Source organism: Faecalicatena contorta (assembly GCF_021531895.1).
Taxonomy (GTDB): Bacteria; Bacillota; Clostridia; order Lachnospirales; family Lachnospiraceae; genus JAFBIX01.
The window spans coordinates 1-56,838 of record NZ_JAFBIX010000018.1 but is presented as its reverse complement, the minus strand read 5'-3'; the positions used below and the strand labels follow the sequence as shown (position 1 = coordinate 56,838).

Genomic DNA, 56,838 nt, shown 5'->3' with positions numbered 1-56,838 from the left:
GCTTTTCTCTTATCTCTTTAATAACCATTCCAGTCACATAACTCATAATAGATTCCTCTTTTCATTTATTATGAGTTCATTGTAAATAATCGCCTTACACATTACAACCTACGATACGTAGAGTTCATTCTACAACCACTCCATCTCAAGCCCAACCTTCAGCTGATGTACCATATCCCCCAGTTCTTCTTTCAGAATCTCAAAAGAACGTTCTCCGGTGCAGTGTCCGGTATAGATCTCTTTCACACCGGTATTCTTAATATGCTGTGCAAGCCTTCGGACTTCTGCCTCTTTTTTGCCAAAGATATGAAATCCTCCGACCAGCGCGCAGATTGTTTTTCCCGGATATGTCGCTTTGATTTCATGAATGATATTCGCAGCTCCCCCATGAGAACAACTGTTAAAGATGACCAATCCCTGATCTGTATCAAACACCAGGCTTTGCTCGTGTGAGAAATCGTCTGCAGCCCATCCACTGCCTGTACGGATGTACATATGATTTTCCTTTCCAATCTCATCCAATCCAGCTGTTTTATGCGGAATCAATGAGACGCCCTGACAAAGGGAAGTATCTCCTTCTGCAAAAATAATTCTTTCCTTTTGCTTCTCAAGAATTCCCTTCGGCAGCCCTATGTATTTATGAAAAATCCATTTCTTCCCATAGCAATTCTCTTTGCTGCCTTTTCTTAGATAGAAACTCGCTTTTTCATTATGTTTAAAAAAAGCGTCCATCCCATCCGAATGATCATAATGAGCATGAGATAAAACCGCATAATCTACATCCTCAATTTCCTTTCCAAGTTCCTTTGCATTTTTCAGGAACAAGTCTGAAGCTCCTGTATCAAGAAGGATGTTTTTCCCCTCATATTCAATATAGATGCTTAAGCCCCATTCCCCGCAAAGTCCACCATTTGAAATATTATCTACTAATACTGTTGCTTTCATTTTCCTCTTTCCCTCATTACTTTTTTAAATTCTTCTGATATTCCCAGAAGCGATATCCAAAATAAGCAAATATTCCAAGATAAAGAACGAACAGCGCTATATACATTCCAACCACCACTCGATTGCCCAGACCTCTTTGTAAAAACAACTGCGGAAGAATGATCAGAAAAAATATAATAAGCAGCGGAATGATTCTTCCCCGGAAAACGCGCTTCATCATCTCTGTTCTGGAGGCATCGTCACAGAAGATCTCTTCTTCGCCATTCATCTCAGCGACCGGCTTACGAAAATAGCTATATCCAAAGAAATCCTGCAGGTATTCCCATCCACAATCCCGGAACATCTGAATATATTCCTCCTTGTGGGCAATCCCTTCCTGATTGTAATCCAGCTGATACACAACATCCTCCGGCTCACACTTCTCAAAATGATATCTTCCAAGTCCCGTCACTTTAATAAATTTCCACCCATTTTTGTGCTGTTCCTGCAGATATCTCTGCTCTCTCTCCCATTCAGGCACCGTAAAATACCGAAATTCCGTCTTCACATTCTTATCTTCCATTCTTCCGCACCTCCATCATATTACGATATAATCTCTCAATTCGCTTCATCTCCAGATCTAATACTTGCTGTCCCAGATCTGTAATAATATAGATCTTTCTTTTCTCTTCTTCTCTTACGAATCGAATCAAACCATCTTTCTCCATCTTAGAAAGACTTCCATACATGGTACCAGGACTTAATTTCAGTTCCCCAGCGGTCATCTCTTCTACTTTTTGGACAATACCATAACCATGAGACTCTTCTCGAAGACAAAGCAATATATAAAATCCCGTCTCTGTCATCGGTACATATACCTTCCTGATATGAGAATCCATAATACCCTCCATTCCAGTGCGATATATCGCACTTCGTTATATATTATATATAGCACTGCGATACATATTTGTCAAGAGAGAATTAGTAATTGATGAGACAAAAGGGAGAAGGTGGGTATCAGGCGCGAGGAGTCAGAATGGCTAATTGGATATCCAATTAGCCATTCTGACTCCTCGCGCCGTACGCTTCCTGACAACAAAACCTACTGAGCCAACAGTACCACTCTCGCCTCGTAAGGTCTTAATAATCCATCTTTGTGTTGTTTATAGTTTGAAATCAACTCTTTTCCATCTTCTGTGTTCTCGAATAAATCGCAGGCAACTTCCTTGTCTGTGAAGTTACAAGCAACGATCATTCTCTGATTTCCAAGGGTTCTTTCGTATGCATAGATCTCTTCACTTTCGTCCAAGAGACTTCCGAATTTACCATATACGATAATCTCATATTCTTTACGAAGAGCAATCAGCTTCTTATAGTAATGGAAGACGCTGTTTGGATCTTTCCTCTCATCTTCTGCATTGATCAGCATATAATTTGGATTCACCTTAAGCCATGGAGTTCCGGTGGTGAATCCGGCATTTGGACTCTTATCCCACTGCATTGGAGTTCTGGCATTATCACGTCCGATATTCTTAATGCATTCCATCATCTCTTCTTCTGTGACCAGACCGTTTTCTGTCAGTTCATAAAATGCATTGATGGTCTCGATATCTCTGTAATCTTCCAGATTATCATAATATGCATTGGTCATACCCAGTTCCTCTCCCTGGAATACATATGGAGTACCTTTCATCATATGCAGGCAGGTAGCAAGCATTTTTGCAGAAACTACACGGAACATCGGGCTGTCATTTCCAAATCTGGACACGGCCCTTGGCTGATCATGATTATCCAGATACAGACTGTTCCATGCCTTTCCTTCGAATTCAATCTGCCATTTATTCAACGTATCTTTTAATTCTCTTAACGGAACCTTTTTGTTAGTCCATTTTCCAACGATTGTTTCACCCAGCGATACATGTTCAAAATGAAAGACCATATTTAATTCGTTGGTATCTTCACCGGCATACTGCATTGCATGATCAATTTTGGTATTCAACGCCTCTCCCACCGTCATAATATCATACTTTTGAAGTACCTTCTGATTCATTTCTTTCAGATACTCATGAATTCTTGGTCCATCACATACGAACGGCTGATGATTGCCATATAAGCCGTCATCGACTGTTCCATCCGGGAATGACTGATCCTTTGATATCATGTTAATGACATCCATACGGAATCCATCAATGCCCTTCTCGCACCACCAGGTCATCATATCATAGACTTCTTCTCTGACCTTTTCATTTTCCCAGTTCAGATCTGGCTGCTTTTTGGAGAAGCAATGCAGATAATACATATCCGTTGCCTCATCGTACTGCCATGCGGAGCCACCGAAATTAGATCCCCAGTTATTTGGTTCTTTGCCATCTTTTCCTTCTTTCCAGATATAATAATCACGGTATGGATTGTCTTTTGATTTTCTGCTTTCTACAAACCATGCATGTTCATCAGATGTATGGTTTACCACCAGATCCATAACAATCTTAATACCACGTTTATGAGCTTCCTGAAGCATCCGGTCGAAATCATCCATGGTTCCGAATTCTTTCATGATCGCACGATAATCTGAGATATCATATCCATTGTCATCATTCGGGGACTGATATACCGGAGAAAGCCAGATAACGTCTATGCCAAGTTCTTTCAGATAATCCAGATGTTCTGTAATTCCGTTCAAATCTCCGATTCCATCTCCATTACTGTCCGCAAAACTTCTCGGATAAATCTGATAAATAACACTCTCTTTCCACCACTGTTTCATACTCTTTTCCTCCTACAGACTATATTTTTCTATCACATCTTTTTCTAGCTTCAAACTGCTTGCAGCAACAAAATCATCCAATTGCTCTGGCCGGGAGACAGCTGCCACCGGCAATGTCTGGAACGGCTGATTCGTAAGCCATGCAATGGAAAGAGCATATAATGATGCCCCTGTCTCTTTCCGTAATTTGCACAATGTCTGATACATCTCCAGATTATCCTGGTTCATATAAGCTTTTTTCATATCTTCCTCCATCTTCAACTTTCGGTCTAGTTTATCAAAAAAGCCATGGGCACTGGAAGAAAACGGAATAATCGGCATCTTGCTGCGCTTATGCCATTGATAATAATCTGAATCCATCAACACAAGTGACGGATCCTGATTCATATTTCCTCCCGGATTCACTCTAGCCATACTCCACTGATTTGACACAGCAGTAAATCCCTGGAATCCCTTTTCTTCTGCATATGATACAGCCTGCTCTATTCGATATTGCTTATAATTTGAAGCACCATAATATCGAATCTTCCCCTCTTTTACAAGCGTTTCCATAATATCGACGATCTCTGTAATATCTACAGATTCATCATCTCTGTGAAGCCAGTAAAAATCAATATGATCAACTCCCAATGTCTGAAGACTTTCCTCCAGATCTGCACGAATTGTCTCTTCTCTTACTCTGGAGATTTCCGGTGCTTTAAAATCGTAATGACCTCCCTTGGTAGCGATGACAATCTTATTATAAGCCTTTCGATCCCGCAGCCAACTCCCAAGATACTGTTCACTGCAATTACCAAGTTCTTCAATCCATTTACAATATACATTGGCAGAATCAATAAAATTGCCACCTGCCGCAACATAAGTATCAAGAACCTCATAAGCCTGCTCTTTCGTCAATTTCTCACCAAAATTAGCTGTTCCGAGGCAGACATTACTGAGCTCCAGATCTGTTCCTTTTAAAATTAATTTCTTCATCATCTTCCTACCCTCATCCATACCTGCATCTCTCCATCACTACGATTATTCCACAGGAAATACGGCACAGCAGTTATCGTGATCTCTTCTCTTTCTTCATGATATACATGATAAAGGGATTCTTCATCTGTCTGAGATTGTTCACGCCATCCCCTTCCTTCGAGAATCAAGCTCTTTCCTCCCAGAGTTCCTTCTGTTACCTTCCAATCACTCTTGGCATCTACTAAGATCTGGTTCAGATATTTCCCATTATCTGCTTCTTCCAGACAATATACTACTGGTCCACATACTAACGCGGCACGGCCGCCATTATAATGAATCTTACGATTAGCCTGCACCAGTTTCGGCTCCATTTTAAGTTCCAGGGTAATCTGATGATTACCTTTCCAGTTTCTTTTTATTTGTACATAACCATTTTTTTCTGCACAGATATCCTGGCAGACACCATCCACACAGATACTATACTTGTCTTCACTCCACGTTGGAATACGCAATGCGACTGTCATCGGCTCTTCAGTATCCGCATTGATTTCAAGTACCACTTTCCCACTCCACGGATAATCCGTTGTCTGTCTGATGCGCAACGTATTACCGGTCAATTGAATCTCCGACTCATTTCCTATATATAAATGGACATAAGCAGTATCTTCATCTGCAGTGTAAATATACTGCCACAGACTCGCTATTGTACGAGCAATATTCGGAGGGCAGCATGCACAGGAAAACCATTTCTGGCGAACCGGCTTCACATGATTACGCTCTGTATTGCCAAGACAAGTCTCTGGGACAACTTCCAATGGATTTACATAGAAAAATCTGTTTCCTTCATAATTCATACCACCAAGAATTGTATTATAAAGTGCCTGCTCCATCACATCTCCATATGTTCTGTCCACTTCATTTTTCAGCATCTTCTGTGCAAAAAACACTAGTCCAATGGACGCGCACGTCTCCGAATAATTCGTATCATTCGGAAGATCATATGCCACCGTGAATGCTTCTCCGGAATGAGTTGCGCCGATTCCTCCAGTAATATACAACTGTTTTTTTACAATGTTATTCCATATATTTTTACAGGCATCAAAAAGCTCTTTTTCCTTTGTTCTGGATGCAATATCAGCCATCGCGGTATACATATAGACACCTCGCACCGCATGTCCGACCGCTTCCTTCTGCTTACGCACCGGCAGATGGAACTGATTATAATAACTATAAGGGAACTGATTGTACCAGCGATTTGGCTCCTCTACCTTGGCCTGTGTCCATTGGCAGACATGATCACGCTTCTCAAATTCTTCCTCAAAAAACTGATTCGTACCTCTGGTGTCAATAAAATACTGTGCCAGTTCAAAATACTTCTCATTGCCAGTTACATCATATAACTTTAACAAAGCAATCTCTATCTCCTGATGTCCCGGATAACCGTGCAGCTTTCCTTCTTCTTTTCCAAACATCTCATAGAGATAATCCGCAAGTTTTACCGCCACATCAAACACCTTTTTCTTGCCGGTCGCAAGATAATAGGAAACAGCTCCTTCGATAAAATGTCCTGCACAGTATAACTCATGACACTCCAATATATTGGTCCATTTTTTCTCCGGTGCTTCAATCAGAAAGTAGGTGTCAAGATATCCGCTTTCATCCTGTGCTCTTGCAATAATATCAATCACACTGTCCGCCTGTGCTTCCAGTTTTTCATCCCTGGAAAGCATTAATATATTACCAACAGCTTCCAGCCATTTTGATACATCGCTGTCCTGAAATACTTCGCCATAAAAATGTCCCTCTATATCCCCGGCAGCAATACGGAAATTGTCGATTGCATGACTCGGTTCCGCATCCTCAATACGGTCATTTAATATCTCCCACTGATAGGGAATGACTTTATCTCTCACCAAATCTATATAATAACTCCAAAATGAGTCTTTGATATCACATTCATCTTTCTTGAGCAAACGATATTCGCCCATGTCTAAAACCCCCTTCTTGCTTGCATTTCACACTATCTTTTAGTATAATACCTCTCATACAAAGGAGGTATTTTTATGAGTATTTTTAATATGGACGGCCCGGTATTCCGTTTCTTAAATAAGATGGCAGATCTTTGCATATTAAATCTGATATTCTTACTCTGCTGTCTCCCGATTATCACAATCGGTGCTTCTGTAACTGCATTGTATTCTGTAACACTTAAAATGTCCCGTGATCAGGAAGGATATATTGCACGCAGCTTTTTCAAAGCTTTTAAAGCTAATTTTAAACAGGCAACTTCTATCTGGATACCGTCTCTTCTTCTGTTATTTATCATGCTTGCAGATATACGTATCTACAGTTCTTCAAATGCGGGAAAATACCAGCCACTTTTGATCGGAGCATATTTGATATTTACATTAATTGCTTTTATGCTTTCCTTCGCCTTTCCTGTTCTGGCAAAATTTAAGAACACAACTGGTAATATCATTAAGAATGCCTTTTTAATGGGAGTCGGAAGCTTTCAGTGGACACTTTGTATCTTGGTCATCCTGATCGTTCCAACCGTTCTGACACTGATGATTCCAGCAAGTCTCAGTTTTATCTATATGCTCTGGCTGTTATTTGGTTTTGCTCTGATTACATTATGCACATCCTACATTTTTGATTATAAGATCTTTCCGAAGTATATAAGAGAAGAGCCTTCCGAGTCTTCCGAAGAAGACTCGGATTCTCCTGATATGACAGAGAATTAAAGCTCAATTACTACTTCTTTACTTTCCGGTGTTAATACGATACCTTTTTCTGTGGTCTCTGCTTTTGCACCGGAAATATTTTTTGCTTCTTTTACATTGACAAGAAGATATGTCATACCTTCTGTGATCTCAGATACAGTAACTGTAATCTTATTTCCAGTTCTAGAAGCCTTCGCTGTTAAAACAATATTTCCCTTCAGATCCGTGATCTCACAGTCAGCTTCACATCCATCTTTCAATGCATAGAGTTGCAACTGTACATCCTTTGTATAATCATAGTCCGGACGGTCTTCCTCTGCACCCATGGCAAGGAGTGTATTCTCTCTTACGTATACCGGCAGTGAGAAGTAATCGTATGTATCATTCTGCCATGTGCCGCCTTCTCTTGTCTCTCCAGATAACAGATGTGTCCATGTTCCCTTTGGAAGGTAATAGTCAACATTGCCATCTTCACGGAAGATTGGTGCAACAAGAATACTGTCACCAAGCATATACTGCATATCCAGATATCTGACTGCCGGATCATTATCGAATTCCAGAACCATCGGTCTCATAGATGGTACACCAGTCTCATGTGAGTTTACTGCAATACGATAAATATATGGCATCAGCCTTGCTTTCAGTTTTGTAAATGCACGGCATACATCAACGGATTCTTCATCAAACAACCATGGTACTCTATAACTCTTTGATCCATGTAATCTGCTGTGTGTAGATAACAGACCGAACTGCAGCCAACGTTTATATACATCAGGAGTTGCTGTCATCTCAAATCCACCCATGTCGTGGCTCCAGAATGAGAATCCGGATAGTACGAAGGAAAGTCCTCCACGAAGGCTTTCTGCCATAGATGGATAGGTTGCTGAGCAGTCGCCACCCCAGTGAATCGGGAACTGCTGTCCGCCAACAGTAGCACTTCTTGCGAAAAGAACTGCCTCGCCTTCTCCACGCTCCTGCTCCAGAAGCTTGAATACACATCTGTTGTAAAGATTCGTATAATAGTTATGCATGCTCTTCGGATCTGAACCGTCAAAGTACTTCACATCAATTGGAATTCTTTCACCAAAATCAGTCTTGAAGCAGTCAACTCCCATATCCAGCAATGTCTTCAATTTTCCAGTATACCATGCAACTGCATCAGGATTAGTGAAGTCTACAAGACCCATTCCCGGCTGCCAGTTATCAATCTGCTTAATACCTTTTCCGTCAGCTCTCTGCACCAGATATCCCTTTTCCATTCCTTCACGGAAGAATGCGGTTCCCTGTGCAATATATGGATTAATCCATACACAGATCTTAAGTCCTTTCTTCTTATAGCGGTCAAGCATACCCTTTACATCTGGGAAGGTTCTTTCATCCCACTCAAAATCACACCAGTGGAATTCCTTCATCCAGAAACAATCAAAGTGGAATACACGAAGCGGAATATCACGCTCTGCCATTCCATTGATGAAAGAACTTGTGGTTTCTTCATCATAATTTGTGGTAAATGATGTTGTAAGCCACAGGCCAAAAGACCAGGCCGGTGGAAGTGCTGGCTTACCTGTAAGATCTGTATAAGTCTCCAGTACATTCTTCATGGTCTTTCCATAGATAATATGATAACGGATTTCTTCTCCCTCTACAGAAAATCCGACATTTTCAACTTTTTCACTTGCAATCTCGAAAGAAACATTGTCACTGTGATCTACATATACCCCATAATTTTTGCTTGTCACATAGAAAGGAACGTTTTTATAAGAAATCTGTGAAGAAGTTCCTCCGTCTTCATTCCAGCAATCTACAACCTGCCCATTCTTAACAAAAGCTGTAAAGCGCTCGCCAAGACCATATACACATTCTCCTGCATCAAGAGAAAGCTCTGTCATCATATATGGTTTATAATCAGCTGCCATATAATTGTCTTCTGGAAATTTTGTCAATGTCTTTCTGTCATACTGCATATATCCAAGGTTACGGAAACCAATACTTGTCAGTACCTTTCCATCTGCCTCAAATGTTACTTTAAAATCTTCACGGTTAACCCTTACTGCCACATTTCCTGCTGTCATTACCGCTTCTTTTTCATTAATCTCTACTTCTGTATCCTGATAATCTTCAAATAGTTCATAACGTGGCTCTTTTTTATCATATCCTTCATAATGATAACTTCTCACGCTGATAATATCTTTTCTGATAGACGTAAATTCTGTTGTAATCGTAGATACATCCAATGCCCCTGCACGATCAGTAATCACTCTTGTCGGAGCTACAACTTTCATACCATGTGGTATTTTTTCTACAATAAACGCCTGTGCGGCATGTAGTGCATTTGCTCTTTCATTTTTCTCCCAATAACCTTCTGTAAATTTCATATTAGGCCTCCTAAATAAACTATTTTGTTTAGAAACAAAATTCCTTATAGTATAAAAAAACAGGGGAAAGCAAAGCTTTCCCCCCTAAAGCAAATTTGATAATTTATTTAATTATTGCTTTTGATTAGTTTCCAGAGCCGTCGATTTCAACCCATTTTTCTTCGATTGTCTTCATCGTCTCTTCTCTTGTAGCCTGTCCGCCTACATATGCCTGCATAGCTTCACCAAATGCAGTATGGAAGCTGTCTGTTGAGTAGATAACTCCAAGTGGAGCACTTCCTTTTTCTTCTACAGATGCATTACCCTGATTGATTACAGCATAATCAGATTCACCATCTACTTCGATTGGAGGAACAACGCCTGCAACGTCTGTGAACCAAGCTTTGCCATAATCAGATGTATACCACCAGTTGATGAAATCAAGAACTGCATCTAAGTTCTCAGAATCTTTGCTGATACGAAGAGCCTGGTCAGAACCTGTGATAACCTGGCAGTCTGCCGGATCATCAGATACTGGATAACCAGAGAATCCAATGTTGATATCTGGATTAATCTGTTTCACATCTTCTTCAACCCATGCGCCCTGTCCAATCATGATAGCAGCTTCGCCGTTTGCAAATGCAGCCTCTTCTGCACTCAGGTCAGATTCCAGAGGTTTAGCATCTCCGTTTTCTGTAACAAGATCAATAAAGTCAAAGTAGTTCTCAGCAATAATTGGATAATCTTCTAATTTTGCTTCACCATTTTCCATAGCTTCTACAAATGCTGGATAGTCTTCAACAGCAGCGCCTGCAAAGTGCTGGAAGATATGTTTGAATACCCACCACTCAGCATAACCATCTGTAAATGCTGTGATTCCTGCATCATTTAACTTAGCTACACAGTCTTCCAGTTCGGAAACTGTTTCTGGCATCTTCTCAACTCCTGCTTCTTCAAGAAGATCCATGTTGTAAAGTAATCCAAAGTAGTTACCTTTGATTGCGATACCATATACGCCTTCGCCGTTAGCATCTTTCATAGTATCTGCTACAGCTGGAAGCATTGAATCCATCAATGGCTGATCAGACAGATCATAAGAGTACTCTTTGTAAACTTCGATTTCTTTTCCTGATGTTGAAGAAAAGATATCCGGTGTATCACCAGAGTTTAATTTTGCCTTTAACAGTGTCGGGTAATCATTCTGAGTTGTCTCATAGTTGATTGTAACATCTGGCTCAACCGTCTTATACTCTTCAATCAGAGTATTGATAGCGTCAGCATACTCTGGCTGAGAAATGAACATGTAGATCTCTCCTGAGCTTCCGCTTCCGCCTTCGTCACTGCTGTCAGCTTCTTTTTTGCCGCCACAGCCTGCTAACATTGTAGCAACCATAGCAACACACAATAATGCGCTTACAAGTTTCTTTTTCATAATTTTCTCTCCTTTTCTTTTTTTATCCTTTAACAGCACCCGCAACAACACCTTCTACAATATACTTCTGCAGGAATATAAAGATAATGATAGAAGGTAATATTGTAAGTACCATCGCAGCCATCGCATAATGCCACTGTGTATTAAACTGTCCTACGAATGTATAAGCAGCCAATACAAGAGTCTTAGTCTCATTAGAGCTGTTAACCATCAATAATGGTAACAGGAAGTCATTCCAAATCCACATAACATCCAGTACAATTACTGTAAATGTTACTGACTTCAGCAATGGAAAGATAATAGAACGGAATGTTCTGAATGTTCCGGCACCATCAATAAATGCACTTTCATCGATCTCTTTTGGGATCGTTGCCATAAAGTTACTGTAAATAAATGCAGCCATCGGAATACCAAATCCCCAGTACTGAATACCAAGACCAACTCTGCTGTTAGAAAGATGAATTACATTCATAACCTTCAGCAATGTGATCATGATTGTCTGGAATGGAATCAACATAGGTGTTGTGATTAACAATGAAGCAACTGCTGTGTATTTATTCTTTCTTCTGTTTAAAATATAAGCGGCTGAAGAAGCAAATATAATAATACCAACAATACCAATCACTGTGATCATAACGTTGTTAAAGAACAACTTACCATACTGCATCTTATCAATAACGTATGAATAGTTCGCCCATTCAATCTTACTTGGTAACGCAATTACGTCTGATACGACTTCGCCAAATGGTTTTACAGAGTTAATAAACATAAGGAAAACAGGATAAATGTAGCAAACTGCTGCAACCGCCATAAGAATTGTAAGGAGGATTAATTTTAATTTCTTTTTCTGTGATAAACTCATTATAAATCAACCTCCCTGCTTTTCATAATCTTCATAGCCAGCTGTGTAAGTACCAGTACTATCACAAAGAATACCAGTGATTTTGCAGAACCCAGACCATAATTATTATTCTGGAATGCTTCACGATAAATATCAAGTGTAGCACTGTATGTAGATCCGCCAGGTCCACCTTTGGTCAATGCCAGGATAATATCAAATACCTTTAACGCGTTTGTCAGTGACATAAATACACATGTTGTGATAGAAGGACCAAGCAATGGAAGTGTTACTTTAAAGAATCTCTTCCATGATGTTGCGCCGTCTACTGTTGCCGCTTCAAGTACGTCTGTAGGTACTGCCTGAAGACCTGCAATATAGAGTACAATATAGAAGCCCAATGATTGCCATACACCAACCATTACTATTGCCACGAAAGCCAGATTACTTTCTCCCAGCCAGCTCCAATTGAGGAATCCCCATCCCGTCATTTCGAATAATACTTCGAATCCCTGGGAAAAGATGAATTTCCAAATGAAACCAACGATGATCATACTCATTATGTAAGGTACAAAGAACATACCTCTCATGAGGTTTGCAAATCTGATTTTCTGTACAAGAGCTACTGCAATCGCAAGTGCAAGTACATTAGAGAAAATCATAAAAAGTATCGTATACTTTCCTGTAAAGATCAGACTCTTTATAAATTCCGAAGAGCCGCTGAAAACCTTCTTAAAGTTATCGAGTCCGATAAATACTGGTTCCTTTGCTATACCATTCCATTCTGTCAATGAATAATAACCACTCATTACAAATGGAATGTAGATAGTAATCGTAACCAGAATAATTGCCGGAATTGTGTACAGGACACTCTCCCAGAACTGTTTCTTTTTACGTCCCATTCTAACGTATTCCTCCTCTCTTTGTTTCCTTTGTAACTCTATATCCAATTATACGAGTCAAGCCTTGGTGTGTCAATAGGTTTTTTAGCAAACCTAACTAAGATTTCGCTTTTTCATCCTCATTTTATATTCCTTTTGTATACAAAAATATTTATTTTTTTATTATTTTTTTACAAAAAAAGGCACTATTTCGAAGCATTTCGACCCGAAATAGTGTCACTTTTCACGAAATTTTATCAACTTTTCAGTTCAAAAACTCTTGCCGAAGGAACCGCCGGAAGCATCACTGTCAAGATGCCTGTCTGTGCATTCCAATGATAATCGCAATCGCTTTTCATCGGATATGCGCATCTAACTTCCACTTCTCTTCCTTTCAAATGAGCAATAGGAAGCTCCAGATATGATCCGCCGCCTCTGCGCCACACAGACAGATATGTAGCTCTCTCTCCCTTCAGTCCCAGGCTTACCCAGTCATCTGCAAAAGATGAGAAGCCAGTTGGCCAGAATGGAACTGAACATTTAATATCTGAACGGATCTCCTTATAATAATCAAGTCCTTCTTTAACTAAAGCCTTGCGTTCCGGTGCAATATCCACCATATGACCACTCTGATGCACACGCATCAGCATGGCATTGACCATATTGAAGACAGTCTCTTCTTCGTCGCCTTCTATTCTGGGATAAGACCATATCGCAGATTGTTCCATGGTAACACCAAGCGGGGAATTAGCCGCAATCGTTGCATAATTCAGGTATCCTTCCTGATCACTGGTAGACTGAATACTATGCCTCTGAAGCATCGCATAATCCATACGCAGTCCACCGCTGGAACAATTTTCAATAATCAATTGCGGATATTTTTCAAAAATTCCATCCAACCACTGAAGATATGCTCTTTCATGACCAAGCAGTCCATCTCCGACGCTATCCGCATCTATCTCGGTTCCCAGTCCGGGCTCAATATTGTAATCCATCTTAATATAACCAACACCATAGTCATTGACCAGACGATCTATCACTTGCGTTGCATGTTCTCTGACAGCCGGATGTCTGAAATCCAGCTGATATCTGCTTCTATCATATACTCTTTTTCCATGTCTGTGGAAAAAGCAGTCTTCCGGCATATCTTTTACCTTTGGACAATGGATTCCCATAACCTCAAGTTCCAACCATAGTCCGGGAATCATTCCTTTCGATCGAATATAATCAATGACCTCTTTGATACCATTCGGAAAACGCTTGTCAGACGGGAGCCACTCTCCCACCTCATCCCACCAGTATCCATCTGCATACCAGCCTGCATCAATACAATAATATTCACAACCGATTTCCGCTGCTGCATCAATCAAAGGAATCTCTTTTTCCGTTGTTGGTTCTGCCCACAGGCAATTCATATAATCATTAAAGATAACAGCAAGCTTCTCATTATCTTCATTCTCTCTTCTGATTCGACGGCGATATCTCGTAAGTTCCTCTGCCATCTCTTCATTTCCGCCAAGGACTGCTCCTACAGCGGCCGGTACAGATTCAAACTTTTCGCCCGGTTTCAGACACTTGAACCAATGAGACTGATTTTCTGTCGGGCCGGACAACTGAAGATACAGATGATTCGTCTGATCGCTGATCTCCCAATGCCAGGAACCATTCTGTTCAATCTGCCAGAATAGTCTGCTTCCAGTCTCCTCATTGGATACACATCCCATAGGAAGATATTCCTTTGCAGACCAGTTTCCGGTATTCGACACACCAAATGCTTTTGACGAACGAAGTGCCAGATCCGGCTGGGACTGCTCAATACCAAGCTGTGGCAATGTGTATTCCTTCCATTGCACTTCTCTCTGCCAGGAATTATGAATCACTGCCACTTTCATCTTCTGATCTCTCGGCAGAATTCCTTCTTTTTCAAGTCCATTTAGATTAAAAGAAGTCACATATTCCAGAATCTGTTCTTCTGTTCCTCGATTTTCAACAACACTATAGCATCTCGCCATAGCAATTCCATCGTAGAATTGAAAATGGCTTGTCACATAGATACCTGTCTCTTCATCACATGTAACAAATTCCAGCTTACGCCCATATGTGTTACGTTCATCCTTGTGTGAAACGTATTTCATACGATATCCCGGTGCTGTCACCGTATACTTAGAGCCATGTCTTTCTTCCGGACGGTCAAGTCCTGCAAGTTCTATCTCTACAAGCCGGAAGCCCGTCTTTTCGTAATCATCTCTGATAAGCTCTTCCTGAAATGGAAGCTGTGAAAAATGGAGAAACTTTACTTCGTTCTGATCCGTTATCTCAAACACCATATTCAGTCCATTCTCACTAATGTTAATTCTCTGCATTCATCTTATCCTTTCCATTAATAAAAACGCTGTCTCTCTCTATCAGGCAGGTATTAACCTTAATTTCTTTTTCTTCAATTATCTTTCCCTCAAGCAATGAAAGCATGACTTCTGCTGCGATCTCAGCTTTCCTTACACTGTCAATTTTAACAGTGGTTAGTTTAGGTACACTAAGTCTTGCAAACACATCATCGTCACATCCGACAATCGAAATATCTTCCGGAATCCGAATATTCTTTCTATTAAAATATCCCATTGCCTCTGCCGCATTAAAATCTGTGGAAAAGAAAAGTGCTGCATGATGCCCAATATACTTTTCTAATTCCTGGTATGTCGCAATCCTTTCTTCACAAGTCGTTCCCAGCATTACCTCTTCCAGTTCTGCCGTCTCACCAAGAGCTGATTTATATGCTTTCAACGCACCTTGATAGCGCCGGTAATCTGCACCTTTTTTCGCATTGGCGATATAAATAATCTTTCGGATATTTTTCTCTAACAAGTATTCAACAACTTTTTCTCCGCATACCTCATCTGTAGAAGTAATATTATAGCATCCTGTTGTGTAAGGGGTATCTACATCCATATCAATTGATACTACCGGTTTTCCTGTGATTTCTTTAATCTCCTGGTAATATTTGGGGGGCAGGGATATGGAAACCACTCCATCAACGTTCCATCCAAGAATCATTCTCATAACTTCTTGCATATTCTTCGAAGAGCATATCATAATATAATAGCCTTTCTCTCTGAACGCACTTTCCAGTGTACCAATAACAGTTCCGTAAAATGGTCTTTCATAGGGTGACCTCTCCACGAATTCAGGAGTACTGATCAATACTCCTATCATCTTAGACTTTCGGTTTGTCAAAGCATTCAGGCCAAATCTTGGCACATAATTTTTTTCCTCCAAAAGATCCTGAATCTTCTTGATCATTTCCGGTGAAACTTTTTTTGTTCTGCCGTGCAACACATTTGAGACCGTTGTTGCACTGACACCTGCTTCTTCTGCTATTTCCTTAATTGTAATCATCATTCTCTCTCCCCGACAAAAAACTACATTAATTATAGTACAAAAAATACTTCTTGGAAACATTTCTTGCAAACATTTTCATCAGTCGAGAAATATATCATCATGTACAGCAAACCAAAATACAAAGAGTTACGGGACGTTTTTTATTAGATAGAGTTACTGTTTGCTGCACCACTGCAGAAAACTGCTTTGGCATCTGACAAGTTCAGTATACTCTCACGGCATCTGAGCGCAAATGTAATATGGTGATATATTTTTGTACAATAGCGACTTTAAACTTGAGAGTTCTCCCACAATATGTTATAAACAATATAAGGGGGGGGAAAGACATGAATACATTTTTTTCTTTAAAAACCGATATTCTTCCACACGTTACTTATCTTGGGCAAACAGTTACACCTGATAACTGGAAGCATTTTCATCGAACAAATTCAGAATATATTCTGTATATTATTGCATCAGGGGAAATGTATCTAAAAGAAAATGGAACTGAATATCCATTAAAGCAAGGAGATATTCTGCTTCTCGAACCCGGCTGCAAACATGCAGGATATAAATTCGCAGGAAGCACTTATTACTTCGTACATTTCAATCCGTCAACTTTCGTAAAGCATGAAAATGCACCAAAAGAGGATATGCAAAACATCATCAAGACATCACTGTACCGTAATTACAATGAGTCCTCAATCTCCGAAGCCCACTATAACGATACGTCCATTATGATCCCTAAATACATGCATATAGAGAATTCGCAGGTATTTTCTCGAATTGTACAACAGGTGATATCTGCCATTCAAAAAGAACAGACTCGTCATATGTATTACAAATCACTTTCTTCCGGGCACATTGTGGAGATGCTGACTCTGTATTCCAGCACATGGATGTTCAACGCATATGGTCATTCACAGTCCAGTATCAGCACTTCTATGTATGACAAAATCAATGAACTGCTGGATTATCTGCATTCTTCCTACAACACCAAAATCACCAGCAGCTCTATTGAACAGCTTCTCTCTGTTAATTTTGATTATCTGAACCGCATCTTTAAGAAACAGACCGGAACTACCATATTCGCCTATCTGAATCAGCACAGACTGGAGCATGCAATGCAGCTGCTTCTGACAACAACTTTGTCGCTGAGTGAAATTGCAGAATTAACCGGCTTCTCAGATGAATATTACTTTAACCGGTTCTTCAAGAAGCGTGTCGGGATTACTCCTGCAAAATATAGAAAGGCGGGATAGTCCCTATTCCTGCTTGATCATACAGGATTCATCAACTTCAATCATTTATTGAAAATGTATAGAAGGAAGCGAAGACTACCACCCCATACCGGCAAGCCATGTTCCAACTCTGTCTTCTCTTTCCTTCCCATAAAGCATCTCTGCAAGTACCAGTTCCCCCTGGATTCTTCCGTCCAACAGATAGAGAATCCTGCCGCACCTTGCTGCAACCTTGCTGTCATGGGTCACTATAAGAATCGTCATACCTTCCCGGTTCAGTCTACAGAACTCTCCCATAACCTCCTGACTTGCACTCTGATTCAATGCCCCTGTAGGTTCGTCTGCATACAAGATCTTCGGTTGATTCATGAGGCTTCGACAGATACATGCTCTCTGAAGCTGTCCGCCGGATACCTCATGGATCCTGCGGTCTGCAAGCTCACAGATTCCCATTTTTTCCAGCAGCAGTTTTGCTCTCTTCTCTGCTTCCTTTTCAGAGTGTTTTCCTCTCCGGAGACGAGTTGCCGGCAGCATGATATTATCGATCAGATTCAGATTCTTTAACATATTCATCTGCTGAAAGACAAAACCCATTTTCTCCAGGCGAAGTTGTGCCCTTTCATCCTCAGATAGCAAGCCTATCTGTGTTCCGTCAAGCCACACTTCCCCACTATCAAAGCTGTCCATCCCGGATATCTGATAAAGCAAGGTTGATTTTCCAGATCCTGATGGCCCCATGATTGCTACCATTTCTCCATCTTTTATCGTAAAATCTACATCCTTTAGAATTCCATTTTTGCATAAGCCCTTTACAGTTAATATTTCTGGCATGATTCTCTACTCCTTTCCAACACAACACTCATAAGCCTTGATATATTTCACCTCTGACAATCCAATTAAGATCGCACACAGAACTGCAGCCACTGTAAAGCCAGGAATGCATCCACAGACAATCCAAGGGTCAATCTGAAAATGAAATCCTGTCGCTCCCAGAGACTTTAACAATATGCCGGCCACATATTCACCCAGCAGATTCCCGAACAGAACCCCTGCCACAATTCCAATGAACACCACCGGTATATAATGAATGACATAAGATGTTCGGATTACCCTGGCAGCAATTCCAATCGCTTTTTGTAAAGAAATATCATAGCGGTCTCTTGCTATGAAAAGTCGGGTAAATAATATTACCACCACAACAATCACAAGAATTGCCATCAGTATTGCCACCCTTGCTGCCATGCGCACTTCCCGGATCGTCTGTCCATAAGTATCTTCCACTTATTCCTGGATATCCACGGTCTGTGCACTAATACCCTGAGCCGATGCAATATCCGTATATTCCAGGATCCAGGATTCCTTCTCTACTTGATCTTCCAATGACACATAACAGATGCCCCACATCAGTTCTCCCTCTTTTGGAAGAACGGCCACCTTCGCTGTCTTTCCCCCATTGGTGATATCCGAATAGATGCCACAGATCCGATATTCCCATTTATCATCTTCCACAGACAAAGCAAGCATGTCTCCTACAGACATTCCCAATTCCTCTGCGCAAAGATAAGATAATGCAATCTCCCCTTTTTTCCGTGGTGCTGCCCCTTCTGCATAAGTCACCGGGAATATCGTATGATCTCCCTGTTCCACATTCAGACTCTCGGAAGATCCATCTGGCAAAGTGATCCGGTAAGAGCTTGTCTTTAGAGTGACAAATCGTTTCACCCTCTCATCTTCAGATAAGATTCTCTCTATTTGCTCTGTTTTTCCGGCAATATCGTCTGTCTGTCGTATATCCATACGGATATCTGCATCTCCGATTCCCATATAAGTTACAAAAGCAGAAGAAGAAATGGTACTTAGCAGATTCTGAGGCAATATCATCAGAAATACTCCTAATCCAATCACCAGTACTACGATCAGATTTTGTCCGATCTTTCGCCTTTCCTGCTGTCCGATCAAAGCTTCCACAGCAGATAATCTTTCTATATGTTTTAAAGTTCTTCTGATTGAAAAGAGAATGATTCCTTCTGTCAATAGTATCCCTGTAGAAGCAACCAAAAGTGGAATAACTGTATGTTGGGATGGCCCGTATAACTCTTGCATATGAGACGATACCACCTTTTCTGTCAGAGCTGCAAAAGCCAGCCCCGTCACAGCTCCCAGTCCTGATAAGCCAAGAAATTTTATAAAATAAATCCGTCGGATATCTCTTTTCGAAATTCCAATTGCCTTCAACATTCCAATCTCTTTTCGGTCTTTCTCCAACTGTGTAAGCAGTGTAAAACGAATACAAAGAACAGCAATCAAGACTAGCACAACACTGGCAAGAAGTATGACCAGAATCATCAGTCCATCCGAAAGTGCATTCATCATAAGGATCAAAGGTCTTGTAATTGCCGGACCGTTTGCCGGTAATCCTGCATCCGTATATTCTGTTGCAAAGACTCCCACATCTGCTCCATCTTCCAAAAGAAATTCAATCAGATATTCTTCACTTCCTTTTTCTGTAATCGCATATAATCCACTTCACTCACAAGAAAACGTTTCGAAGATGCCATCTTAGAATTCATCTGTGAATCTCTGAGAAAACCTACAATCTCAAAAGAAGTATCTCCAATCTCCACTCTGTCACCCGTGTGAAGATTATATTCTTGGCGATAACAGACCGGAACATAGATCTCGCCGTCAGAGGCTTCCATCACCTGGTTCTCAAGATCCAGCAGAAAATCAAACTTTTCGCTCTGTACACATACACCATTATCCTGTGTACTGTCACTCAAAGACTGGCCGTTTAAAAAAATAGTTCCGTTTTCCAGATTTAGAAAGCGTAACACCTGAAACGCATGGACATCCGGATTCGTTTCTGCAAACCGGATCAGCTCTTCTTCCGAAATCTCTCCTGTATGCATCTGAAGAAAATCCGGTGTCTGCGCCTCTTCCATGAGTGTATTTACAGAACCCAGCAGGGTGACAGATAAAAAGCAGGTTAGTCCGAACAAGAACGCACTGGCAGCCATAAAGACCCATGTCGTAACAGAAAGTAATCGATTTCCCATAATATCATTCCATATCATTCTTTTTCTCATAACACATTCCTCCTTCTGCCTGCATACCGGCATCTTCCAGCAGACGTACATCCCTGACCGGATATATGGCTAATGCCAGAATACTAAGCATCACCCCCGATATCATGATAACGGCTGCGGCTCCTCGTCCTACACCAATGTTCATCTGCTCTCCAATTCCATCCGCAAGGATCCCGGCGATTCCATAAGCGACTACATATCCGATCTGTGAAAGGAATCCGATCAGGCCCCAGGCTCTTCCTTGCAGCTCATCTTCGATATTCGTGCGCACAAGATAATCCAGACAATTATTGGCGAATGGAAGCATAGCGAAAAACAAGAATCCTGACCCACAGATCAGATAGATATTTTCTTTTATTCCAAAAATTACCATTGAAATCCCTGCAATTACCAGAGAAGCGGACAATACTTTGACATATCCTTTTCTTATTCCACATATTCCCAGAAACAGACTGGAAACCAGCATACCGCTGGCACAGACAGTCTCTCCAACTCCTAATGTTGCACTGTCTGCAAAATCCAGAATTAAGGGTTCTGCCAGAATCTGAAAAGCACCCATAAAACAAGTCATGACAGAAGCCACAAAAATCAAGATCAGAACACCTCTTTTCTCTGCAACTGCTTTCCATCCTATTTTAAGCTCCTCAAAAAACGGAGCCCGATTCTCTATAACTGTTCTTTCGATTGCCCTGCGTACCACTCCAGTACAAATCACCGTCAAAAAGAACGTACAGATATCAATCATTAATAAAATCCGAATGTCCGATACTGCCAGAAGTGCACCGGCAAGAATTGGGAAGATGAGGTATCGTGCACTCCCGGCAAGCCCTACAAGTCCGCTGGCTCTGGAATATTCTCCGGCATCCAGAAGATCTGTGATTGTTGCCCTGTAAGAAGGTTCCAAAAGTGATGAAAAGATTGAACTTATTGCTACTCCGATACAGATTTCCGTAAGACTTGCTCCGCCTCTTTGTATGCAGAAGAAGATATACAAAATTCCAAACGCAGAACATCCGTCACCTATCATCATAAGAAGTCTCCTATCGTACCGGTCCGCCAGCACACCGGCAGGTACACTTAAAATCAATGTCGGCAGAAAGGCATGCAAGGTAACAATCGCCATCGACGCTGCACTTTTCGTCTGTTGAAATACATAGACTCCCAGGCCGAAACTGGTAAGCCCTCCCCCGATAGATGACACCAATTCTCCTGCCCACAATAATAAGAATCGCTTAAAATTACTTTTCTTTTCCATTTGAAATTCCTTTCTTTATTTCCCTTTACAGACCGACAGTCTGTCTATATAGATTTAAAAAAGAAGGAGAACTCACATAATATGCTCTCCTAAAAAACTTTCCTTATGGTATCTTGAAGGCTTCCTTCTTCCATTCCCATCAGGCGTTCCATATTATATATAAAACCATCAATCTTCTGCTCTCTTTTCTCCTGACTTAAGCCTTCCATGTTAAGCTCATCAAATGCGGTATTGGCGTAAATCAGGGTCATCTCTACGACCTCTCCGGGATAATCTGTATGACAGATTCCCTGACGCACACCCTCTTCAACCAGTTCAGTAAACAAAGGGGTAATCCCGTCCAGAAGCTGCTGCTGCATCTTCTGATGCATAAGTGCATTCTGCGGACGATGCACCTGTTCCATTACTTCATGACCAATCTCCGATTCCACATTCAATGCCAATATCGCCTTCGTCAGCCGTTCCAAAACAGGCAGCTCTGTGTCTCGGATCACCTTTCCCGCATCTGACATCAGACGATTGGATATCCGCTCAATGACACCGTCCAGGATCTCTTCTTTTGATTTAAAATGATAATAAAGCGTACCTCTGGCAATGCCCACTGCCTCCAGAATATCATTCGTACTGGTATGGTCAAATCCTTTGGTACCAAACAGCTTTTCAGCTGCGTCCAGAATCTCTTCTTTTCTTTCCTCTGCTTCCTTCACTATCCGCATATGACTTCTTCTCTCCTACAGCCTAAGAACCGACTATCTGTCGGTTCTTAGTATACACAGGAAAACTGGATTTGTCAATCTCGTATATATCTCGCAGTAATCGTCTGTCCCTCTTCCATCATCCGAGCAGGTGTCCCTGTAAAAACGACTTCACCTCCCAGTGTTCCTCCATCCGGCCCGATATCAATGATATAGTCTGCCATCTTCATGACATCCGTATTGTGCTCAATGACAATCACGGTATTGCCACGCCGGATCATGCAATCAAATAATGCCATAAGTTTCTGAATATCTGAGGCATGAAGTCCAGTCGTCGGTTCATCCAGCACATAGACATTTCCCTTACCGCGCAGTTCCTTTGCCAGTTTCACTCTCTGGCGTTCTCCTCCGCTTAACGTTGACAATGGCTGCCCAAGCGACAGATAAGGAAGCCCTACTTCTAAAAGTGCTTCCAGCTGTTTACGGATCTTCACATGATCTGCAAAAAATTCTGCTGCATCCTCCACACTCATATCCAGCACTTCTACGATATTTTTCTCTTTATACCTGCAATTCAGCGCCTCATCACTATAGCGCTTTCCCCCACAGCTTTCGCAGACTGTCGTTACCGGATCCATGAATACAAGCTCTGTAGTGATTGTTCCTCTTCCTTTGCATGCAGGACACGCTCCTTTACTGTTGAATGAGAACAGCCCCACATCCTTCTGGCAGGCTTTTGCAAATACTCTGCGGATCTCATCAAAAAAACCAAGATAAGTACAGGCGGTAGACCTGCCGGTCGCAGTAATTGCACTTTGATCAACTAATACCACCTGTTCTTTATATCGCTTTGCAAAAACATCCCGGATCAGTGAGGATTTGCCAGAACCCGCGACCCCGGTCACGACCGTGAGTACTCCAAGCGGAATATCCACATCCACATGCTTCAGATTGTGAACAGACGCGTCACGTATTGGCAGCCATCCGGTTGGTTCCTTTGGATTGATCTTCACAGGAATCTTCTCTTTCATAGCATCTCCTGTTAATATTCCAGATAAAAGCAATGCTTCATAGCTTCCCTGGAATAAGATCTGTCCTCCTGCTTTTCCTGCAAGAGGCCCGACATCAATCACCTCATCTGCAATACGGATGATATCCTTATCATGTTCTACCACAAGAACTGTATTTTCCTTATCTCTGAGGCTCTTAAGCAGCCGGATCATACGATGCACATCCCGCGGATGCATCCCCGTACTTGGCTCGTCAAAGATATAGATCATGCCGGTCAGTGAGCTTCCCATATAACGAACCAGTTTTAACCGCTGCGCCTCCCCACCGGATAAGGTAGAAGATTCCCGGTTCATACTAAGATATGGCAACCCTATGTCGATCATACGCCCCAGGGCATCTGTAAGTGATCTTACAATGGATTCTGCTCTTGGATCTGTAATCTTCTTTAATTCCTCATAAAGCTGTGAAAACTCCATCTCACACATATCAGCAATATTATATCCGTTAATACGACAGGACAATGCCTCTGGATTCAATCTGGCTCCTTTACAGTCTGGACATACGATCTCATCCATGAATTGATTAATCTTTCTCAGGGTATAGTCATTCTGTTCTTCAGGTCCCTTCATCAGACACAATCGTTTAAATTGATTGTAGACACCTTCCAGCTTTTTATCGATTCGTTCTCCATCTTTTGTACGGCTGCCGTATAATAGAATATTCTGCTCTTCCTCGGTAAGTTCTTTCCATTTCTTATTAACATCAAAAAAATCTGGTCTGCGATACAACTTCCAGTAATATTTTCCCGGTCCGAAAGCCGGCAGATGAAAGATGCCTTCATCATAGGTCTTTTCTTCATTGATCAGCTTATGGATATCCAGTTCCATGATCTTTCCGATACCGGCACAGGTCTTGCACATTCCGTTCGGATTATTAAAAGAAAAGTACGATGCCGGGCCGATATTGGGCATTCCGATTCGGGAAAATAAAAGCCGCAGTGACGCATACATGTCACTGATCGTTCCCACTGTAGACCGGGCGTTTCCGCCCAGCCTGCTCTGGTCGATCACAACAGAAGGATTCAGGTTATCAATATATTCTACATTCGGTTTCTCATATTTGGGAAGTCTGCCTCTGATCCATGCTGTATATGTCTCATTCATCTGCCGCTGGCTCTCTGCGGCAATCGTGTCGAACACGATGCTGGATTTGCCGGAACCAGACACACCGGTGAATACTACAATCTTTTTCTTCGGAATCTCCAGTGATATATTTTTCAGATTGTTCTGTCTCAACCCTTTTATTAAAATATGATCTGTTTTCATTTTACTCTCCTGTCTTTTTTACCGGAATCTGTATTTCTGAGAGCCAGTCATTTTCTGTATCCTTATTCCAGACACCATCAATATATTTTTCACGGATATTTCCACAGATTTCGTATCCATTTTCTTCAATATACTGTAGAATCACTGCATAAGTATGCGGAAATTCATTATAAGAGCCTTTATGATAGATACAGGCCGCCTGTTTTAATGCCGTGATCCGCTGCAGGACAGCCATCTGATCCAGATGACTATTTACTTCCTTTTCTTCACAGATATGTTCTTTCTGCATTCTCATAATAAATAATTCCTCCTTCGACTTGTTCTGGAATTATTGTACAGTCTCCCCATATGGGGAGAGTCAAGGCCCTTCTTTATCTTTTATGAATCATATTATCCCTTTCTTTTTCCTGCAAGCAGTACATTCATTGCCACATAGATCACTATGGCAATCACAATGGCACTGATCAGGATCACATACATATTGCTTAACGCTACTTTATCACCAAAAAAGTATAGATTACAATCTACGCTGTCACGGATAGCTTCCACTATTTCATCCGGAAATCCCTGATTTCCCATTTCTTCAAACACTCCTCGCAAAGCATGGTTACGCAACAGGCTGGTTCCGTATGTACCCGGCAGAAAAGAAATCACTTTCTGCAGCCCTTCCGAAAATTGAGAGATTGGCATATAGGCACCACAGACAAATCCATATCCTGCACTAACGATTGTTCCTACTGCAGAAGCCTGCCCCTGGGTAGACAGTGGGAAATTCACACAGGAAGACAGTGCTGTACCAAATAGTACCAGTAAAACCACATCCAAAAACAGCTTCGCAATATCACCAGCAGTCAGATACCATCCCACATATGACAGATACCCCAGACATACACCTGTAGCAATAAAACAGATCAGCATCGTGGAAATCAAAGTAGACAGATAATAACTCAGAGCCAGCGTGCTGGGTCTTACAGGTGCGATCGTTATATCTCTTCTGGCACCGGTGATCTTATCCTGCACCATAAGAAGGTTAGAACAAAATGCTACTGTCACACAGCTCACAGCCAGCAGGGATGAGACCAGTTCTCCACCGACACAGCCGCCGATCAGTTTATCGGACACAGTAGCTCCTGCCGCTTCTATGGCACTGCGGAATGTGTCCTCATAGACATTGCTCAAGAATGTGCCATACAGCACCAAAAGAATCAAAGGCGTGATCAGAGAAGTAAAAAACATCCCTTTATCTTTAAAATATAATTTAATATTACGCTTTACAAGTGCGCCAATTCCGGTCATCATTTCTCTCCACCCCCGATCAGCTTCTTGCCCGTCACGGCAAGAAATACATCATCCATCTTCCCTTTTGTAATCTCATAATCCTTGAAAAGTTCCGGATACTGTAAAATCAGCTTTGTTGCTTCGGCTGTATTCGGTACAGATATCCGATAAGCATCACGGATAGCCTCATAAGGAGCTCCTATCTCTTTGATCTGCGATTCTTGTATACCATATATCGTGATAAAATCCCCAGTATATGTATTTTTCAATGTCAGTGGCGTTCCCTCAGCAACAATCTTCCCGCTGTCCAGAATCACTACATAATCTGCATCTGCAGCCTCTTCCATATAATGAGTCGTAAGAAACACTGTCATTCCCTCATTCTTTCGAAGATCTCCAACAACTTTCCATAAAATATTTCTCGTCTGGGGATCAAGACCTGTCGTAGGCTCATCCAGGATTAATATCTTCGGTCTGTGAATCAATGCCCGAGCTATATCGACTCTTCGCCTTTGACCGCCAGAGAGCTTACCTACCGTACGCTTCAGCAGATTCTCAAATTCCAGAAGCTTTGCAAGCTCTGCCAGACGTTCTTTAAAATCCTTTCCGGTAATTCCGTACAAAGCCGCTCGGCTCTGCAGATTATCCCATACAGAGAGATCTTTATCCAGAACAGAATTTTGGAATACCACACCCAGACTGCGTTTAATACTGTCCGGATCAGTGTCCAGATCAGTGCCGCCAATATATACACTACCTGTATCCTTGGAAAGCTGCCCACACATGATATTAATTGTAGTGGATTTACCCGCTCCATTAACGCCAAGAAATGCAAATAATTCTCCATCTCTGACTTGAAAGCTTAGATCCTGTACCGCTTTTACTTCCACAAAGGTCTTGTTTAGATGACTGATTTCGATAATATTTTTCATTATATCTCTCCTTCCGGGCGGCGTGGAATAATAATAGCTGCAATAATATAAGCAAGGAAACCGCTTCCACCCATAGCGCAGAATAACACCCATCCAAGTCGAATCAGAGTGGGATCAATACCGAAATACTCTGCAATTCCTGCACATACACCGTCTATTATCTTATTTTGATTTGATTTATATAGTCTATCGTTCATCATTTTCATATCATTGCTCCTTCCTGGACATGCTTCTCATGTCTATACCAATATTATAAGAAATATTTTGATTATCCGATAGACATATTTTTCAGGTGAATGTGTCAGTTTTATAGGGAGAGGAATTTAGATTAGTTAGTTGGTAATTGGGAGGTGTACGGCGAGAGGATGGATGGGATGGTTGCCATTGCGGAGTCCTTCGCTAAGAATCCATAACCGAAAAAGAAGCAGATATTTTGTGACCAGGCTGATTCACCCCGAAATCTTGATGATTTCGAGGCTCAGCAGTCTTCTCAGATTTGGCTTGAGGCCAAATCTTCGCACAAAATATCTGCTTCTTTTCCTATGGTTCTGCAAACCGGGATTTACTTTATCGCCACAATTACTGAAAACTTATGGTATGAGTATACGCATCTTACTTCCGAATAATTGCTTCTTCGCAACATCTCTACCTCTTTCTCAACAGAACACTCTCTGTCTAATTTCCTGCGATCTTTCCACAATTCAATATCCCTGTCGGTTAATTCACTTTCCGTCAATTGTTTTTCCCAATACAGATCAAACCAGCGATTCATTTTTTCAGATCCGGCGCAGAACTGGTCGTAATTTACAAATACCCCGCCTTTCGGTAACTTGTCAAAAATCCTCTGAAACAATTTTTCTTTTTGATTGTCTTCAAGGTGGTGGACCGATAATGCTGAAATAACAGCATCAAATTCTCCCTCCGGCAATTTCTCGGTATAATCACAGATTACATGCCGTATGCTACTAATACCGGGAAATTCATCGCATTTCTTTCTTATCAATCAAACAATGTTAACTGTCTACCTACTTCTTTATCTTCAAATTGATGCATATATTCAAATATTTTTTCTGTTCTCCATTCTATTCCTGCATCACTGCATTCCTGACGCACCAGCTTCATCAACTCTTTTCCTCTTGGCACAGGCAATTCATATGCATTACCATATGTTTTTATATATCGTTCTTTCATTCCTGAGAAATGCTGATCCAGCTTCTGATAGAAGTACTGCCGGTTCCCATCTCTCAATGTTAAACCAATTCCAAAAGTCATGATCCCATATACTTCCGCTTTCCTGCATGCACTAAGAATGCTTCGGATATTCTCCTCTGTATCATTAATGAACGGCAGAATCGGTGTCATCCATACAATTGTCGGAATGCCTTCCTCACGTAGAATATTCAACACTTCAATTCTTCGCGATGTCGTACAGACATGGGGCTCTAATATCTGGCAGAGCCTTTCATCAAAAGTCGTCAATGTCATCTGCACCACGCATTTTGTTTTCTGATTAATTCTCTTCATAATATCCAGATCTCGCAGGAGCATGTCTGATTTAGTCTGGATTGCAAGCCCGTATCCATATTCATCAATTATCTCCAGACACCGTCTTGTCAGGCAAAGCTCTTTCTCCAGATGAAGATATGGATCACTCATGGCTCCTGTCCCTATCATACACTTTTTCCTTTTTCTGCGAAGGGCCTGTTCTAAAAGTTCCGGTGCATTCACCTTTACAGCAATGTCTTCAAACGCATGATCCATCTGATAACAGGTACTTCTGGCATCGCAATAGATGCAGCCATGAGTACACCCTCTGTATATGTTCATCCCATTCTGGGCAGAAAGGATTCCTTTTGCCTTCACTTCATGCATATTTTTCTCCTTTTCTCTCACATGGACGTGGTCTGTTACGTTTTGCATGGTGGGCTCTGCATTCATTGCATCTTCCGTGACGGATGCACTTTGTTTTGGGGCATGGACAGTTTGCATTTATTTCCATTCTGTATTCCATCGGTATATACTGAATGTCTCCATCGTTCTGCATCTTTCCTGTAATCACAAAACCTAGTTTCCTATGACTTAATCTCTTAATTTTCATCAGCTGACCACTGCTCCTTTGTGATATATGTGAAATGTTCTGTCCGAATATCCCCCATCAATTCACAGTGTTTATTCTCTTCTGTATGATGGTAGATAAATCCGCACTTTTCCTGACAACGTCTTGACCTCTCATTGCCTTCATAATAACCACACCACATTGCCTTACATCCCAGGTCTTCAAAAGCATGCCGCTGTAATCTTTTTACTGCTTCAGGAATGTAACCATTTCCCCAGAAAGGAACTCCAATCCAATATCCTACTTCGATCTCATCTTCTGCGGCAACTGTATGGGACTGCATTGGTGGTATAAGACCAATGCTGCCAATTGCTTTATTATCTTCCTTCAGGCACACAGCATATGTCTCTGGCGCCGATAAGACAGTTCTTATTATATCAAGGCTGTTTTCAACACTGGTATGGACCGGCCATCCTGCAATTGGACCAACTCTGGGATCTTTTGCATACTCATACAAACTCTCGGCATCTGTATCCTTCCAGGGACGTAAGATTAATCTTTCTGTTATTAATTCCACACTTCCACTTCCTTCCCCTATGATTCAGCCTCTCCAGATCAATGACAGGACAATTTCCTGTACCCCTTTACCTGGATAAACTTTGTTCTATGACATCCAGCTTCTTAAAATCCACAAAATCCACTTGCTTTCCATAAGTCTCAATCATCGCTCTGACTTCTGCATTCTTTTTATCCTCCGGGAGATTCTTAGCCTTTGTGTAAAGCAGCTTCATCATTGTCTTATGCGGGAAACTCAACTTACTATAATCAATTCCGCCTCTTAAGTGATATATTTCCGCCTTCTCATACACTTCAGCAGAAAGCTGGTTTTGTAAGGCATTGCGTATATTATTAATATTCTCTGCATCTTCTACATCCGCAAGACCGACTGTAACAATAACGAATCTTTTATACGCTGTCTTGCAAATTGCCGGCAGTGTCTCCTTTAATCCTTTTACTCCACCTGCATATAACCCGCCAAGGTAAACGATGACCTCACAATCTTTTGGTATATCAGCCTTATCATAAGAAGTCGCCGGAATATCCGTCTTTTTAGACAATTCCTCTGCATACCTTCTGGCTGTTCCATAGTTTGATCCATATATAATGATAGCTTTTGACATCTCATCCACTCCTACTTTCATTTTTCTCTTAATCTCAATCTATAAGCTAATCGTCCTCTTAACAATATTGTAACAGATATGCGCTTCCAGAGATATCACACCAATACAGATGTTTGTGTCAATTTTATAGATATTTTGTTGATATTATCTGGTCTGTTGCTCAAAATGTGCGCCGATGAAATAATCATTTACTTCGATTCACAATCAGAATTCCACTGCAGACAAGAATCAAAGCTAACAGTCCTTTCAAAGTAAATGCCTGATTTTTTTCACCTAACAATATAGCCGAAAGAATCACTCCGAACATGGGATTGCTGAATCCAAATACTGCCACTTTACCGACCGGATTATATTTCAGCAGAAGGCTCCATAAGGAATATGCAACTGAGGATATAAGACCTAAATATCCTATTAATAAAGTCGAAGCCGGTGTGAAACCTGTTACGCTTCCGCCATTCAGCAATCCAATCAAAGTCAAAACAATCCCTCCAAGAAGGAATTGATAACCGCAGAGCGTGAAAGTCTCTTCTTTTTCCGAATACTGCTTTATTAACACGGAAGAAAGTGCCGCTGCGAATGCCGATACGAACATCGCCCCTTCTCCGGTTAAAGACACCTGAAGATCTAATCCTCCACCTTCCAGATTAATAAAAATAACACCTATGAATCCAAGCAGGCATCCGACGAACTTATGAATTGACAATTTCTCAGAAAAAACAAGCGCTGACAGAAAAATCGCAATAAAGACATTGGATGCAGTTATAATAGAAGCTTTTACTCCCGATGTATGTGCCAGTCCCATATAAAAAAACACATATTGCAAAACCGTCTGAACAGACCCAAGTTTTATTACCATCGGCCACGAAGATTTCCTTGGATAAAGGAATTCTCTCTTTATGAAACTTCCTATCAAGATGACCATAATTCCTGCCAGTGTAAATCGATAACCGGCAAATAACAGTTGGGACATTGCATCTGCATCCGATATTTGAAAAAGGCGATATCCAATCTTAATACTCGGGAATGCACTTCCCCAAAGGAAACAACAAATCAGTGCAAATATGCAGACCAAATAGGGCTTTGTAAATATTTGTGACGTATCATTCCATTTTTTCATTTTCATTAACTCTCTCTTTGATATATTTTGATTATAAATCACGATCGAAGTATCTTTCCACCTTCTCTCGATTCTCATACAAAACGCAACCACCAACATGATCATCCAACAATGTTCCATTGCTTTGTAATTCCCTGAATAGACCAGAGTGCAATGCATCTTTTAAAGATGTGTCTCTTACATTCACATCCGAATATGGAGAAAATGGACATGGTTCTGCTCCTCCATGAGAATTGATATGGAAAAATCCTCTTCCTGCCGCAATACAGCCGCCGGATGATTTTTCATCTCCAGGGAAAGACAAAAAAATCATATCCTGATACTTTTCTCTGATTTCTACAAGACGCTGATTCATATACTCCCGTTCTGCATCTCCCGGCGCTAACTCCTTAAGCTCCGGTGTCATCGGCACAAATTCTACAAAAAATAAAGCTTTACAATCTCGTTCTTCCAGTTTTTTTATAAATGCATCAGACGTTACCTCTTCCAGATTATCTTTTGTAACCGTTACAGAAGAACCAAACAGCAGTTTCTCTTTCTGCATTTCTTCCATGGCAGTAAGAACCTTCTCATATACACCTTCCCCTCTTCTGGCATCCGTCTGTTTTTCTCTACCTTCAATGCTGAATATTGGAACCAGATTCCTGCATTTTTTTAACATTCTGAAGTATGTATCATTCATAAGTGTTCCGTTTGTAAAAATCGGAAACAAAATGTTCTGTCTGTCTCCTGCCTTCTCTATAACATCCCGTCGAATCATCGGTTCTCCACCTGCCAGAAGGATAAAGCTGATTCCCATCTCTTCTGCCTGTTCAAAAATATGATCCCATTCCTGCGCAGAAAGCTGCTCTTCCGGCTCTACATCTGCACACGAATGAACCGCCCGGGCATAGCAGCCTGCACAATGCAGATTACAACTGCTTGTAATACTGGCAATCAGAAAAGCAGGAATATGTTCTCCTTCCTTTTCAGACATCGCACGTTTTCTGGATGCTGCTTTCGCCGCCACTGCAAACCTGGTCATAAAAATACTCTGTGCCGGATTAGTCAAAGTAACTTTTACTGCATTTTTCATGATATTTTCAACACCAGCTGTCATATATTCCTGTAGATCCATCTTTCCTTCCATCTTTATGTTCCTCCACTTCCTAATCCTTCTTCCGATAGATTCGGAAAAATTCTTCTATCTGTTTATCAAGTATTTCAAGAGCTTCTTCCTTGTGTTCCGGTTGATTATTGTACATGGACAATAGTAAATAAATTGGAGAATAGAAATTGAGCGCCGCTGCTTTTGTATCTCCCCGATAGAATACGCCCTGTTCCATCATCTCCTCAAACAACCTTTCCTGATAGGAAATCGCATTTTCCATAAATATCTTCCTGAATATCGTATAGATCTTGGGATTTGTATACTGCTCCATATGGGCAATCCTCCAGAACTTGGAAATATATGGATCTGTAAGATAAAAGACAAATACCTCCCTCGAAAGGTTCTTGAGTCCTTCAAGATCCAATTTTTCATAAAACACAGAAGCGGATGTATATCCGTTATCGTACTGAGGCATTCCCAATGTCTCCGAAAGACCTGATATATGTTCCAAAATCAGCTCCACAATAGAATCAAAGATCTCCTGCTTACTCTTAAAATGGTTATATAACGAAGCATCTTTAATCCCGACTGCATCGGCAATATTCTTTACACTTGTTCCTTTATAACCCTTTTCTGCAAAGAGGGTTAAGGCTTCTTCCGTAATCCTTTCCTTAGTTGTCAAGTATTCTACATAAGTTTTTAGTATATCATCTTAGAAGAAATTTTTCCACCTCACTAATATCCAAGTTTGTGAAACAGTTTTTCTACATCTGATACTTCATATTTTTTCATATCTTAATCCCCGTATTATATCAATAGATATTGAAATATATTGAACAAATATCCAACCACAATAATGCCACCTGTACAAATTCCAACAAACAAGCCTAATAATCTTGGTTTTACCGCCTTTTTAAGCATAATGATGGAAGGAAGGCTAAGTGTCGTAACCGCCATCATAAAACTAAGAATTGTTCCAAGCTGAGCTCCTTTTGCCAGTAATGCTTCTGCAACCGGGATTGTTCCAAATATATCTGCATACATTGGAACACCAACTAACACAGCCAGAATGACTCCAAATGGATTATTACTTCCAAGAACAGTCTGAATGATATGTTCCGGTATCCAGTTATGGATCACGGCACCGACTCCCACACCTACAAGAATATATGGAAATACTTTCCGAAATGTGTCGGTCATCTGCTCTTTTGCATAAGTCAATCGGTCCTTAACTGTTAAATCCGGTGCTTCAATGTCTACTGCACTTGCAGTACGGATAAATTCTTCCACATATTTTTCCATGCGCATTTTTTCAATTAATGTACCACCAATAACAGCAATAATCAGTCCTACAATCACATAAACAACAGCAACCTTTGCCCCAAAAATGCTCATAAGAAGTACTAAACTTCCCAGATCGACCATTGGTGAAGAGATCAAAAAGGAAAAAGTAACTCCTAAAGGAAGTCCTGCACTTGTAAAACCAATAAATAACGGAATCGAAGAACAAGAACAAAATGGTGTTACTGTTCCGAGAAGCGCAGCAATCATATTCGCCCCTATTCCATGAAAGCGCCCCAGAATTCTCTTACTTCGTTCCGGCGGAAAATAACTTTGAATGTAAGAAATTACAAAAATCAAAAAGCACAATAACACAGTAATCTTAATTACATCATAGATGAAAAACTGTACACTGCCACCTGCCTTTGTTGAAACATCTACTCCTATCGCAAATAAACTGTTACGAATCACCACATTTAGCCATTTCATTCCCAATACCTGATCTTGAATAAATAGCCCTATCGTTTTTATAGCTTCCATTATTTCCTCTGCCATTTATTTCATCTCACATTCCTCAATTTTATAATCAGCCTATTTTTTACTCAATAAATATTCTCTCATTACAAGTGCAATGTCTTGTGCACAACATTTACCGCTAGGATTCAACTCAGAACATTTACAACTGCAACACGCACCTGTCATTCTTTTGATATCAGCAAGTGTTTTTGCTCCTTGATCCATAGCTGCAATTATCTCTCCCTTAGTCACATTATCGCAATAGCATATAAGTTCGTTATTTTCCATAATCTACTCCATTTCTTATCCTATATAGTATCACTTGAACCATAAGTATTAGTAAATTCAGATTGTAAAAATCCTTATTTCATTATCTTTGCCAATTCATCAGGCTTAGCAACTCTGCCTGATACTACTAATTTCCCATCAATCATCACTGACGGTGATGTCATAACCCCCAGTTTTACAATTTCCATTAAGTCTTCTATTTTTTCAACCTCAGCAACACATCCGGTTATCTTTAAAGCCTCTTGTACATTTGCATAGAGCCTATCACATTTTTCACATCCTGTACCAATTACTTTGATATTCATTGTTTCCTCCTAATTTCGCAACTTCATTTCTAAACCAACCTTATCTTCCCACGCCGCAAATATTTTCTTAATAATCGCCGGACCAATTTTAGATATGAATACCAACTGTGATTTTTCACAACTGTCACATTCTTTGAAATCAATCTTACTGCCCACAACATCTACCTGACTCCAGCCTTGTCCTTCGATTTTGAAAAATCCTTTGATGCGATAAACATCTGGAATCATTTCATTCAAAAACGAAACAAGCACATCCTTTTTGATTTCACCTTCAAAGTCCATAAACAGTGTTTTCGGCTTTGTCTCTTCTGAATTCGTGGTTTCTTCTCCTTCTGCCCATTGATAAAGAAGTAAGTCTTCCCTTAAAAATCCATAATCCAGTTCCCCCATATTGCTGATTTCAATTTTGCAAACCGGATTAATTTCTCTGATTTTCTTCCTGAGTTCCTGAATTCTGTCATTATCAACAAGATCTGATTTTGTAATAACAGACAGATGACAATGCTTTAACTGACGATACACTGTCTCCAGATCATCCAATTGCTCCATAAAATTCACAGCATCAATCAAACAGATAACTCCTTTAAAATCATATTCTTTCCCCGAAACTGCCTGTGCTGCCTGAAGTATCTCCTCCACATTAGATGGATCTCCGAGACCGGAACTTTCCACAAATAAATATTCAAAATCCTGTTGTGCCATTTCACTCAGTGCATTTACGAAGTTAAGTTTCAGGCAAGAACAGAAAATCGAACCTCTGTTAATCTCCACCATCTGAATATCATCATTACGCAGAATAGTTCCATCTATTCCCAATTTTCCAAATTCATTCTGAATAATTCCTACCCTGTGTCCTTTTAATTGTTCTAGAATTTTCAAAAGAACCGTTGTTTTTCCTGCACCCAGAAAACCTGTCACTACATATAATTGTGTGTTTGCAGATTCCATTCTTTTTCCTCCTTACATTCATACATTCAAATCTTTCTATTTATTTTATATTTTTTTACCGGCATAAAGCCGGTTATTATCTATTTATTACAATCACAATCTACAATTTTCTGAAATTCATCTGGCACCATTAACTTGCCTATCACTTTATAAATTTCATTCATTTTTTCCAAATTCAAAGAGTAATGCATCCACTTTCCTTCTTTTCGTGAGATAACAACTCCTACATCACAAAGCAGTTTCATATCATGAGATAAAGTCGGCTGTGTAATCTGAAATTCTTCTTGTATTTTACACGCACATAATTCTCCATTAGACAACATATCAATGATCTTAAGTCTCTTTGGATCAGAAAAAACTTTAAAAATTTTCGAATACTGTATATAATCTATATCCATAATCTTTTCCCTTTTTTAATACATCGAACATCTTCTATGTATGATCATAATATTACTTACAAAGATATTTGTCAATACAAATATAGAATTTTTTCAATTTGATATTGACCTGTTCTAAATAAGGGCATATAATAACAAATAGAAATATTTCTATGATTAAGTAAGGGGTAAGCAATTTGGAACAAAGATATAAAGAATTAGGTAAGATTTTAAAAGCCATTTCAGATCCTAAACGTCTAAAAATTGTTGACATGTTATCATGTGGAGAATTGTGTGCATGCAAAATTCTGGAAGAATTCCATATCACTCAGCCTACGTTGTCTCATGATATGAGAGTATTGATTGAGGCAAATATTATAACGGATCGAAGAGATGGAAAAAATACTTACTACTCCCTGAACAAAGAACAATTGGATTCATTTTACCAGACTCTCGGACACATTTTTTCAGACAAGGCTGACTGTATATGCCATAAAATCAGTCATTGTGATTGCGATTGAAGCCGATGCTTTTTTTAAGAAACAATCAGCATCGGTTTTCATATGATCATCAAATAGAATAATTTCTATAATTCAATTTGAGGAGGAATGAATATGATAAAAGAAGAAAAAAATACAGATATTAATTTTTTCCAGCGATTCCTGACAGTGTGGGGATTCCTATGCATGATTGTTGGTGTCCTGCTAGGACATTTTGCTCCTGCACTTCCGACACTTTTGAACAAATTTGAATATGCCCGGATTTCTATCCCAATGGCTATACTTATCTGGGTTATGATCTATCCAATGATGCTGAAAGTAGATTTTCAGAGCATACAAAATGTCGGCAAAAATCCAAAAGGTCTATTTGTCACATGGATTGTCAACTGGCTTGTTAAGCCATTTACCATGTATGGATTTGCATCCTTGTTCTTTTTTATAATTTTTAAAGGATTTATCACACCAGAACTGGCAACCGAGTATCTGGCAGGAGCAGTTTTGCTCGGAGCGGCACCTTGTACTGCTATGGTCTTTGTATGGAGTACACTGACACATGGAAATCCGGCTTACACAGTCGTTCAAGTGGCAACAAATGATCTGATTATTTTGATTGCTTTTGTTCCTATTGTAAAGTTCTTGTTAGGTGTATCGAACGTAACAGTTCCTTTTGATACGTTAATCCTCAGTGTTGTGTTATTTGTAGTTATTCCACTAGCTGGAGGTATCCTCACCCGGATATTGATAACAAAAAACAAAGGTAAAGACTATTTTGAAAATATATTTATCCACAAATTTGATTCAGCAACAACCATTGGATTATTACTCACACTCATATTGATTTTTATGGGTCAGAGCGAAGTGATACTTGAAAATCCATTTCATATCGTGCTGATTGCAATACCACTGATTTTACAGACATTTTTCATTTTCTTTATTGCCTATGGAGCCTGCAAGTTACTGAAACTACCACATAACATAGCATCTCCAGCCGGAATGATTGGAGCATCCAATTTCTTTGAATTGGCGGTTGCAGTCGCTGTTGCATTGTTTGGTACAACCAGCCCTGCCGCACTCGCCACAACAGTCGGCGTATTGACAGAAGTTCCTGTAATGTTAACTCTGGTAAAAATTGCAAACAATACTACGCACTGGTTTCCCCAAAAGTAATCTTATGTTTATGGTTTCGCATGAATCACCGGTATTGGAACGCTTCGCAAGTATTCCATCAGGCAGATTGTACCTTTTAAGACGGCATCTGTAATCATCGGCAGTGTCTGGTTTTTATATCATGCCCCTGTGATTCTTTTTTCGAACTATAACAAGGGAAACATCCCCTATTCTTTGCTATGCTTCTTTCTCATGGTAATGGGATTTACGATTACAGCAAATTATCTATGTATAAAAGCACCGAGTTTTTGGCCCGCAGTATTGATTCATGCCAGTCATAATGTATTTGTGCAGTCTGTGCAGTCAATTTTTGATTCTATAACAGTAACCGGAAAATATACAAATTTTTTTACCTCCGAGTTTGGAATAGGGCTTGCAGTCGCATATATAGGAGCAGCAATCGCAGGACTCCTCATCCTCCATATGAAGGAATATTATCATAAATAATAATCAGAGGTTATTCATTAACTTTGTCAAGATTTTTCCATCCATAACGAACAATTGAGATGATCATTGAGCCTTCACTGAAAATCTCATCTAGAATTCCTGCCCATGAACCAACTATGATATCGTATATGATCCACAGAGGAGAATTTACAAACATACCTGCAATTCGTATTTTGCGTGCGTTATATGTATATCCTCCGATGGTTGATGCAATATTTGCTGCAACTGGCAAGAGAGATATCCACCCTGACCAAGTAATAATAAGTGCTGCAATCTGCAATGTACAAATAATCATGCACATTTTTTTGCTACGTGCGAATTCTATCTTACTTCCAAGACAAAATGAACGGAAAGTATTTAAAATATAGCTTATTCCGCCTGTAATCGCTCCTAATAAAAGAAGGTGAGTGGTATAGCACAAATATGATAAAAACTGCACTCTAAACAAATTCTTGTTGCTTTTACATTGGAAAGACATAAAAAACAGCATCGTACCAGCCAGTCCAATCGCCTGTATCCCCACATTACTTTCCATCTGCCGTTTCTCCTTCCGATTAGTTGTTCCAGTTTTTCACAAAATAATCTCATTTGCTCTTATGAAATATTATAATTCAATCCTATATTTTCATCAACATATTAAACAACTCAGAGCAATTGATCCGCCAACTTTTCAAAAATCTCGGACAGACCATACTGTTTCATTTTAATCTCGTTTCTCATATCACTCTTTTCTCCACCTTTCTTCCAATCATTTTCTTATATTATCACTGAACGAAAAAAACAGGTCTCCATCTGAATTCTTCCATTTTCTTCAATAATCGTCTTCAGCTTTGCTTCTACATCTGCATCATATTTTTTGTTTGCAAAGATACGGTAATACATATTCAGATTATATCCGCTGAAGGAGCGAAGCCCCTCTTCTGCCATGATGAGATAATTATATCTTGTAAATCCCAGATCATAGTCTCCAATCGCTGCAATCTCCAATTGTTTCCGACACTTCTCGCCACCGTCCCAGGTTACGACATCGATAACATCTCCTATGCTCAGGTCCGGATACCAGTGGAGCAGATTCTTATCTATGATTACTTTATTTCCACTCTTTAGCTCCTCGTAAGTGGCATTTCCTTCTATGATACCATCTTCCAGTAACTCTTTCCCGCTTTCAGGAACTCCGAGCATTCCTTCTCTGTTGCCATCAAATGCATCCGATTCCGCATCATTTCCCAGATAACATTCCACAGAATCGATTCCGTCAATCTGTAAAATCTGTTCTCTTAATTCTTCCGTAAGCGGATTGTTTTGCTGCACCTGACTCCACTCCAGTTCCGGATGCTCTTTGTCGTTGTTATCTATGATCGGAGCAATCTGATATTCTCCCATGACTGAATGATCTGCCGCTTCATTTGGATCGGCGCATGACAATACCGTTGCAACCACCATACATAATAATCCTGTAATGGCCATAGAACAGATCGTAATCAAGCTCTTTTTCTTATTACCCGCAAGATAAATCATGGCAAGACGAGTGACGGTAATATCAGAGTATCCTTTTCTGATTTTTTTCTTTGTCTGTTCACTCCGGTATCGCATAGCTTCCACTTCAGAGACCTTCGCAGCGATTCCCATAGGGCGAAGTAGTGACAGGAAAACCGTAAGCATCGCAACTCCGATTGCGAGCAGATAGATCCACGGGACAATCAGCTTAATTTCTCCTCTTTGAATCAGTTCCTGAATCGTAGACATCATCATATTCTCATTCTGGTACAGCTTGAAAATACATCCAAATACGTATCGGACTAACAGAGAACCCGTCAAAAGTCCGAGTGGAACTGCGATTGCGGCAACAAGAAATCCTTCCAGCAAAACGATTCTTCTCAACTGTCCTGTCGTTGCACCGATTGCTTTTATCTTTCCCAACTGCTTCTATTCCATGTACGTGTTTCAGACTAAAAATTACACGATTTAATTCTTCTATAGTAGAATCCTTTACAATTCCGTACTCCAGTTCTTTGGAAATTCGTTCATTTACCAACACACGTGTGTCATAGTCAGGCACAACAACCTCAATTCCTTTTTGAACGAAGGCATTTCTTAAAAAATCTTTCTCCATTGTAAAGATTGTCCCCAGAAGCCCAACACGATGATAACCTCTTGAATAAGCATATTCTGCTACTGTCTCCAGAATACCTCCTTCTCTGCTATACCATATTTTACAAAAATATTTTAATTGTGTATAGGTAATTATTCCATCCATATGTGTCAATTCTTCAGATATCATTTTTTACTTCTTATTTTGGACAGTAAAGAGGAAAACAAATCTCTACTTTTGCTCCACCGTTTTTTTTCGAATTTGTGAGTAATATTCTTCCACCATGAGTTTGGGCTATTGATTTTGCAGAAAATAGTCCAATGCCATAATGCACACCGCCGCTTCTGCTTGCATCATCCATAAAAAACTGTTCTGTTCCGTGCAGCAGTGCTTCTTTTGTAAAACCACTGCCGGTATCTTCCACTGTAAATATTAACTCTCCACTCTGCTCTTCGATATAAATATTTATTATTCCGCCTTTCGGTGTATGTTCTGCTGCATTTTTAATAATATTCATAACAGCCCTTACAACCTGGTCGTAAACAATATTTGCTGTTTCACTGATATATTGTTCTTCCCAGTTAATTTTCAGATTAAAAACTTCAGAGAGGCCTAATGTTTGTTTTTTGATGTCACCAAGTACATCTTCTGTCCTTATTTTTTCGAATCTATATTGATAACCATCTACGGACTTTGTTACTTCTATTATTGTCTGTACATAGTTTTGTATCTGCAATACACTGCTCGTGATATAATCCATATATTTTTTCTGTTCTTCTGTCATTTCCATTTCAGAAAGAAGTTCTGCATTGCCTCTTATGACCGTAAGCGGGGTTTTTATGTCATGCGCCAATGCAGACATTTGTCTGTTTTTTTCCTGCTCCGTCTTCCATTGTCGTTCCAGGGAATCCTTCAATGCATTTCTCATCTCATCTATAGATGACAGGCAATCATCAATCTCTTTCACCCCGGAATAAGACACCTCATATTCAAGATTCTGATTCTTGATTCTCTCTACCGCATTCATGACCGGTTGCATTTTTCGTTTCATCTTTTTTCCGAAGCTTAGAGATGGTAACAATATCATTGTAATTCCGCTCAGAATAACTATGATCGTCATCAGATTCTGTGGTTCGATAAAATGTTCTCTGAGAAACGCAGACTGATACTGTGGTGTCAGGCTGTACTGCAGAACAACAGATTCGTCCGGACGCGGAATCACCTTATAAAAATAGTCTCCTGATGCGGTTCCATGATTTGCAACGTTCCACGCAATTTTCACCGAATCTTCCGCCATATTTCCTCCAAGTACCTCGCCGTCCTCAGAAAAAATGACATAACGGCAAAGAACCGGTATCATCTCCTCCGTCACTTCATCTGCATTCTGAATCGTATCATAAGCTTCATTGATCTTTCTTTCTGCGTAATTAGCCGGATAAATACCTCCCAGGTTCACAAGAATATTAAATATAAGAGCTGTACATATCCCCAAAGTTAACAAAAGTCCAAGCATAGCCAGTACATACCTCAGAAAGATTCCACTAAGTGTACTGCTTCTTCTCTTTTCTACTCTTCCCATTTATATCCAATCCCCCAGACTGTTTTGATCGGCATGCAAGGAAATTCTGAGAGCTTTGTTCTTATATTTTTAATATGAGTCGTAATTGTACTTTCATTGCTCTCGCTGTCAAATCCAAATACCTGCTCCAGAATCTGTTCTTTTGAAAAAACCTGTCCACGGTTTCTTGCAAGAAACTCACAGATTTCATACTCCGCCTTTGTAAGCGGAATTTCCTTATCATCAACCATCATCTGTTTGAAAGATAAATGAAAGCAGACATGCCCAACGACCATTCTGACAGAATGTTCCCGGTGTTCTCTCCTAAGATGCGCAGCAACTCTCGCCCGAAGTTCCATAACCCCAAAGGGCTTACAGATATAGTCATCTGCTCCCAATGACAAACCATTTACCAGACTGCTTTCTTCTGTCTTTGCTGTAAGAAACAAAATGGGGCAGTCAACAAGCTGCCTGATTCTTGAACACAATACGAATCCGTCCATTCCGGGCATCATAATATCCAGCAAAATCAGATCATAAAGATTCACTTTTTCCATATTTATCTCAAGCGGGTTGCTTACTTTTGTGACCAGATGTCCATCCTTATTTAGAATTGTTCCTATCATATCAAGGATTGCTGTATCATCATCAACTACTAATATTTTCGCCATATTATCCCTCTATTCTGATATTTTACTTCCTTCCCAGTGGGATGACCAGAATAAATAATATACCATAGTAATCACTGTAAATACGCAAAATACTGGTATTACAGACTTCATTTCATCGATTGCTCCCGGTTCTCCGAAAGCAGTCTGTAAATATGTGTATGGTAATCTTCCGGTCCATGAAACAGGTATATACTTCCAGACATACATTCCAAGATTCGTGAGCATTAATGTACTGACAAGTCCGGAAATAATTCCTACTCCAATGGACACGCCTTTTCCGAATCGGAAGGCCAAAAGCATTTGCCAGATATATAACGGAATACTGCCACACCACATAACAAATACTGTCATCATATATGTCCCTGTACTTACTGTACTACACCCAAGGATTTTATGAAACCCGAAGCAAAAGATTCCTGCTGCTAAAAATACAGAAAACAAGCTGAATATAAGCAAAAGTATCACCTTAGACAAAAATGCTGTTGTCTTTTTTCGTAAGGTGAGCAGATTCTGGTATGCTCCGGCATTTTGCTCCTGTTCCATGATACATGCAGTAAATATTCCGATCAGAACAGGGAATCCTGCTCCAACTGCCTGGTAGAAAGCAATGATTTTTGTATTCTCATTCCAGGCAGAGAAAGCATAATACGCCAGAAACACCCCACTCGTTATAACAGGAATTAAAATATGCGCAAGCGTAATGGACAGCCCTTTCATTTTCAGCAAGTCCGCATGGAGGTTTCTTCTAAGCATTTCTATTTCCCCTCTCTCTTATCAAACCAGTTTAAGAACAAAAAAGTTGCAGCAATGAACCAGATAATGGATATGCAAATCCCCGGGAAAACGACTCCCGCATCCAAAAGCGGATTGCCTTCTTCTGCTCTGATTCCATTTGGTAATATATGAAGGAGTGGGCAAAGAATCCTCATCGGGATGGATGAAACAAAAAAATACCATTTTCCTGTCGGCGCTATGATAACGCCTCCAACCGTGAGAACCAAACATACCAGTAATTCCACAATCATTCCAAAGCGTTCACTTAAAAATAAAAGCAACGGTATCTCCCATAGCTGCGTAATCGTAAGAACCAATACTGCAGCCAAAGCTCCTCCGAACGGAACACAGGTGGTCAATAGAAATCCTCCGAAAGTGGCACCCACAAATATAATCATATCAGACACCAGAATCACACATCCCATATAGATGATTTTACCCATCACTAATTTTCTTTTGCTGATAGAAAGCGTCATGAGATGATAGTATCTTGTTTTTTTCTCCCGCATTATGGAAAGATAGCAGATAATGGCAAGCATTCCGGGCAGCAGCAGTGTATACCACCAATTCCAGACACTCTCTGCATATGCATTTGTCATTTCTAATGTAAGTACAAATGCCAAAGCAAATGTAATAATTGGAAATCCCCAGATCAGTACCCGTCCCATTGACTTTCTTGTTTTCAGATATTCTGCTCTCACAATACTAAGCACGACCTTCACCAGCCTTTCTGTTTTCTCTTACAACATTCATAAAGAGTTCTTCCAGATTCTCCCCCTGTTCCACTGGTCCTTCATATCCTAAAATACCATCTGAAATAATTCCCACATGATCGGCTAATAATTGTACTTCCGAGAGAATATGGCTGGAAAGTATGACCGTAATTCCCTGTGCCGGGAAGGATTGTATCAGCACTCGGAGTTCTTCGATTCCGATGGGATCTAACCCATTCGTGGGTTCATCTAATATTAGAAGCTTTGGCTCGCCCAGTAACGCCATTGCAATGCCAAGCCTCTGCTTCATTCCCAGAGAAAACTGCCCGACCTTCTTTTTTCCTGTATTTGCAAGAGAGACAATCTTAAGTACCTTATCAATCCTTTTTTCATCCACACCAAGCAGTAATGACCGGACTTTCAGATTTTCCCGTGCAGACAAATTCTCATAGACTGGTGGATTCTCGATCAATGCCCCAATTTCAGACAACGACTCCCTGCGCCATGGTTTTCCATCGAAATAAATCTCACCTGCTGTCGGTTTTAAAACACCGGTAATCATTTTCAGAGTAGTTGATTTCCCGGCCCCATTCGGTCCAAGAAGCCCATAGACTTTTCCCTTTTCAATATTTAGCGAGACTTTATTTACAGCCTTCTGTTTCTTAAATGACTTACAAAGATCTTTCGTTTGAAGCATCATTTCCATACTTATACCTTCTTTCTCTCGTTTCTATAGAAAGAGGATAACAGAAAAAAATAAAGATTTAATAAAGAACTCCATACCATTCTCGGTATAGAGTTCCTAACTATTATTTTGATAATAATTTTAAAAATCTCTTATCATTCATCTGCTCATTTGTAATATACTCACCATCACAGAACAACGCATAGGTTGTAATCGGTGTTGGTGCATTCTGAGCTTTTTCTCTACTCTTTATATGAATCGCCTTAAATCTGATATCTTTTTCTTTTGCAAGATTCTCTAAAACAGGAACATACTTTGCATTATAAGGACACTGATATGTGTAGAAAAGAACATAGCCTTTTTCATCGATATGCGGATGCCTGGCATTTTCCTTAAACTTTGGCGGCTCTGCTTCTTTTTCAAATGGCAGATACCAGAGCTGTACTCCATTGTCTGCTTCATCACAGGGGTCAAATCCTTTATATTTCAAGAACTTAGGATCTGAAAGAAACGGTTTCTTTTTCGCACACGATAAAATGCAAAGTCCTTTCTTTCCTTTCTGTTTACTATCTTCCATACAATAATTGAGCAGTTCGTTTGCGTACCCATGTCCCTTGAAAGAACCTGCAACCCACAAACAATCAATATACATATATCCTTTGGCATCAATTGGGTTCCACGCATACTCTGCAGGAATATATTCGATAAAACATTTTCCTCTCTCTTCACTTTTCAAGAAAACCAAGCCTTCATCAAATCGTTCCGAAAGCCATGATTTTTTCGATGTAACCTGTACATCCTTATTATTTGAGATTGCACAGCAGATGTGCTCTTTTTCCAAATTATCTTTTGTAACTTGGATAAATTCCATTTGAAATTCCCTCCCTCAACGCTCTTCAAGTGTCTATATTATTCTATATTAGAATGATTTTTTACATATTGGATGCCTGATTACAGTCTTCCACTTTTCAGGAGCAACCTTTCTTGCATCAGACATATATATCTCATGGTGAAACCTGTCATCGCTAAAGTCATTGCGGTATCCATGATCTTCCAGATATTTATCCATAATTGCAACAGTTGCGGGCTCATCATCAAAAGGTCCGTGATGCATAATCTGAACACACAACCCCTCATCAACTGTAAGGAATTCGGCTCTGGAACAATCCATTTTTTTCTTCGCAGATACAGTTCCCACCGCCCAATCAAAATCCTTCTTTGTCACAAAATCCGGAAGTCTGATGACTGATATCCAATAAAACTCAGCTTTTATACTGTAATCACAGCCATCCACTCCGTCTTGCCACCAAAAACCTTCCAGCGGCGGTACTACATACTCGAAAAATCCTTCTATCTTATAATCTGACTTATAGCTCATCTTCAAAGTATATGCTATCGCATATAATATGCCTACCGCCTGCTTGTACTCGCCACCTTCTTCGTTCGGATTACCTTTTCCTCTTACTGCGATGTAATTTGCCTTCGGAACAGTCACTATTTCCGGCTTGTTCTTTGGCATGTAAAATTCTTTAAATTCTTTCTTGAAATCAAATGCCATTTTCTCTCTACTCCTGATAATATTTACCTTTGTAAAAATTCTCTGCGCCTGTCTTTTCGACTGTCATTCGAAAGCATACACATCCGTCCGGACAAACATATTCCTTCACATTTGCTTCAATTCCTCCAATAAGTGTTAAATCTCCGCCACTTCTAACAGCCTGCATATCACCGTAAAGGATCTGCATCATTTTAGAACATATTCCATAGCCCTGCTCATTCACAGGACAGCCGTAGGTACAGGTGTATTTATCACCTATTTCTTCACCGTTCCTGCATAGGTGTTCTGTATGGTCGCCTCGCAGAAAACCTGTTACCTCTATTGAAAATCTATATTCTTCATCATACCATTTCTTCATTACCTTAGTCCCCCTTATTTCTGCAGACTCTGCATCATAGCAAAAAATTCATCTGCGTTGCCTGTACTGAAATACGCATACCAGTGTTCCAATGTATCTGCCGCAAATAAATCCAGGTATTCCAAAATCAATCTTGTCATATCAAGTGCGCCTGTAGCTGCAGCTGTTATCAAATTTCCGTCTCTGACAGCCGGCTTATCAATATAATGGTCTGTTCCCATATACTCCGGGCAAAACATATTTAAGAAACCTGCTCCGTTGCTCGTGTGCTTCTTATCATCCAAAATCCCGATATTTGCCAGTGCTACGGTAGCTCCACATATTGCAGCAACCAGTCCTCCGGCTTCCAGGAATTGCTTAGCAATCCCAAGAATCGGGGAGTTTTCAGATTCACTCCATCTGTCTGATCCGGGAAGAATCAGCACATTATCTTTATTTGCCTGGACATCCTTTATCGTCAGGTCCGGAACAATCGTAAGACCTCCCATGGATTTCACCGGCTCCTTTGAAAGAGATACTGTTTTCACCGAAATCTCTCTGGCGTCCTTCCTGAAAAACCTTTTTGAATGAAGTTCCGCAAGACAATAGCCAATTTCGCAATCAGCCATTGTATTCATTACATAAACATATACCGTTGTCATTTTGTCCTTCTTTCCTGTATTTTTCTGCAAGTTCAGAAGCGATACGAAACAGTTTCTCCCTTATAGATTCTGGTTCAAGAACAGTGACCGTGTCCCTACATGAAAGTATCCAGGACAACAGCCCCTCATCATCCGCATAATCATGTTCAAATAGAAGATTTCCATCCGGCATCTCTGCAAATGACTCTATACCATATTCTTCAATAAGATGCCATTTCATTGACGGATGAAAAACTGCTTTTACTTTTGCCTGTGGCGGAAACACCTTCTCATTTGATAAATCTGGCATTGGCACTGCACTTCTTTTTTCAAAATTTCTGCCATGCTTAAGCTCTGCCATTCGATTCAGTTTGAACATACGATAGTCGTTCCTTAGCAGACAATATCCATAGATGTACCAGCTTGACCATTTGAAGATCAGAAAATACGGTTCCATTTCCCTCTCCGTATTACCGCCCGGAGCATAATACTTAAACCTTAAGGTCTTCCCAAGCTCGATAGCATCCTGAATCAGCTCAATCTTTGGTGACAGAGAATCCTTATTCCATGATGACAGGTCGATAAGAACAGACTCATTTCCACTGACAAAATCAGATGATCCAGCCTTGAGCTTTTCCATAAGCCTAACATAATAATGGCTGCCACTTACGCTATCAAGACTTCGAAGACCTGCCATGATCATCTGCATATCCTTCGATGACAGAATCGTTCGATCCATCTTATAACCTTCCATTATGCTGATACCACCGCCTGCACCCTGTGATGTAAAAATCGGAATACCAGCTTTGCATAAATCTTCAATATCTCTGTTTATTGTTCTTCTTGAAACCTCAAATCTTTCTGCCAATTCCGGAGCAGTTATTTTCTCTTCCTGTAAAAGAATAGAAAGAATACCGATAAGCCTATCTATTTTCATATCACTTTCACTTCCTGATTCATCATACCACCTATAACACGACATCTATATGTCATGTTCAATTTATATTATACACAAAAAATAAGGTGTTACATTCAAAATCCTATCTTTTGAAAACTACTCCTGAAATAATTGACCCGGGAGTTTCAATTTTTCTTTTACCGGAAACTCCTTATCAAATGTTTCCACCTCAGCTTTATCCACAAAATATCCCTGTGGTGTCGCATACTCACCTGTAATCCCATCTAAATATCCCGGAATCAATTCCTTACACAAAAAGAAGGAGGCATCTTCGCTTTCCGGCAAACCATGATAACGAATGCCAAATTCACTGGCATAAGTAAAACCACTCTTTCCATAAAAATCAATGTTTCCTTCAAAGCAAACAGCGCCACAGCCAAGCTCCTTCGCTTTTTCCAGAGAGTAATCCAATAAAATCTATCCATACCCTTTTCTTTTCAGTTCAGGGGTAATGCAGATCGGTCCCATCGTCATGATGGGGATAGTCTTGCCATCATCAGCTTTGATATTTGCTCTCATAAACATGTTCTGACCAATCAGCTTGCCATCCTGTTCCACGATAAAATCAAGTTCCGGAACAAAAGCCGGATCATCTCGCAGCTGATTTAACACATAATGCTCAAAGCATCCCGGACGATATACATTCCAGAAGCTTTCTCTTACCAGATTTTCTACTTCCCGATATTCTTCTTTTTTCTCTAAACGAATAATAATGTTGCCTGTATTCATTTTTTCTTTATCCTTTCCTATTCCTTTTATTGATCTTTGCAATGTTCTTAAATTTTTGCCTTTTCTCAGCCAAATAACCTTGTGTATCTTTCACATACCGATTCTCATTCATCAGTTTCTGATAAGAGCGAAGTCGATCGATCGGTAATTCACCACGCTCTACCGCCTCTTGTACTGCACACCCTGGCTCACTGCCGGAATGAGTGCAATCACGAAAGCGACACTTTTGTGCCAGCTTCTCAATATCCGAAAAAGTCTGATCGATTCCGTCTCCGGCATCCCACATCCCCAGTTCACGCATCCCCGGTGTATCAATCACCATACCGCCGGATGGCAAAAGAGTCAGTTCACGAGAGGATACTTCAATCAGTTTACTATCTGGATTCTCGCACAAATCGCCTTTTGTCAGGACGACAACGGGCACTGCACCACTGTTCCAGGCAATCGCGACATAGCGCTCTAAACGCCTTAGATTAAAATCGTTATTCAGGGACATACACAAAAATACAGTATCAATATTGGTGGCAACGACCTGCTCCTCGTTTTTTTCACCAGCAGCTTTTCGGATAAAGGAGCTTTTTCGCGGAAGAACATAATGAATCACTGCATTTCCGCCACTTTTGTTCCAGTCAACCATAACAAAATCACCTACTGTCGGATAATCTGATTTTGCCTGTACGTCATAATGGTATCTGCCCGATATTTCTCCCCATTTTTCTCCCTGGGAAGAAATCAGCCGATATACTCCTTTTTCCTGTGAAAGAATTCTCGAAACAGTCAAATCCGCAAAACGTTCGGCCAACTTTTCGACTGTCTCAGACAGACCATACTGTCTCATAATAATCTCATTTCCCATATTACTCTTGTTCCTCTCCTGAATCCTTAACGTAATTCTCAGTAAAGTGTTTTACATGATTGCTGAGAATTGTAGCATAATCCTCACCTTCTCCGCTTTTATCGTACATACTGATAAGAAGAAAAAGTGGGGCGAAATATTCTACTGCAAGCTGTCTGGGATTTTCCTCTTTCAATACCTCTTTCTGAATCAGTTCACGGAACAGATCTTCCATATAGGCAACCGGTCCTTCGACAATACACTGGCTGTAAAGTTCTGCCATTTCTTTATTCCGGTATTGTTCCAAAGTTAACATTTTACGAAAGTAGGATGCAAACTCATCTTCTGTCCAGAACCTAAATTGTTCAACGGTATACTTTTGAATACTCTGCAAAGTAGTATTTTCATAAACATCCGGCTTAGTATCATATGCCTCATCCGGCATATGGTATTCCCTTGCTCTTTGAGCATCAATCTGTATCATTCTTTCTACAATGCAATCAAAGATATCACGCTTGTTTTTATAATGCCTGTATAAAGCACCTTTCGTCATATCGAGTTCCTCTGCAATGGTTCTAACAGAAACAGCTTCATACCCATCTTTTGCAAATAACTGTAATGCTGTCATCAATATCTTTTCCCTCGTATCCACCATATTATATCCCTCCACAATATAGTAACTGAATTCCCTTCTTCGCTGTAGTGAACGGTCGTTTACATTCATTTTAGTGAACGGTCGTTTATTTGTCAAGTATATTATCCCTAAAGAATTTGAATCTGACTATCAATATTTTCACAATATATGGATTTCGGCTGCTTGCCATGGCGTTCCACCATTTCAAGCGATGGCTGATTACTGATTTTTCTTGCAAATTCCATAATCTCATAAGTAAAACGATAGCTTTTAACATTAACTGTTTTACAAATAATTCTACGGAATTGTGAAGCACAGACACAAAGTGTTTACGATATTCCAGAGTTGCCTTTCCCTCTAAAATATAGTCACAATATCTAATCGCCCTTGCCCTTGCTTCGATCGCATTATTCTGTAAAATTTGATTTTTTATATAATTCATTTTACCTCATTTGGTAATAAGGTATTGTCAAAAACTATCTTCTCTAAATACTCCGACTTTCGTTTATCCCCCAAATCTGAGAACAAAGCGCTTGCCGCAACCAAAGCAGTTCTCATGTATTGTGTATTATCTTTAAATATATCGGATTCATCTAATGTTCCTTCATATCATTTATTAAAACTCTTTTGTTCTTCCACTAACCCCTCCGAAAAGTAAAAGGATGACTGGGTAGCCATCCTCTTACTATTTTTTCACAGTTTATTCTGCGATGGAATGGGTTTTCAGTCTCCATCCCGACCGCTGAGACAGGTTTTAGGTCTCTGACCCGACCATAATTAATATCTCTTTTTATAAGTATATTATCCTTTATTATATGTATTCATTCAAAGATATTTTCCATAAGAACAGAAAACCCCTATAAATAGCATAATCACTATTTATAGGGGTCTATCTTCATCATAATTCTAATGCAAAGTTTGCATTATGCGTTCATCTGATTTGCGACTTTTGGATTACATTCCAGCCTGATTTGTGAACTTTGAAATTATATTCTGCCTGTATTGCTACTTATATATAATACAGCTATGTATTTATCAGTATTTTCAAGAAATTGGTCTTTCCGGCTAATTAACGATTTCCTGTGTTCCCCAATTTTTTAAGTTGGGGAATGATTCTGAGCATTTGTTGCTTGATTTCAATTTCATTTTTTCTTATTTGGGGAATCCTTTTTATAAAGTTGGGGAGTATTTTCGTTCCCCAACTTTATAATCAGCAATGACTCATAGCTGAAATTCTCACTTTTCGAATTTCTTCATTATAATATTCTTCCGGTGTCTGTGTCTTCGCCACTCCAAATTTCTTAATTTCTTCTTCCATTATATTATCCAAGACATGTGTATAAATGTTTAATGTGATGCTGATACTCGAATGTCCCATCAACCTCTGGACAACCTTCGGTTCCATTTTCTTTTCAAAGCATCTTGTAGCAAACGTATGTCGTAAACTATGTGGGTGGAAGTCCCTGATCTCTCTGGGTTCTCTATTTTCTTGTACTGCCAGAACTCCTTCTTTTTCTCTCATTCTCTTTAAAGCCTTTTTTATTTCTTTCTCTACAACATATCTGACACAGGGACTTCCCATACCTGTTGTAAATACCAAATCTTTTAAATCATCCGTACTTCTCCAGCGACTGCCCAGTTCCTCTTTTAGCTTATTCTGTTTTTTCTTCTGAGCTTTTAATATTTCTTCCATTTCTCCTAAAAACGGAATCTCTCTGATTGAATTTACCGTTTTAGGAGTTACAAGCATCATTCTCTTTTCTCCATTATAATAACTACAACTCAAGGAACGTCTGACGTGAACTACTTTCTTTTTAAAATCTATATCGCTCCATTTCATTCCACCAAGTTCTCCAACTCGGACACCTGTCAGACACATGAAATAAAACATTTCTTTATACCAGCTATCCTCCATCTCACTCAGGAAATTGTCCTGTTCTTCCTGGGTTAATGCAATTTCTTCTTTTGATTGTTTAAATGTCCATGGTACTTCTACAATCAAACATGGATTTACTTTAATCAATTGGTTTCCTAATGCAAAATCTAAGCATTCTCTTAAACGCCCCAATGCTTCTCGCATTGCACTGTGCGATACATAATTCTGTTCCATTGCATTTAATGCTCTCTGAACATCCAACGGTTTAATATCTTTCAACTTCATTGAACCAATATAAAAGCCAAATGTTCTTTTGAAATTATTTTTCATCGGTGCAATACTCGTTTCCTTCACCCGGTGTTGCTTTACCTCTGAAAACCATTCTTCAAACCACTCATTCAATGTGATTCTGGTTTTTCTATAATCCAATGTATCCCTGGCATTTTCTTTTGCCTTTTCAAATTCTTCCATCAGTTCATTTAGATCTGTTCCATATAAATTGATTCTAATTCCGTTTACAACCGCTCTTGCTTCATATGAACCGTTCTTCTCTCTAACTCCTCTTGGTAATGCTTTTGCCATAATTGTTTCCTCCTGAAAAACTTCTTATCTGTTGCTCCTTCAAATTACCATTCATAAACGTGCAAAACAAACATGCGAATTTTTGTTTCGCATTCTTGACTTACTTTCTGACCTGTGCCAACAGCCATTTATCGAGTAAGAGCTTATGTGCATAATTACGATTGCCAATTCTGACAACAAATATTTTTTCATTTTCTCTCATCAATTCTCTAGTTTTCGTCATCCCAAGATTCAAGTAAGCTGCTGTTTCTTCTACATTTAAAAGTACCTTTTCTTGCTCCATATACTACCCTCACACTCGCTTCTTTCCTATATAATAGTCATATCCTTTTCTGATATTGCAAAACATACAAGTATCCTTATATCGCTGTTCTGGATTCACTCGCCGGATATAATATCCCGGCACATCATAAAAATTGCCTGCACATACTCTGCACAGGCTCACGACCAACGGTTTTTCAATGATCTTCGGTATCCCGGTACTTCTTCGGATTGCTTTATTGATTTTCTCCATTTCAGTACAATCTAAGGTACACACATAATTTTCCAACCGTCTTTTATCTAAAGTTCTAAGCTGCTCCAACAGCACTACAGAATCCTTTTCCAAACCTTCCATTTCCGGGACTGCAATGTGTGTCGGCAGTTTCATTTTTTCTTTACTAGTAATTGCTGCCACGATCACTGTCGGACTGTATTTATTTCCTATATTATTCTGAATCACCAGCACCGGACGATAACCGCCCTGTTCACTTCCAAATACAGGATCAAGGTCGGCGTGATAAATATCCCCACGCCTGACGTTTCTATCTTCCATCTTTGCTTTATCTCCTCTCGTCTTTCTAACTGTTGTTATCCCTAAATATGTAAAATACAAGCCTATTTGTCCCCGACGCCCCGACTTGTAATTGGGAAATCATCAGACGGCTGACTGCTAATCAGCTCCACAGGATTTTATCTAAAATAAATATATGGGATTAGGAGTTTTCCTCTCCAGGGATCTCCTGAAGCTGCCCTCACTTGTTGCGGCATCAAAGAAATATTTTGTATACACGACTTTATGACCGGACAGGAGTATCATTATGCCTGTTGTCTGTCATCGCCCTGCTAGAAGCAATCTGACAGTTATAACCAGATATTTTTCGCTCAACAGTCCGGGTAATACAAACTGAAATCAAAAGGAAGTATACGGGTGGGATTTCGCTGTCTTTACCCAGCCTGTGTTATGGCGTATCTGTTAATGTGGCTTACGCTCATCACGATAACAACAGGAATGTGTCTGATGAATGTATATGAATTTGTCAAGGTTCGTCCCGCTCCCCAGTCTTTTCGTGACAAAAGAAGAAACAGGCGGATCAGAATATTTCTCTTTCCACCTGTTTCCTCACTTAAACGCTATTTTTCAACCCACTATCTCAAAATCTTTTTCAAATTTCTGATTGCTGCTTTTACAGACTTTGCTACCATCTGAAAAGAGCAGCCTTCTTCCTGTGCAATCTGCTCATAATTCTTATCTTCAAAATAATACTTCATCAATCGTCTTCTCTGAATTTCCGACAACTGCTGGATTGCACTATGTAACCGTTCTGCTTCCAGTTTATTCAGAACAGTATCCTCTACACCTTCCTCTTTCTGAAATACTCGTTCATATAAACTGGAATCCCAGATTTCTGACTGTTCCAAATGCCTGTCCACAACATTCATATGCGACACATCCTGCAATTCAAACGTATTAAAAGCTTCATATACATTCTTTCCTATTTCCAAATCCTTGTACTCTTTTTCACCATTATGAAATGAAACATAATATTTTCCGTCCTTCTTATAGATTTCATATGGGTTGTATTTATCTTTTCTTCTTTTTGGCTGTCTGCCTTCCATGTCCTTTCCTCCGATCTGAATTTTTTTGAATTCAGATCAGTAGGCGGGGCACGAATACGAACAATCGTCCTTGTTAGGAATTGTTCATTCTCAATATTTAGGTAACAAAAAACGCCCTGACAGATTTCACTCCTATGGACGCATTTAATTCGATATTTTATTACCCTGGATTCATTATTGGCTCTTACCCTAGTTTCAATTCCAACATTTACTAATGAAATTGTTGAGATTTTTTTAATTGAATACCTTCTGTTGAACAGAATTTTTTAGCTGAACTCTTGCTAAGAACCATATTTTCTCCGGTTAGATTCCGGAAAAGAAAATAAGCATACAAATACTGCTCTTTCGGAATCTGTTTTTTTTAACCGAAAGAGATTTGTATGCTTTCTCATTCATTGGGTAATACCCTGTATTTTTTCTAATGTTACACCCTTTTCACTTTTCAAATTTAGGGTAATACACTAAGTTTATGGAGGTATATAAACATGGATATTCCAAAAACATTATTTGCCACTTTAGTAAAACAAGGGCGTATGGAAATGCATTTAACACAAGAAGCTCTTGCTGAAAAACTCGGAATATCGGCGGCTTATCTTGGAGACCTCGAACGCCATAAAGGCGGTCCCAGTCTGGAATTATTTTGTAAAACCATGCAGACTTTAAATATTTCTGCTGATGACTACGTTTATCCAAATCAGAATAAAAATAATTCTACATATGATCAGATTCTTCGGCTCTTAAATCAGTGCAATGATTATCAGTTACAGGTAATTCTTGCAACTACGACAGCTTTGCTAGATTCTAATCCTTTTATTTCTAACGTAGACACTACTAATGATACAGAATAAAACTTGTAAAATACCGATAAATAGCTGATAATTACCGATATTTAAAATTAGTGGAATAAATACTATTACCATATGTTAAAAACAGTTATGCTATATCATTACAACTTGATATAACATAACTGTTTCTTCTTTACGAACATCCTTTTATCTATCAAATACTACATTTTCCTCCACAACACACTTAATTGCTTTTCATCTCGCTAATTATTTTTTCCATATCCGTCGATTTTTTCAAGAGTCCTAAACCAGCCAATAACTGAATACAATCTACATATCCTTGACAATATGCCCTTTGTTCTGACACAAACGCTTCTTCTTCCAAAATTTCTCCATATTGCTTCAACTTCTCCCTGTCCTCATTACTTATATGATCGAGAAGTTTATTCACCTTTTCTTTTTCCATTTTCTTCTTCAACTGAATATTTGCAAGTTCTTGGAAATAGATATAACTTTCTCTGTTTATATTCTCACAACGCAACTGGTTCAAAAAAGAGGATATTTCATTCCAAATATCATTTTCCATAAAAATTTCTCCTGCTATTTTGGGTATCTTTACTTATTATGCCCAATTTTATATTCCATCATTTCATCAATTCACCATTAAATTTATATCCCATACCCCATACATTTAAAATGTATCTTGGTTTTGCAGAATCTGGCTCAATCTTTTTTCTGATTCTCCGAATTATGCCCATAACATTATCTTCTGCCCCATAATATGGTTCTTTCCACACCTGTGTATATATTTGTTCCTTTGAAAATATCCGTCCTGGATTTTTTGCCAGCAAATATAATATTTCAAATTCATAATTCGTCAATTGAACCAGCTCACCATTACTTTCTACAGAACGATATTCCGCATTTATTTTTAATGCTCCATAATCAAGTACCCTATTTTGTTTACCAGGCATCTCAGAGTATTTTTTAGCAGACAGAAAATGTAATAATTCATTTAATTTTTCTTCCTCATTTTCATCAAATGTTACAACAACTACCCTTCCCATTTTTATAAAAACCTTTCATATTCCAAATCTTACAAGTGTAATTTTTATATATTATTACATCTGTAAGATTTAAAGTCAAGTTTTTATTTCGTTGACAGAATAACCTTTTAAGATATATAAT

67 protein-coding genes (1 of these 67 only partly in view) are annotated in these 56,838 nt (G+C 39.7%); 6 read left to right on the top strand and 61 right to left on the bottom strand.

What is annotated here, in order from left to right; genetic code table 11:
• The 7 genes from JQM81_RS08630 to JQM81_RS08600 all read right to left on the bottom strand — a co-directional run.
• Positions 1-46: the beginning of a helix-turn-helix domain-containing protein gene (locus JQM81_RS08630; RefSeq protein ID WP_235233103.1), read on the bottom strand. 536 nt of this gene lie to the left of the window's left edge; only the first 46 of its 582 coding nucleotides appear in the window; its start codon is at positions 44-46; the stop codon falls past the left edge of the window.
• A gap of 83 nt (positions 47-129) precedes the next feature.
• Entirely contained in the window at positions 130-945 is an 816-nt protein-coding gene (locus JQM81_RS08625) for an MBL fold metallo-hydrolase (protein ID WP_235233102.1), read from the bottom strand.
• Positions 946-961: 16 nt separating this feature from the next.
• Positions 962-1,507 carry a DUF2812 domain-containing protein gene (locus tag JQM81_RS08620; protein ID WP_235233101.1) on the bottom strand — a complete coding sequence of 182 codons (546 nt, stop codon included), beginning with the start codon at positions 1,505-1,507 and terminating at the stop codon, positions 962-964.
• A complete protein-coding gene (locus JQM81_RS08615) occupies positions 1,497-1,823 on the bottom strand; it encodes a PadR family transcriptional regulator (protein WP_235233100.1) in 327 nt (108 codons plus the stop codon). Before JQM81_RS08615 ends, JQM81_RS08620 begins: the two co-directional genes overlap by 11 nt.
• A gap of 203 nt (positions 1,824-2,026) precedes the next feature.
• Complete coding sequence (locus JQM81_RS08610) at positions 2,027-3,688, bottom strand: glycoside hydrolase family 13 protein (protein WP_235233099.1); 1,662 nt, start codon at positions 3,686-3,688, stop codon at positions 2,027-2,029.
• A 12-nt stretch (positions 3,689-3,700) separates the two neighbouring features.
• Entirely contained in the window at positions 3,701-4,666 is a 966-nt protein-coding gene (locus tag JQM81_RS08605) for an aldo/keto reductase (RefSeq protein ID WP_235233098.1), read from the bottom strand.
• Positions 4,663-6,633, bottom strand: coding sequence for a glycoside hydrolase family 127 protein (locus JQM81_RS08600; RefSeq protein WP_235233097.1), 1,971 nt, complete (start codon positions 6,631-6,633; stop codon positions 4,663-4,665). Before JQM81_RS08600 ends, JQM81_RS08605 begins: the two co-directional genes overlap by 4 nt.
• Before the next feature lie 75 nt (positions 6,634-6,708).
• Here JQM81_RS08600 and JQM81_RS08595 point away from each other — a divergent pair, with 75 nt between their 5' ends.
• Positions 6,709-7,389, top strand: coding sequence for a YesL family protein (locus tag JQM81_RS08595; protein ID WP_235233096.1), 681 nt, complete (start codon positions 6,709-6,711; stop codon positions 7,387-7,389).
• On the opposite strand, the gene yicI is transcribed toward JQM81_RS08595, so the two are convergent.
• From yicI to JQM81_RS08565, 6 genes are all read right to left on the bottom strand, one after another.
• Positions 7,386-9,743, bottom strand: a complete 2,358-nt coding sequence (gene yicI, locus JQM81_RS08590) for an alpha-xylosidase (RefSeq protein ID WP_235233095.1) — start codon at positions 9,741-9,743, stop codon at positions 7,386-7,388. The genes JQM81_RS08595 and yicI overlap by 4 nt on opposite strands.
• 124 nt (positions 9,744-9,867) lie before the next feature.
• The gene (locus JQM81_RS08585) at positions 9,868-11,154 is read right to left on the bottom strand and encodes an ABC transporter substrate-binding protein (protein WP_235233094.1); all 1,287 of its coding nucleotides are present in this window, start codon (positions 11,152-11,154) and stop codon (positions 9,868-9,870) included.
• Positions 11,155-11,176: 22 nt separating this feature from the next.
• Entirely contained in the window at positions 11,177-12,016 is an 840-nt protein-coding gene (locus tag JQM81_RS08580; protein WP_235233093.1) for a carbohydrate ABC transporter permease, read from the bottom strand.
• Complete coding sequence (locus JQM81_RS08575; RefSeq protein WP_235233092.1) at positions 12,016-12,894, bottom strand: carbohydrate ABC transporter permease; 879 nt, start codon at positions 12,892-12,894, stop codon at positions 12,016-12,018. The genes JQM81_RS08580 and JQM81_RS08575 overlap by 1 nt, the downstream gene beginning before the upstream one ends.
• 236 nt (positions 12,895-13,130) lie before the next feature.
• Positions 13,131-15,236, bottom strand: coding sequence for a glycoside hydrolase family 36 protein (locus JQM81_RS08570; RefSeq protein WP_235233091.1), 2,106 nt, complete (start codon positions 15,234-15,236; stop codon positions 13,131-13,133).
• A complete protein-coding gene (locus tag JQM81_RS08565; RefSeq protein ID WP_235233090.1) occupies positions 15,223-16,269 on the bottom strand; it encodes a LacI family DNA-binding transcriptional regulator in 1,047 nt (348 codons plus the stop codon). The genes JQM81_RS08570 and JQM81_RS08565 overlap by 14 nt, the downstream gene beginning before the upstream one ends.
• A 326-nt stretch (positions 16,270-16,595) precedes the next feature.
• Between JQM81_RS08565 and JQM81_RS08560 the strand changes: the two genes are divergently transcribed.
• The gene (locus JQM81_RS08560) at positions 16,596-17,510 is read left to right on the top strand and encodes an AraC family transcriptional regulator (RefSeq protein ID WP_235233089.1); all 915 of its coding nucleotides are present in this window, start codon (positions 16,596-16,598) and stop codon (positions 17,508-17,510) included.
• A 75-nt stretch (positions 17,511-17,585) separates the two neighbouring features.
• On the opposite strand, the gene JQM81_RS08555 is transcribed toward JQM81_RS08560, so the two are convergent.
• The 24 genes from JQM81_RS08555 to JQM81_RS08440 form a co-directional block, all read right to left on the bottom strand.
• Positions 17,586-18,320 (bottom strand): ABC transporter ATP-binding protein, encoded by a 735-nt coding sequence (locus tag JQM81_RS08555; protein ID WP_235233088.1) that lies wholly within the window; start codon positions 18,318-18,320, stop codon positions 17,586-17,588.
• A 6-nt stretch (positions 18,321-18,326) separates the two neighbouring features.
• Positions 18,327-18,770, bottom strand: a complete 444-nt coding sequence (locus JQM81_RS08550; RefSeq protein WP_235233087.1) for an FtsX-like permease family protein — start codon at positions 18,768-18,770, stop codon at positions 18,327-18,329.
• Complete coding sequence (locus tag JQM81_RS08545) at positions 18,771-19,958, bottom strand: FtsX-like permease family protein (protein WP_235233086.1); 1,188 nt, start codon at positions 19,956-19,958, stop codon at positions 18,771-18,773. It abuts the gene before it with no gap.
• 11 nt (positions 19,959-19,969) lie between these two features.
• Positions 19,970-20,575, bottom strand: coding sequence for a hypothetical protein (locus tag JQM81_RS08540; protein ID WP_235233085.1), 606 nt, complete (start codon positions 20,573-20,575; stop codon positions 19,970-19,972).
• Positions 20,550-21,830 carry an MFS transporter gene (locus JQM81_RS08535; RefSeq protein ID WP_235233084.1) on the bottom strand — a complete coding sequence of 427 codons (1,281 nt, stop codon included), beginning with the start codon at positions 21,828-21,830 and terminating at the stop codon, positions 20,550-20,552. The genes JQM81_RS08540 and JQM81_RS08535 overlap by 26 nt, the downstream gene beginning before the upstream one ends.
• Before the next feature lie 89 nt (positions 21,831-21,919).
• On the bottom strand, positions 21,920-22,546 hold the full coding sequence (locus JQM81_RS08530; RefSeq protein WP_235233083.1) for a TetR/AcrR family transcriptional regulator: 627 nt from the start codon (positions 22,544-22,546) through the stop codon (positions 21,920-21,922).
• Between the two features lie 74 nt (positions 22,547-22,620).
• On the bottom strand, positions 22,621-24,861 hold the full coding sequence (locus JQM81_RS08525; protein ID WP_235233082.1) for an ATP-binding cassette domain-containing protein: 2,241 nt from the start codon (positions 24,859-24,861) through the stop codon (positions 22,621-22,623).
• Position 24,862: 1 nt separating this feature from the next.
• On the bottom strand, positions 24,863-25,156 hold the full coding sequence (locus JQM81_RS08520; RefSeq protein WP_235233081.1) for a GyrI-like domain-containing protein: 294 nt from the start codon (positions 25,154-25,156) through the stop codon (positions 24,863-24,865).
• 95 nt (positions 25,157-25,251) lie between these two features.
• Positions 25,252-26,160 carry an ABC transporter permease gene (locus tag JQM81_RS08515; RefSeq protein WP_328282607.1) on the bottom strand — a complete coding sequence of 303 codons (909 nt, stop codon included), beginning with the start codon at positions 26,158-26,160 and terminating at the stop codon, positions 25,252-25,254.
• The gene (locus JQM81_RS08510) at positions 26,157-27,071 is read right to left on the bottom strand and encodes an ABC transporter ATP-binding protein (protein ID WP_235233080.1); all 915 of its coding nucleotides are present in this window, start codon (positions 27,069-27,071) and stop codon (positions 26,157-26,159) included. Before JQM81_RS08510 ends, JQM81_RS08515 begins: the two co-directional genes overlap by 4 nt.
• Entirely contained in the window at positions 27,071-27,271 is a 201-nt protein-coding gene (locus JQM81_RS08505; protein WP_235233122.1) for a PspC domain-containing protein, read from the bottom strand. The genes JQM81_RS08510 and JQM81_RS08505 overlap by 1 nt, the downstream gene beginning before the upstream one ends.
• A 362-nt stretch (positions 27,272-27,633) precedes the next feature.
• Positions 27,634-28,074: a class I SAM-dependent methyltransferase gene (locus JQM81_RS08500; protein WP_235233079.1), complete on the bottom strand. Its 441-nt coding sequence runs from the start codon at positions 28,072-28,074 to the stop codon at positions 27,634-27,636.
• Positions 28,071-28,943, bottom strand: a complete 873-nt coding sequence (locus JQM81_RS08495) for an SPL family radical SAM protein (RefSeq protein WP_235233078.1) — start codon at positions 28,941-28,943, stop codon at positions 28,071-28,073. Before JQM81_RS08495 ends, JQM81_RS08500 begins: the two co-directional genes overlap by 4 nt.
• Positions 28,936-29,169, bottom strand: coding sequence for a hypothetical protein (locus JQM81_RS08490; RefSeq protein WP_235233077.1), 234 nt, complete (start codon positions 29,167-29,169; stop codon positions 28,936-28,938). Before JQM81_RS08490 ends, JQM81_RS08495 begins: the two co-directional genes overlap by 8 nt.
• Positions 29,159-29,704, bottom strand: a complete 546-nt coding sequence (locus tag JQM81_RS08485; RefSeq protein WP_235233076.1) for a GNAT family N-acetyltransferase — start codon at positions 29,702-29,704, stop codon at positions 29,159-29,161. Before JQM81_RS08485 ends, JQM81_RS08490 begins: the two co-directional genes overlap by 11 nt.
• Positions 29,705-29,771: 67 nt before the next feature.
• The gene (locus JQM81_RS08480) at positions 29,772-30,308 is read right to left on the bottom strand and encodes a flavodoxin domain-containing protein (protein ID WP_235233075.1); all 537 of its coding nucleotides are present in this window, start codon (positions 30,306-30,308) and stop codon (positions 29,772-29,774) included.
• Between the two features lie 184 nt (positions 30,309-30,492).
• Positions 30,493-31,431 (bottom strand): DMT family transporter, encoded by a 939-nt coding sequence (locus JQM81_RS08475; protein ID WP_328282606.1) that lies wholly within the window; start codon positions 31,429-31,431, stop codon positions 30,493-30,495.
• A gap of 25 nt (positions 31,432-31,456) precedes the next feature.
• On the bottom strand, positions 31,457-32,554 hold the full coding sequence (locus tag JQM81_RS08470; protein WP_235233074.1) for a radical SAM protein: 1,098 nt from the start codon (positions 32,552-32,554) through the stop codon (positions 31,457-31,459).
• A gap of 19 nt (positions 32,555-32,573) precedes the next feature.
• The gene (locus JQM81_RS13675; protein ID WP_328282605.1) at positions 32,574-33,197 is read right to left on the bottom strand and encodes a TetR/AcrR family transcriptional regulator; all 624 of its coding nucleotides are present in this window, start codon (positions 33,195-33,197) and stop codon (positions 32,574-32,576) included.
• Between the two features lie 125 nt (positions 33,198-33,322).
• Complete coding sequence (locus JQM81_RS08460) at positions 33,323-34,336, bottom strand: permease (protein WP_235233120.1); 1,014 nt, start codon at positions 34,334-34,336, stop codon at positions 33,323-33,325.
• 51 nt (positions 34,337-34,387) lie between these two features.
• A complete protein-coding gene (locus tag JQM81_RS08455) occupies positions 34,388-34,600 on the bottom strand; it encodes a (2Fe-2S)-binding protein (RefSeq protein WP_235233073.1) in 213 nt (70 codons plus the stop codon).
• Between the two features lie 74 nt (positions 34,601-34,674).
• Positions 34,675-34,905 carry a thioredoxin family protein gene (locus JQM81_RS08450; RefSeq protein WP_235233072.1) on the bottom strand — a complete coding sequence of 77 codons (231 nt, stop codon included), beginning with the start codon at positions 34,903-34,905 and terminating at the stop codon, positions 34,675-34,677.
• Between the two features lie 9 nt (positions 34,906-34,914).
• Positions 34,915-35,853, bottom strand: coding sequence for a CobW family GTP-binding protein (locus tag JQM81_RS08445; protein ID WP_235233071.1), 939 nt, complete (start codon positions 35,851-35,853; stop codon positions 34,915-34,917).
• 80 nt (positions 35,854-35,933) lie between these two features.
• Positions 35,934-36,251, bottom strand: a complete 318-nt coding sequence (locus tag JQM81_RS08440; RefSeq protein WP_235233070.1) for an ArsR/SmtB family transcription factor — start codon at positions 36,249-36,251, stop codon at positions 35,934-35,936.
• Between the two features lie 176 nt (positions 36,252-36,427).
• Here JQM81_RS08440 and JQM81_RS08435 point away from each other — a divergent pair, with 176 nt between their 5' ends.
• The 3 genes from JQM81_RS08435 (at position 36,428) to JQM81_RS13890 (ending at position 38,344) form a co-directional block, all read left to right on the top strand.
• Positions 36,428-36,751, top strand: a complete 324-nt coding sequence (locus tag JQM81_RS08435; RefSeq protein ID WP_235233069.1) for an ArsR/SmtB family transcription factor — start codon at positions 36,428-36,430, stop codon at positions 36,749-36,751.
• A 93-nt stretch (positions 36,752-36,844) separates the two neighbouring features.
• On the top strand, positions 36,845-37,897 hold the full coding sequence (arsB, locus tag JQM81_RS08430) for an ACR3 family arsenite efflux transporter (protein ID WP_235233068.1): 1,053 nt from the start codon (positions 36,845-36,847) through the stop codon (positions 37,895-37,897).
• Positions 37,898-37,921: 24 nt separating this feature from the next.
• Positions 37,922-38,344: a type II CAAX prenyl endopeptidase Rce1 family protein gene (locus JQM81_RS13890; RefSeq protein ID WP_420370575.1), complete on the top strand. Its 423-nt coding sequence runs from the start codon at positions 37,922-37,924 to the stop codon at positions 38,342-38,344.
• A 10-nt stretch (positions 38,345-38,354) separates the two neighbouring features.
• Here the strand turns inward: JQM81_RS13890 and JQM81_RS08425 are convergent, their stop codons facing one another.
• The 22 genes from JQM81_RS08425 to JQM81_RS08325 form a co-directional block, all read right to left on the bottom strand.
• Complete coding sequence (locus JQM81_RS08425; RefSeq protein WP_235233067.1) at positions 38,355-38,879, bottom strand: YgjV family protein; 525 nt, start codon at positions 38,877-38,879, stop codon at positions 38,355-38,357.
• A 221-nt stretch (positions 38,880-39,100) separates the two neighbouring features.
• A complete protein-coding gene (locus JQM81_RS08420; RefSeq protein ID WP_235233119.1) occupies positions 39,101-40,210 on the bottom strand; it encodes a hypothetical protein in 1,110 nt (369 codons plus the stop codon).
• Entirely contained in the window at positions 40,101-40,625 is a 525-nt protein-coding gene (locus tag JQM81_RS08415; RefSeq protein WP_235233066.1) for an aspartate/glutamate racemase family protein, read from the bottom strand. The genes JQM81_RS08420 and JQM81_RS08415 overlap by 110 nt, the downstream gene beginning before the upstream one ends.
• Before the next feature lie 10 nt (positions 40,626-40,635).
• A complete protein-coding gene (locus JQM81_RS08410; protein ID WP_235233065.1) occupies positions 40,636-42,015 on the bottom strand; it encodes a sensor histidine kinase in 1,380 nt (459 codons plus the stop codon).
• The gene (locus tag JQM81_RS08405; RefSeq protein ID WP_235233064.1) at positions 42,003-42,665 is read right to left on the bottom strand and encodes a response regulator transcription factor; all 663 of its coding nucleotides are present in this window, start codon (positions 42,663-42,665) and stop codon (positions 42,003-42,005) included. Before JQM81_RS08405 ends, JQM81_RS08410 begins: the two co-directional genes overlap by 13 nt.
• Before the next feature lie 9 nt (positions 42,666-42,674).
• Positions 42,675-43,418: a lantibiotic immunity ABC transporter MutG family permease subunit gene (locus JQM81_RS08400; protein ID WP_235233063.1), complete on the bottom strand. Its 744-nt coding sequence runs from the start codon at positions 43,416-43,418 to the stop codon at positions 42,675-42,677.
• A gap of 2 nt (positions 43,419-43,420) precedes the next feature.
• Complete coding sequence (locus JQM81_RS08395; RefSeq protein WP_235233062.1) at positions 43,421-44,152, bottom strand: lantibiotic immunity ABC transporter MutE/EpiE family permease subunit; 732 nt, start codon at positions 44,150-44,152, stop codon at positions 43,421-43,423.
• Positions 44,145-44,858: a lantibiotic protection ABC transporter ATP-binding protein gene (locus tag JQM81_RS08390; protein ID WP_235233061.1), complete on the bottom strand. Its 714-nt coding sequence runs from the start codon at positions 44,856-44,858 to the stop codon at positions 44,145-44,147. The genes JQM81_RS08395 and JQM81_RS08390 overlap by 8 nt, the downstream gene beginning before the upstream one ends.
• Before the next feature lie 103 nt (positions 44,859-44,961).
• A complete protein-coding gene (locus JQM81_RS08385) occupies positions 44,962-45,708 on the bottom strand; it encodes an N-acetyltransferase (RefSeq protein ID WP_235233060.1) in 747 nt (248 codons plus the stop codon).
• Positions 45,709-45,756: 48 nt separating this feature from the next.
• Entirely contained in the window at positions 45,757-46,395 is a 639-nt protein-coding gene (locus JQM81_RS08380; RefSeq protein ID WP_235233059.1) for a GyrI-like domain-containing protein, read from the bottom strand.
• 7 nt (positions 46,396-46,402) lie between these two features.
• Positions 46,403-46,753 carry a TIGR04076 family protein gene (locus JQM81_RS08375; protein ID WP_235233058.1) on the bottom strand — a complete coding sequence of 117 codons (351 nt, stop codon included), beginning with the start codon at positions 46,751-46,753 and terminating at the stop codon, positions 46,403-46,405.
• Positions 46,754-46,767: 14 nt separating this feature from the next.
• Positions 46,768-47,394, bottom strand: a complete 627-nt coding sequence (locus JQM81_RS08370; protein ID WP_235233057.1) for a type 1 glutamine amidotransferase family protein — start codon at positions 47,392-47,394, stop codon at positions 46,768-46,770.
• Entirely contained in the window at positions 47,354-48,310 is a 957-nt protein-coding gene (locus JQM81_RS08365) for a helix-turn-helix transcriptional regulator (protein ID WP_235233056.1), read from the bottom strand. Before JQM81_RS08365 ends, JQM81_RS08370 begins: the two co-directional genes overlap by 41 nt.
• Positions 48,311-48,427: 117 nt before the next feature.
• Positions 48,428-48,742, bottom strand: coding sequence for a GNAT family acetyltransferase (locus tag JQM81_RS13670; protein WP_328282604.1), 315 nt, complete (start codon positions 48,740-48,742; stop codon positions 48,428-48,430).
• 6 nt (positions 48,743-48,748) lie between these two features.
• Positions 48,749-49,060 (bottom strand): hypothetical protein, encoded by a 312-nt coding sequence (locus tag JQM81_RS13665; protein ID WP_328282603.1) that lies wholly within the window; start codon positions 49,058-49,060, stop codon positions 48,749-48,751.
• A gap of 7 nt (positions 49,061-49,067) precedes the next feature.
• A complete protein-coding gene (rsgA, locus tag JQM81_RS08355) occupies positions 49,068-49,916 on the bottom strand; it encodes a GTPase RsgA (protein ID WP_235233055.1) in 849 nt (282 codons plus the stop codon).
• A 1-nt stretch (position 49,917) separates the two neighbouring features.
• A complete protein-coding gene (locus JQM81_RS08350) occupies positions 49,918-50,550 on the bottom strand; it encodes a TetR/AcrR family transcriptional regulator (protein WP_235233054.1) in 633 nt (210 codons plus the stop codon).
• A gap of 85 nt (positions 50,551-50,635) precedes the next feature.
• Positions 50,636-50,971, bottom strand: a complete 336-nt coding sequence (locus JQM81_RS08345) for a hypothetical protein (RefSeq protein ID WP_235233053.1) — start codon at positions 50,969-50,971, stop codon at positions 50,636-50,638.
• A 768-nt stretch (positions 50,972-51,739) separates the two neighbouring features.
• Positions 51,740-52,987: a tyrosine-type recombinase/integrase gene (locus JQM81_RS08340; protein ID WP_235233052.1), complete on the bottom strand. Its 1,248-nt coding sequence runs from the start codon at positions 52,985-52,987 to the stop codon at positions 51,740-51,742.
• 100 nt (positions 52,988-53,087) lie between these two features.
• Positions 53,088-53,270, bottom strand: coding sequence for an excisionase (locus JQM81_RS08335; protein WP_028088126.1), 183 nt, complete (start codon positions 53,268-53,270; stop codon positions 53,088-53,090).
• A gap of 9 nt (positions 53,271-53,279) precedes the next feature.
• The gene (locus JQM81_RS08330; protein ID WP_235233051.1) at positions 53,280-53,801 is read right to left on the bottom strand and encodes a type II toxin-antitoxin system PemK/MazF family toxin; all 522 of its coding nucleotides are present in this window, start codon (positions 53,799-53,801) and stop codon (positions 53,280-53,282) included.
• Positions 53,802-54,394: 593 nt separating this feature from the next.
• A complete protein-coding gene (locus tag JQM81_RS08325) occupies positions 54,395-54,865 on the bottom strand; it encodes an RNA polymerase sigma factor (RefSeq protein WP_235233050.1) in 471 nt (156 codons plus the stop codon).
• A gap of 485 nt (positions 54,866-55,350) precedes the next feature.
• Between JQM81_RS08325 and JQM81_RS08320 the strand changes: the two genes are divergently transcribed.
• Complete coding sequence (locus JQM81_RS08320; protein ID WP_055181100.1) at positions 55,351-55,713, top strand: helix-turn-helix domain-containing protein; 363 nt, start codon at positions 55,351-55,353, stop codon at positions 55,711-55,713.
• 181 nt (positions 55,714-55,894) lie between these two features.
• On the opposite strand, the gene JQM81_RS08315 is transcribed toward JQM81_RS08320, so the two are convergent.
• Positions 55,895-56,236 (bottom strand): hypothetical protein, encoded by a 342-nt coding sequence (locus tag JQM81_RS08315; RefSeq protein WP_026649399.1) that lies wholly within the window; start codon positions 56,234-56,236, stop codon positions 55,895-55,897.
• Between the two features lie 58 nt (positions 56,237-56,294).
• The gene (locus JQM81_RS08310) at positions 56,295-56,717 is read right to left on the bottom strand and encodes a winged helix-turn-helix domain-containing protein (RefSeq protein WP_028087872.1); all 423 of its coding nucleotides are present in this window, start codon (positions 56,715-56,717) and stop codon (positions 56,295-56,297) included.
• Between the last annotated feature and the right edge of the window lie 121 nt (positions 56,718-56,838).

What these genes read in the sequence shown, in the direction of transcription:
- JQM81_RS08555 (WP_235233088.1), bottom strand. Translation starts at nt 18,320, where the DNA reads ATGCCAGAAATATTAACTGTAAAGGGCTTATGCAAAAATGGAATTCTA.
- JQM81_RS08615 (WP_235233100.1), bottom strand. Translation starts at nt 1,823, where the DNA reads ATGGATTCTCATATCAGGAAGGTATATGTACCGATGACAGAGACGGGA.
- JQM81_RS08410 (WP_235233065.1), bottom strand. Translation starts at nt 42,015, where the DNA reads ATGGGAAGAGTAGAAAAGAGAAGAAGCAGTACACTTAGTGGAATCTTT.
- JQM81_RS08580 (WP_235233093.1), bottom strand. Translation starts at nt 12,016, where the DNA reads ATGAGTTTATCACAGAAAAAGAAATTAAAATTAATCCTCCTTACAATT.
- JQM81_RS08455 (WP_235233073.1), bottom strand. Translation starts at nt 34,600, where the DNA reads ATGGAAAATAACGAACTTATATGCTATTGCGATAATGTGACTAAGGGA.
- JQM81_RS08495 (WP_235233078.1), bottom strand. Translation starts at nt 28,943, where the DNA reads ATGCATGAAGTGAAGGCAAAAGGAATCCTTTCTGCCCAGAATGGGATG.
- JQM81_RS08470 (WP_235233074.1), bottom strand. Translation starts at nt 32,554, where the DNA reads ATGGAAGGAAAGATGGATCTACAGGAATATATGACAGCTGGTGTTGAA.
- JQM81_RS08520 (WP_235233081.1), bottom strand. Translation starts at nt 25,156, where the DNA reads ATGAGAATGCAGAAAGAACATATCTGTGAAGAAAAGGAAGTAAATAGT.
- JQM81_RS08595 (WP_235233096.1), top strand. Translation starts at nt 6,709, where the DNA reads ATGAGTATTTTTAATATGGACGGCCCGGTATTCCGTTTCTTAAATAAG.
- JQM81_RS08510 (WP_235233080.1), bottom strand. Translation starts at nt 27,071, where the DNA reads ATGAAAAATATTATCGAAATCAGTCATCTAAACAAGACCTTTGTGGAA.
- JQM81_RS08415 (WP_235233066.1), bottom strand. Translation starts at nt 40,625, where the DNA reads ATGATATCTGAAGAATTGACACATATGGATGGAATAATTACCTATACA.
- JQM81_RS08505 (WP_235233122.1), bottom strand. Translation starts at nt 27,271, where the DNA reads ATGATGAACGATAGACTATATAAATCAAATCAAAATAAGATAATAGAC.
- JQM81_RS08565 (WP_235233090.1), bottom strand. Translation starts at nt 16,269, where the DNA reads ATGATGATTACAATTAAGGAAATAGCAGAAGAAGCAGGTGTCAGTGCA.
- rsgA (WP_235233055.1), bottom strand. Translation starts at nt 49,916, where the DNA reads ATGGGAAATGAGATTATTATGAGACAGTATGGTCTGTCTGAGACAGTC.
- yicI (WP_235233095.1), bottom strand. Translation starts at nt 9,743, where the DNA reads ATGAAATTTACAGAAGGTTATTGGGAGAAAAATGAAAGAGCAAATGCA.
- JQM81_RS08375 (WP_235233058.1), bottom strand. Translation starts at nt 46,753, where the DNA reads ATGAAGAAATGGTATGATGAAGAATATAGATTTTCAATAGAGGTAACA.
- JQM81_RS08620 (WP_235233101.1), bottom strand. Translation starts at nt 1,507, where the DNA reads ATGGAAGATAAGAATGTGAAGACGGAATTTCGGTATTTTACGGTGCCT.
- arsB (WP_235233068.1), top strand. Translation starts at nt 36,845, where the DNA reads ATGATAAAAGAAGAAAAAAATACAGATATTAATTTTTTCCAGCGATTC.
- JQM81_RS08320 (WP_055181100.1), top strand. Translation starts at nt 55,351, where the DNA reads ATGGATATTCCAAAAACATTATTTGCCACTTTAGTAAAACAAGGGCGT.
- JQM81_RS08525 (WP_235233082.1), bottom strand. Translation starts at nt 24,861, where the DNA reads ATGAAAACAGATCATATTTTAATAAAAGGGTTGAGACAGAACAATCTG.
- JQM81_RS08610 (WP_235233099.1), bottom strand. Translation starts at nt 3,688, where the DNA reads ATGAAACAGTGGTGGAAAGAGAGTGTTATTTATCAGATTTATCCGAGA.
- JQM81_RS08385 (WP_235233060.1), bottom strand. Translation starts at nt 45,708, where the DNA reads ATGGAATTTATCCAAGTTACAAAAGATAATTTGGAAAAAGAGCACATC.
- JQM81_RS13665 (WP_328282603.1), bottom strand. Translation starts at nt 49,060, where the DNA reads ATGAATACAGGCAACATTATTATTCGTTTAGAGAAAAAAGAAGAATAT.
- JQM81_RS08345 (WP_235233053.1), bottom strand. Translation starts at nt 50,971, where the DNA reads ATGAATTATATAAAAAATCAAATTTTACAGAATAATGCGATCGAAGCA.
- JQM81_RS08310 (WP_028087872.1), bottom strand. Translation starts at nt 56,717, where the DNA reads ATGGGAAGGGTAGTTGTTGTAACATTTGATGAAAATGAGGAAGAAAAA.
- JQM81_RS08535 (WP_235233084.1), bottom strand. Translation starts at nt 21,830, where the DNA reads ATGGAAAAGAAAAGTAATTTTAAGCGATTCTTATTATTGTGGGCAGGA.
- JQM81_RS08330 (WP_235233051.1), bottom strand. Translation starts at nt 53,801, where the DNA reads ATGGAAGATAGAAACGTCAGGCGTGGGGATATTTATCACGCCGACCTT.
- JQM81_RS08365 (WP_235233056.1), bottom strand. Translation starts at nt 48,310, where the DNA reads ATGAAAATAGATAGGCTTATCGGTATTCTTTCTATTCTTTTACAGGAA.
- JQM81_RS08515 (WP_328282607.1), bottom strand. Translation starts at nt 26,160, where the DNA reads ATGATGACCGGAATTGGCGCACTTGTAAAGCGTAATATTAAATTATAT.
- JQM81_RS08400 (WP_235233063.1), bottom strand. Translation starts at nt 43,418, where the DNA reads ATGCTTAGAAGAAACCTCCATGCGGACTTGCTGAAAATGAAAGGGCTG.
- JQM81_RS08480 (WP_235233075.1), bottom strand. Translation starts at nt 30,308, where the DNA reads ATGTCAAAAGCTATCATTATATATGGATCAAACTATGGAACAGCCAGA.
- JQM81_RS08350 (WP_235233054.1), bottom strand. Translation starts at nt 50,550, where the DNA reads ATGGTGGATACGAGGGAAAAGATATTGATGACAGCATTACAGTTATTT.
- JQM81_RS08340 (WP_235233052.1), bottom strand. Translation starts at nt 52,987, where the DNA reads ATGGCAAAAGCATTACCAAGAGGAGTTAGAGAGAAGAACGGTTCATAT.
- JQM81_RS08570 (WP_235233091.1), bottom strand. Translation starts at nt 15,236, where the DNA reads ATGCAGAGAATTAACATTAGTGAGAATGGACTGAATATGGTGTTTGAG.
- JQM81_RS08315 (WP_026649399.1), bottom strand. Translation starts at nt 56,236, where the DNA reads ATGGAAAATGATATTTGGAATGAAATATCCTCTTTTTTGAACCAGTTG.
- JQM81_RS08575 (WP_235233092.1), bottom strand. Translation starts at nt 12,894, where the DNA reads ATGGGACGTAAAAAGAAACAGTTCTGGGAGAGTGTCCTGTACACAATT.
- JQM81_RS08390 (WP_235233061.1), bottom strand. Translation starts at nt 44,858, where the DNA reads ATGGAAATGATGCTTCAAACGAAAGATCTTTGTAAGTCATTTAAGAAA.
- JQM81_RS08450 (WP_235233072.1), bottom strand. Translation starts at nt 34,905, where the DNA reads ATGAATATCAAAGTAATTGGTACAGGATGTGAAAAATGTGATAGGCTC.
- JQM81_RS08475 (WP_328282606.1), bottom strand. Translation starts at nt 31,431, where the DNA reads ATGAAAATGAAAAAATGGAATGATACGTCACAAATATTTACAAAGCCC.
- JQM81_RS08490 (WP_235233077.1), bottom strand. Translation starts at nt 29,169, where the DNA reads ATGAAAATTAAGAGATTAAGTCATAGGAAACTAGGTTTTGTGATTACA.
- JQM81_RS08335 (WP_028088126.1), bottom strand. Translation starts at nt 53,270, where the DNA reads ATGGAGCAAGAAAAGGTACTTTTAAATGTAGAAGAAACAGCAGCTTAC.
- JQM81_RS08445 (WP_235233071.1), bottom strand. Translation starts at nt 35,853, where the DNA reads ATGGAATCTGCAAACACACAATTATATGTAGTGACAGGTTTTCTGGGT.
- JQM81_RS08530 (WP_235233083.1), bottom strand. Translation starts at nt 22,546, where the DNA reads ATGCGGATAGTGAAGGAAGCAGAGGAAAGAAAAGAAGAGATTCTGGAC.
- JQM81_RS08625 (WP_235233102.1), bottom strand. Translation starts at nt 945, where the DNA reads ATGAAAGCAACAGTATTAGTAGATAATATTTCAAATGGTGGACTTTGC.
- JQM81_RS08560 (WP_235233089.1), top strand. Translation starts at nt 16,596, where the DNA reads ATGAATACATTTTTTTCTTTAAAAACCGATATTCTTCCACACGTTACT.
- JQM81_RS08585 (WP_235233094.1), bottom strand. Translation starts at nt 11,154, where the DNA reads ATGAAAAAGAAACTTGTAAGCGCATTATTGTGTGTTGCTATGGTTGCT.
- JQM81_RS08540 (WP_235233085.1), bottom strand. Translation starts at nt 20,575, where the DNA reads ATGAGAAAAAGAATGATATGGAATGATATTATGGGAAATCGATTACTT.
- JQM81_RS08380 (WP_235233059.1), bottom strand. Translation starts at nt 46,395, where the DNA reads ATGGCATTTGATTTCAAGAAAGAATTTAAAGAATTTTACATGCCAAAG.
- JQM81_RS08325 (WP_235233050.1), bottom strand. Translation starts at nt 54,865, where the DNA reads ATGGAAGGCAGACAGCCAAAAAGAAGAAAAGATAAATACAACCCATAT.
- JQM81_RS08405 (WP_235233064.1), bottom strand. Translation starts at nt 42,665, where the DNA reads ATGGCGAAAATATTAGTAGTTGATGATGATACAGCAATCCTTGATATG.
- JQM81_RS08425 (WP_235233067.1), bottom strand. Translation starts at nt 38,879, where the DNA reads ATGGAAAGTAATGTGGGGATACAGGCGATTGGACTGGCTGGTACGATG.
- JQM81_RS08440 (WP_235233070.1), bottom strand. Translation starts at nt 36,251, where the DNA reads ATGGATATAGATTATATACAGTATTCGAAAATTTTTAAAGTTTTTTCT.
- JQM81_RS08370 (WP_235233057.1), bottom strand. Translation starts at nt 47,394, where the DNA reads ATGACAACGGTATATGTTTATGTAATGAATACAATGGCTGATTGCGAA.
- JQM81_RS08600 (WP_235233097.1), bottom strand. Translation starts at nt 6,633, where the DNA reads ATGGGCGAATATCGTTTGCTCAAGAAAGATGAATGTGATATCAAAGAC.
- JQM81_RS08460 (WP_235233120.1), bottom strand. Translation starts at nt 34,336, where the DNA reads ATGGAAGCTATAAAAACGATAGGGCTATTTATTCAAGATCAGGTATTG.
- JQM81_RS08605 (WP_235233098.1), bottom strand. Translation starts at nt 4,666, where the DNA reads ATGATGAAGAAATTAATTTTAAAAGGAACAGATCTGGAGCTCAGTAAT.